General features: G+C 60.3%; 53 protein-coding genes (2 of these 53 cut by a window edge). 27 read left to right on the top strand and 26 right to left on the bottom strand.

Annotation, left to right across the window (positions count from 1 at the left end; translation table 11 throughout):
• Both ACI3K0_RS15560 and ACI3K0_RS15555 read left to right on the top strand, forming a co-directional pair.
• Positions 1-1,363: the 3' portion of an MFS transporter gene (locus ACI3K0_RS15560; RefSeq protein WP_206826765.1), read on the top strand. Its footprint begins 332 nt before the window's first position; 1,363 of the gene's 1,695 nt are visible here — the last part of the coding sequence; its start codon lies beyond the left edge, outside the window; it ends in the stop codon at positions 1,361-1,363.
• 36 nt (positions 1,364-1,399) lie between these two features.
• Positions 1,400-2,467, top strand: coding sequence for an HlyD family secretion protein (locus tag ACI3K0_RS15555; RefSeq protein WP_148145130.1), 1,068 nt, complete (start codon positions 1,400-1,402; stop codon positions 2,465-2,467).
• Positions 2,468-2,568: 101 nt separating this feature from the next.
• Here ACI3K0_RS15555 and ACI3K0_RS15550 read toward each other — a convergent pair whose 3' ends face one another.
• Positions 2,569-3,699 (bottom strand): GH25 family lysozyme, encoded by a 1,131-nt coding sequence (locus ACI3K0_RS15550; protein ID WP_183826085.1) that lies wholly within the window; start codon positions 3,697-3,699, stop codon positions 2,569-2,571.
• Between the two features lie 263 nt (positions 3,700-3,962).
• Here ACI3K0_RS15550 and ACI3K0_RS15545 point away from each other — a divergent pair, with 263 nt between their 5' ends.
• Complete coding sequence (locus ACI3K0_RS15545) at positions 3,963-5,399, top strand: diguanylate cyclase domain-containing protein (RefSeq protein ID WP_404945586.1); 1,437 nt, start codon at positions 3,963-3,965, stop codon at positions 5,397-5,399.
• 7 nt (positions 5,400-5,406) lie between these two features.
• Here ACI3K0_RS15545 and ACI3K0_RS15540 read toward each other — a convergent pair whose 3' ends face one another.
• Positions 5,407-7,719, bottom strand: coding sequence for a heavy metal translocating P-type ATPase (locus ACI3K0_RS15540; RefSeq protein WP_404945585.1), 2,313 nt, complete (start codon positions 7,717-7,719; stop codon positions 5,407-5,409).
• 265 nt (positions 7,720-7,984) lie between these two features.
• Between ACI3K0_RS15540 and ACI3K0_RS15535 the strand changes: the two genes are divergently transcribed.
• The 6 genes from ACI3K0_RS15535 (at position 7,985) to ACI3K0_RS15510 (ending at position 12,875) form a co-directional block, all read left to right on the top strand.
• The gene (locus ACI3K0_RS15535; RefSeq protein WP_404945646.1) at positions 7,985-8,992 is read left to right on the top strand and encodes a polyamine ABC transporter substrate-binding protein; all 1,008 of its coding nucleotides are present in this window, start codon (positions 7,985-7,987) and stop codon (positions 8,990-8,992) included.
• A 176-nt stretch (positions 8,993-9,168) separates the two neighbouring features.
• Positions 9,169-9,993, top strand: coding sequence for an ABC transporter permease (locus tag ACI3K0_RS15530; RefSeq protein ID WP_183826111.1), 825 nt, complete (start codon positions 9,169-9,171; stop codon positions 9,991-9,993).
• Between the two features lie 5 nt (positions 9,994-9,998).
• Entirely contained in the window at positions 9,999-10,787 is a 789-nt protein-coding gene (locus tag ACI3K0_RS15525; RefSeq protein ID WP_206826758.1) for an ABC transporter permease, read from the top strand.
• 19 nt (positions 10,788-10,806) lie between these two features.
• Complete coding sequence (locus ACI3K0_RS15520) at positions 10,807-11,865, top strand: ABC transporter ATP-binding protein (protein ID WP_206826757.1); 1,059 nt, start codon at positions 10,807-10,809, stop codon at positions 11,863-11,865.
• 480 nt (positions 11,866-12,345) lie between these two features.
• The gene (locus ACI3K0_RS15515) at positions 12,346-12,576 is read left to right on the top strand and encodes a type II toxin-antitoxin system CcdA family antitoxin (protein ID WP_148148668.1); all 231 of its coding nucleotides are present in this window, start codon (positions 12,346-12,348) and stop codon (positions 12,574-12,576) included.
• Complete coding sequence (locus ACI3K0_RS15510) at positions 12,576-12,875, top strand: CcdB family protein (RefSeq protein WP_404945584.1); 300 nt, start codon at positions 12,576-12,578, stop codon at positions 12,873-12,875. The genes ACI3K0_RS15515 and ACI3K0_RS15510 overlap by 1 nt, the downstream gene beginning before the upstream one ends.
• A 74-nt stretch (positions 12,876-12,949) precedes the next feature.
• Here the strand turns inward: ACI3K0_RS15510 and ACI3K0_RS15505 are convergent, their stop codons facing one another.
• Positions 12,950-14,902 carry a putative bifunctional diguanylate cyclase/phosphodiesterase gene (locus ACI3K0_RS15505; RefSeq protein ID WP_404945645.1) on the bottom strand — a complete coding sequence of 651 codons (1,953 nt, stop codon included), beginning with the start codon at positions 14,900-14,902 and terminating at the stop codon, positions 12,950-12,952.
• A gap of 1,005 nt (positions 14,903-15,907) precedes the next feature.
• Here ACI3K0_RS15505 and ACI3K0_RS15500 point away from each other — a divergent pair.
• The 3 genes from ACI3K0_RS15500 (at position 15,908) to ftsZ (ending at position 18,575) form a co-directional block, all read left to right on the top strand.
• Positions 15,908-16,843 (top strand): 2-dehydro-3-deoxygalactonokinase, encoded by a 936-nt coding sequence (locus tag ACI3K0_RS15500; protein WP_404945583.1) that lies wholly within the window; start codon positions 15,908-15,910, stop codon positions 16,841-16,843.
• Positions 16,844-16,854: 11 nt separating this feature from the next.
• Positions 16,855-17,478 carry a 2-dehydro-3-deoxy-6-phosphogalactonate aldolase gene (locus ACI3K0_RS15495; RefSeq protein ID WP_148147051.1) on the top strand — a complete coding sequence of 208 codons (624 nt, stop codon included), beginning with the start codon at positions 16,855-16,857 and terminating at the stop codon, positions 17,476-17,478.
• A 116-nt stretch (positions 17,479-17,594) separates the two neighbouring features.
• Positions 17,595-18,575 (top strand): cell division protein FtsZ, encoded by a 981-nt coding sequence (gene ftsZ / locus ACI3K0_RS15490; protein WP_373289484.1) that lies wholly within the window; start codon positions 17,595-17,597, stop codon positions 18,573-18,575.
• Between the two features lie 338 nt (positions 18,576-18,913).
• Here ftsZ and ACI3K0_RS15485 read toward each other — a convergent pair whose 3' ends face one another.
• Genes ACI3K0_RS15485 through ACI3K0_RS15475 form a run of 3 tightly spaced genes read right to left on the bottom strand, consistent with a single transcriptional unit; the run spans position 18,914 to position 22,606 of the window.
• Positions 18,914-20,548, bottom strand: a complete 1,635-nt coding sequence (locus ACI3K0_RS15485) for a GMC family oxidoreductase (RefSeq protein WP_206826750.1) — start codon at positions 20,546-20,548, stop codon at positions 18,914-18,916.
• A 14-nt stretch (positions 20,549-20,562) separates the two neighbouring features.
• Positions 20,563-21,090 (bottom strand): sugar dehydrogenase complex small subunit, encoded by a 528-nt coding sequence (locus tag ACI3K0_RS15480; RefSeq protein WP_206826748.1) that lies wholly within the window; start codon positions 21,088-21,090, stop codon positions 20,563-20,565.
• Positions 21,091-21,139: 49 nt separating this feature from the next.
• Positions 21,140-22,606 carry a c-type cytochrome gene (locus ACI3K0_RS15475; protein WP_404945582.1) on the bottom strand — a complete coding sequence of 489 codons (1,467 nt, stop codon included), beginning with the start codon at positions 22,604-22,606 and terminating at the stop codon, positions 21,140-21,142.
• A gap of 290 nt (positions 22,607-22,896) precedes the next feature.
• On the opposite strand from ACI3K0_RS15475, the gene ACI3K0_RS15470 reads away from it, so the two are divergent.
• The 4 genes from ACI3K0_RS15470 (at position 22,897) to ACI3K0_RS15455 (ending at position 26,022) form a co-directional block, all read left to right on the top strand.
• Entirely contained in the window at positions 22,897-23,826 is a 930-nt protein-coding gene (locus ACI3K0_RS15470) for a LysR family transcriptional regulator (RefSeq protein ID WP_404945581.1), read from the top strand.
• A gap of 124 nt (positions 23,827-23,950) precedes the next feature.
• Positions 23,951-25,186 (top strand): PAS domain S-box protein, encoded by a 1,236-nt coding sequence (locus tag ACI3K0_RS15465; RefSeq protein ID WP_404945580.1) that lies wholly within the window; start codon positions 23,951-23,953, stop codon positions 25,184-25,186.
• 167 nt (positions 25,187-25,353) lie between these two features.
• On the top strand, positions 25,354-25,596 hold the full coding sequence (locus ACI3K0_RS15460; RefSeq protein ID WP_404945579.1) for a cysteine rich repeat-containing protein: 243 nt from the start codon (positions 25,354-25,356) through the stop codon (positions 25,594-25,596).
• 111 nt (positions 25,597-25,707) lie between these two features.
• A complete protein-coding gene (locus ACI3K0_RS15455) occupies positions 25,708-26,022 on the top strand; it encodes a hypothetical protein (protein WP_404945578.1) in 315 nt (104 codons plus the stop codon).
• 16 nt (positions 26,023-26,038) lie between these two features.
• Here the strand turns inward: ACI3K0_RS15455 and ACI3K0_RS15450 are convergent, their stop codons facing one another.
• Positions 26,039-27,370, bottom strand: coding sequence for an ATP-binding protein (locus tag ACI3K0_RS15450; protein WP_404945577.1), 1,332 nt, complete (start codon positions 27,368-27,370; stop codon positions 26,039-26,041).
• A complete protein-coding gene (locus ACI3K0_RS15445; protein ID WP_404945576.1) occupies positions 27,371-28,090 on the bottom strand; it encodes a response regulator in 720 nt (239 codons plus the stop codon).
• A gap of 215 nt (positions 28,091-28,305) precedes the next feature.
• Between ACI3K0_RS15445 and ACI3K0_RS15440 the strand changes: the two genes are divergently transcribed.
• Positions 28,306-29,043, top strand: a complete 738-nt coding sequence (locus ACI3K0_RS15440; protein WP_404945575.1) for an SH3 domain-containing protein — start codon at positions 28,306-28,308, stop codon at positions 29,041-29,043.
• A gap of 150 nt (positions 29,044-29,193) precedes the next feature.
• On the opposite strand, the gene ACI3K0_RS15435 is transcribed toward ACI3K0_RS15440, so the two are convergent.
• The 11 genes from ACI3K0_RS15435 to ACI3K0_RS15385 all read right to left on the bottom strand — a co-directional run bounded on the left by ACI3K0_RS15435 (position 29,194) and on the right by ACI3K0_RS15385 (position 39,058).
• Positions 29,194-29,517, bottom strand: a complete 324-nt coding sequence (locus ACI3K0_RS15435) for a hypothetical protein (RefSeq protein ID WP_404945574.1) — start codon at positions 29,515-29,517, stop codon at positions 29,194-29,196.
• Between the two features lie 12 nt (positions 29,518-29,529).
• Positions 29,530-30,465, bottom strand: coding sequence for a 2-hydroxyacid dehydrogenase (locus tag ACI3K0_RS15430; protein WP_404945573.1), 936 nt, complete (start codon positions 30,463-30,465; stop codon positions 29,530-29,532).
• 25 nt (positions 30,466-30,490) lie between these two features.
• Positions 30,491-31,270, bottom strand: coding sequence for an amino acid ABC transporter ATP-binding protein (locus ACI3K0_RS15425; RefSeq protein WP_404945572.1), 780 nt, complete (start codon positions 31,268-31,270; stop codon positions 30,491-30,493).
• A 24-nt stretch (positions 31,271-31,294) separates the two neighbouring features.
• The gene (locus ACI3K0_RS15420; protein WP_206826736.1) at positions 31,295-32,092 is read right to left on the bottom strand and encodes a transporter substrate-binding domain-containing protein; all 798 of its coding nucleotides are present in this window, start codon (positions 32,090-32,092) and stop codon (positions 31,295-31,297) included.
• 50 nt (positions 32,093-32,142) lie between these two features.
• On the bottom strand, positions 32,143-32,802 hold the full coding sequence (locus ACI3K0_RS15415; RefSeq protein ID WP_148147037.1) for an amino acid ABC transporter permease: 660 nt from the start codon (positions 32,800-32,802) through the stop codon (positions 32,143-32,145).
• Positions 32,803-32,815: 13 nt separating this feature from the next.
• The gene (locus ACI3K0_RS15410; protein WP_404945571.1) at positions 32,816-33,484 is read right to left on the bottom strand and encodes an amino acid ABC transporter permease; all 669 of its coding nucleotides are present in this window, start codon (positions 33,482-33,484) and stop codon (positions 32,816-32,818) included.
• A gap of 73 nt (positions 33,485-33,557) precedes the next feature.
• Complete coding sequence (locus ACI3K0_RS15405; RefSeq protein WP_404945570.1) at positions 33,558-34,613, bottom strand: LacI family DNA-binding transcriptional regulator; 1,056 nt, start codon at positions 34,611-34,613, stop codon at positions 33,558-33,560.
• Positions 34,614-34,734: 121 nt separating this feature from the next.
• Positions 34,735-35,796, bottom strand: coding sequence for a molybdenum ABC transporter ATP-binding protein (gene modC, locus ACI3K0_RS15400; protein ID WP_404945569.1), 1,062 nt, complete (start codon positions 35,794-35,796; stop codon positions 34,735-34,737).
• Positions 35,793-36,509 (bottom strand): molybdate ABC transporter permease subunit, encoded by a 717-nt coding sequence (gene modB / locus ACI3K0_RS15395; RefSeq protein ID WP_183685662.1) that lies wholly within the window; start codon positions 36,507-36,509, stop codon positions 35,793-35,795. The genes modC and modB overlap by 4 nt, the downstream gene beginning before the upstream one ends.
• Before the next feature lie 51 nt (positions 36,510-36,560).
• A complete protein-coding gene (gene modA / locus ACI3K0_RS15390) occupies positions 36,561-37,355 on the bottom strand; it encodes a molybdate ABC transporter substrate-binding protein (RefSeq protein WP_183685660.1) in 795 nt (264 codons plus the stop codon).
• A 200-nt stretch (positions 37,356-37,555) separates the two neighbouring features.
• Positions 37,556-39,058 carry an ABC transporter substrate-binding protein gene (locus tag ACI3K0_RS15385; protein ID WP_404945568.1) on the bottom strand — a complete coding sequence of 501 codons (1,503 nt, stop codon included), beginning with the start codon at positions 39,056-39,058 and terminating at the stop codon, positions 37,556-37,558.
• Between the two features lie 336 nt (positions 39,059-39,394).
• Here ACI3K0_RS15385 and ACI3K0_RS15380 point away from each other — a divergent pair, with 336 nt between their 5' ends.
• The 10 genes from ACI3K0_RS15380 to ACI3K0_RS15335 all read left to right on the top strand — a co-directional run bounded on the left by ACI3K0_RS15380 (position 39,395) and on the right by ACI3K0_RS15335 (position 49,173).
• Positions 39,395-40,174, top strand: coding sequence for a GntR family transcriptional regulator (locus tag ACI3K0_RS15380; protein WP_404945567.1), 780 nt, complete (start codon positions 39,395-39,397; stop codon positions 40,172-40,174).
• A gap of 2 nt (positions 40,175-40,176) precedes the next feature.
• Positions 40,177-41,685, top strand: coding sequence for an ABC transporter substrate-binding protein (locus ACI3K0_RS15375; protein WP_404945566.1), 1,509 nt, complete (start codon positions 40,177-40,179; stop codon positions 41,683-41,685).
• Positions 41,686-41,746: 61 nt separating this feature from the next.
• On the top strand, positions 41,747-42,673 hold the full coding sequence (locus ACI3K0_RS15370; RefSeq protein WP_148147025.1) for an ABC transporter permease: 927 nt from the start codon (positions 41,747-41,749) through the stop codon (positions 42,671-42,673).
• The gene (locus ACI3K0_RS15365) at positions 42,670-43,539 is read left to right on the top strand and encodes an ABC transporter permease (RefSeq protein WP_404945565.1); all 870 of its coding nucleotides are present in this window, start codon (positions 42,670-42,672) and stop codon (positions 43,537-43,539) included. Before ACI3K0_RS15370 ends, ACI3K0_RS15365 begins: the two co-directional genes overlap by 4 nt.
• A gap of 7 nt (positions 43,540-43,546) precedes the next feature.
• Positions 43,547-44,332 carry an SDR family NAD(P)-dependent oxidoreductase gene (locus ACI3K0_RS15360; protein WP_206826720.1) on the top strand — a complete coding sequence of 262 codons (786 nt, stop codon included), beginning with the start codon at positions 43,547-43,549 and terminating at the stop codon, positions 44,330-44,332.
• A 15-nt stretch (positions 44,333-44,347) separates the two neighbouring features.
• Complete coding sequence (locus ACI3K0_RS15355) at positions 44,348-45,268, top strand: polysaccharide deacetylase (protein ID WP_206826718.1); 921 nt, start codon at positions 44,348-44,350, stop codon at positions 45,266-45,268.
• Positions 45,265-46,806, top strand: coding sequence for a gamma-glutamyltransferase family protein (locus tag ACI3K0_RS15350; protein WP_404945564.1), 1,542 nt, complete (start codon positions 45,265-45,267; stop codon positions 46,804-46,806). The genes ACI3K0_RS15355 and ACI3K0_RS15350 overlap by 4 nt, the downstream gene beginning before the upstream one ends.
• On the top strand, positions 46,803-47,777 hold the full coding sequence (locus ACI3K0_RS15345; RefSeq protein WP_404945563.1) for an ABC transporter ATP-binding protein: 975 nt from the start codon (positions 46,803-46,805) through the stop codon (positions 47,775-47,777). Before ACI3K0_RS15350 ends, ACI3K0_RS15345 begins: the two co-directional genes overlap by 4 nt.
• Entirely contained in the window at positions 47,774-48,778 is a 1,005-nt protein-coding gene (locus tag ACI3K0_RS15340; RefSeq protein WP_286194782.1) for an ABC transporter ATP-binding protein, read from the top strand. The genes ACI3K0_RS15345 and ACI3K0_RS15340 overlap by 4 nt, the downstream gene beginning before the upstream one ends.
• Positions 48,775-49,173, top strand: coding sequence for a RidA family protein (locus ACI3K0_RS15335; RefSeq protein WP_206826713.1), 399 nt, complete (start codon positions 48,775-48,777; stop codon positions 49,171-49,173). The genes ACI3K0_RS15340 and ACI3K0_RS15335 overlap by 4 nt, the downstream gene beginning before the upstream one ends.
• Before the next feature lie 82 nt (positions 49,174-49,255).
• On the opposite strand, the gene ACI3K0_RS15330 is transcribed toward ACI3K0_RS15335, so the two are convergent.
• From ACI3K0_RS15330 to ACI3K0_RS15300, 7 genes are all read right to left on the bottom strand, one after another.
• Positions 49,256-50,260 (bottom strand): LysR family transcriptional regulator, encoded by a 1,005-nt coding sequence (locus ACI3K0_RS15330; protein WP_206826711.1) that lies wholly within the window; start codon positions 50,258-50,260, stop codon positions 49,256-49,258.
• A gap of 220 nt (positions 50,261-50,480) precedes the next feature.
• Positions 50,481-51,317, bottom strand: coding sequence for an alpha/beta fold hydrolase (locus tag ACI3K0_RS15325; RefSeq protein WP_183685820.1), 837 nt, complete (start codon positions 51,315-51,317; stop codon positions 50,481-50,483).
• Positions 51,318-51,630: 313 nt separating this feature from the next.
• Positions 51,631-53,235, bottom strand: coding sequence for an MFS transporter (locus ACI3K0_RS15320; protein WP_183685637.1), 1,605 nt, complete (start codon positions 53,233-53,235; stop codon positions 51,631-51,633).
• Positions 53,232-53,675, bottom strand: a complete 444-nt coding sequence (locus ACI3K0_RS15315; RefSeq protein ID WP_206826710.1) for a DoxX family protein — start codon at positions 53,673-53,675, stop codon at positions 53,232-53,234. Before ACI3K0_RS15315 ends, ACI3K0_RS15320 begins: the two co-directional genes overlap by 4 nt.
• 329 nt (positions 53,676-54,004) lie before the next feature.
• On the bottom strand, positions 54,005-55,987 hold the full coding sequence (locus tag ACI3K0_RS15310) for an amidohydrolase (protein WP_206826709.1): 1,983 nt from the start codon (positions 55,985-55,987) through the stop codon (positions 54,005-54,007).
• Entirely contained in the window at positions 55,987-56,277 is a 291-nt protein-coding gene (locus ACI3K0_RS15305; protein WP_206826708.1) for a XapX domain-containing protein, read from the bottom strand. The genes ACI3K0_RS15310 and ACI3K0_RS15305 overlap by 1 nt, the downstream gene beginning before the upstream one ends.
• 66 nt (positions 56,278-56,343) lie before the next feature.
• A protein-coding gene (locus ACI3K0_RS15300; protein ID WP_148147001.1) for a hydrolase crosses the window boundary here: on the bottom strand, positions 56,344-56,527 show its 3' end. Its footprint extends 509 nt past the window's final position; only the last 184 of its 693 coding nucleotides appear in the window; its start codon lies beyond the right edge, outside the window — the gene reads right to left on this strand; the stop codon is at positions 56,344-56,346.

Genomic DNA, 56,527 nt, shown 5'->3' with positions numbered 1-56,527 from the left:
ATACGGCATCCGCCAGTTCTGCGAGCTGGCGATCATCCCTTACGTGATCATCAGCCTTGCGCATCTGTGGGTCAATGATCTCGGCTTGAGCATCGCACTTCGTTTCTTCGCCGGTGCGGCGGCAGCGCCGATCTCGTCGATGGCCTTCCTCTACATGCTGGAAATCTTTCCACCGGAGAAGAAGCTCAATATCGGTCTTTGCCTCGCCCTGATCGGCCTGTCGCTGTCGACGCCGATCGCCGGCCTCATTTCGCCGTCGCTTCTCGATATTCACGACCTGCGCGGCCTCTACCTCGTCGAGCTCGCCCTGGCGCTGATCGTCTTTGGCCTCATCTACATTCTGCCGCTGACATCCCCGCCCCGCGCCAAGGTCATCTCATCGATGGACTATGTGAGCTACGGCCTGCTCGCCACGTCGATGGGTTGTCTTGCGGTCTTCTTCACCATGGGCCGCCTCTACTGGTGGCTGGAAGCCAACTGGCTCGCCTGGGTGCTGATCACCGGCATCGTCAGCGGCACGCTCTGCATCATGCTGGAGCTCAATCGCAAGAACAACCTGATCGACGTGCGCTGGATAGGCTCGTGGGAGATCGTCCACTTCGCAGGCGTGCTGCTTGTCTTCCGCATGCTGCTGACCGAACAGTCGACGGGCGCGATCAATTTCTTCCGCCAGCTCGGCCTGTTCAACGAGCAGATGGCTCACCTCTATTGGGCGGTGCTGATTGCGAGCGTTACCTCGGGCCTGCTCTGCGCAGTCTTCATGAAGCCCGGTCGTGAGGCCGCCATCCATCTGCTCGCATTGATCCTGATTGCCGCCGGTACCTTCATGGACAGCCAGTCGACGGTTCTGACGCGGCCGGACCAGATGCTGCTCAGCCAGTCGCTGATCGCATTCGGCTCGGGCCTCTTCCTTCCTCCGGCCATGGCCGTCGGTTTTGCCGCCGCGCTGAAGAAGGGCCTGACCTACATCATCAGCTTCATCGCCGTGTTTCTCTTTACCCAGAAGGTCGGCGCCTTCATCGGCAGCGCCCTGTTCGGCAGCTTCGTTACCTGGCGGGAGCAATATCACTCTGCCATCCTGACCTCGCGCCTCCTGCCCACCGATCCGCTCGTCGTGCAGCGCATCAACCAGTACGTCTCCGCCTATAGCCGCACCGGCTCGGATGCCATGCAGCACACGATCCAGGGCACCAGCACCTTCGCCAAGCAGGTCCAGCAGCAAGCCTATGTGCTTGCCTATAACGACGCCTTCTTCGCGACATTCGTTCTCGCGGCAGTGGCCATCGGCCTGCTGCTGCTCCACATCCTCTGGAATAACCGCCACCGGTTCCTGCACAGCACAGACGCCCCGCAAACTGCCTGACGCTCGCAACCTGGCCCAAAACATAAGTCAAAGACCATGAAATCCGTATTTCGCTCTCTCGCCACCTATCTCGCGGCTGCCGTAGGCATCGCCGGTGTCCTCATCGTGCTCTATGTCTGGAACCTGCCGCCGTTCAAGGGCTCGATCGAGACCACCAACGATGCCTACGTGCGTGGCCAGGTTACCCTGCTCAGCCCGCAGCTCGCCGGCTATATTGTAGAAGTGCCTGTTCAGGACTATCAGAGGGTCAAAAAAGGCGACCTGATTGCCCGGATCGACGACCGCATCTACACGCAGAAGCTGGAACAGGCGAAGGCCACCTTGGCATCGGCCGAGGCTTCGCTTGCCAATTCCGAGCAGAGCCGCAAGTCGGCTGACGCCAAGATCGTTTCGGCCAAGGCAGCCGTCGAAAGCGCCAACGCCGCCTTCGATGCGGCCAAGACCGCCTATAACCGCACCCAGTCGCTCCTAAAGAGCAATGTCTCGACCCAGAGCGATTTCGAAAAAGCCCAGGCGACCTATGATCAGGCCCAGGCATCGGTTCACCAGGCAGACGCGGCAGTTCTCGTCGCCGAGCAGGACCTCAACACGATCGTCGTCAACCGCCGGACGCTGGAAGCGACCGTCGAGGGCGCCAGGGCTTCCGTCGCGCTTGCCGATATAGACCTGCAGAACACCCGCATCACCGCCCCGCAGGACGGCGAGCTCGGTGAAGTGACAGGCCGCCTCGGCCAGTACGTCTCGATCGGCACACAGATCGCATCGCTCGTGCCCAATCATGTCTGGGTCGTCGCCAATTACAAGGAAAACCAACTCGAAGGAATGAAGCCCGGCCAGCTGGTCACCTTCACGGTTGATGCTCTCGGGCACCAGAGTCTCAAGGGCCGTATCGAGCGTTTCGCGCCGGCGACCGGCTCCGAATTCTCCGTCATCAAATCCGATAACGCGACCGGCAATTTCACCAAGGTCGCCCAGCGTATTCCCGTCCGGATCGCAATAGAGCCGAACCAACCACTTACCGATAGCCTCGTCCCCGGCATGTCGGTCGTTGCCAGCGTTGACCTCGCGCAGCAAAGTGGACCAGCTCTGGCACAGGGCAACTGACCTTTTCGTCAGTCCGCCCCGCCCTTTCCGGACAAAAAGAAGCCCCGCGCCCTGTTCAGCATCCCGGCGCGGGGCTTTCTCCATCTTATCTGTCTATTTTTTTAGCGCTGCGCGACGGCGCTCCCGGCACCGGTGGATCGCTCCACCCAGTCATGCCAGCCTTCAACGCCGCCATTGAAGACATTGAGGTCGATCTTGCCCTCAACACCTTGCGACAGGCCCGATCCCGAATACTGCCAGAACAGCCACTTGCGATCCGGGTAGATCTTTGACGGGTGAGCGGCCACCGACCTCAGCCAGAAAGGATAGTCACGGAACTGGCCGCGCAGGTGATCCTTGTAGAAATCCGGTGCGGTATAGATGACCGGGCGCTGGCCGTAATGGCGTTCCAGCTTGTCCATGAAGACCTGCATCTTCTCGAGCACCCGCTCGGTCGAAAGCCGCATCTTGCAGTCGGACTGGTGATTGTATTCCACGTCGATCACAGGCGGCAGCGCATCAGGATCGCGCGGGACGTTGCGGATGAACCAGTCGGCCTGCTCGCCGGCGGTACGGCACCAGTAGAAGAAATGATAGGCGCCGCGACGGATGCCCGCCTGCTGAGCCCTGTTCCAGTTCGTCCTGAACATCGGATCGATATGGTCACCGCCATCCGTCGCCTTGATATAGGCGAAGTTGGCGCCTTGGGTGCGCAGTCTCGCCCAGTCGATATTGGCCTGCCAGCGGGATACGTCGACGCCATGCACGGCAAAGTGTCGGGGCGCGACCCGGCCGAAATTCATCGGCTTGGCATCGCTGAAGCGGTGGCCGTAAACCTTCAGACGCTGGAAACCTGCAGAAGGCGGCATTGGCTGGCTATATGGTGGCTGGCTGCGTGAAGAATTGAGTGCCGGCCTGAGCGAGGCGACAGGGCGCTCGGCGGGCACCGGCATGCCCACGGTGGTCGCCAAGCCGTCGAATGCCTGTGTTTCGTGTGCACCGCCATTCCAAGCCAGCTCATGCGGATCTCTCAAGCCTGCCGGCGGCGTGATCGCCGCAACCGGTGTCGGATCGATTGAAGGAACAGACGCTGCCGGCATTGACGGCGGAACGATTGCCTGTGACGGCGCGACCCGCGCGGTCTTGACTGACGCGGGCGGTACGGTCAGCGCTGTCTCTGTGCTGGACGAGGTACAGCTGGACAAGCCGATACAGGTGGCGATGATGGCCGAAGTGGCAGCAGAAAAACGCATGATGACCCGTACGCAAAACACCGATCCCGCCCTGACTGCCTGTTTTCAGGCGCAACACGGGATTTGACTAACGGGACGTTACCGAAGAAACCTAAATGCAATCTTTACGAGTCGTTCACTTCGCCGGCATTCGCCAGCATAAGCTAATAAAATAATCGATGATTATCGCGTGGGCAGGCCCAATAGTAACACCATTGTTAAGAACTTGCGTCCGATACTCGCCTTATTGACATAAGCCAATTCCCAACGGCGTTTCCACTCTCATGCGCTTCATTCACTTCAGGCTGGTTGGCCCGGCCATCATTGCGGTGGCGGTGCTCATCGCTGGCATGGCGACAATCCCTTATGTGGGCATTGCCCAGATCGACGCCGATCTTCGCCAGCGACAGGAGACGCTGGTCAAGCACAATATCGACCTGTGGATCAGCGACATCGAGTTCTCGCTGACCGCATGGACCATATGGGATGAATCCATCTCCAAGATCGATAACAGCTTCGATCTCGAATGGACCGACCGCAATATCGGCGCCTCTCTCATCGGAACATCCCGTACCCGCTTTGTCGCAGTACTCGACCACGACGATCAGCTGATCTATTCCCGTGCGGACGACAGTGTGAAGGATCGCGGCTTTTTCACCCGCGGCATTCCTGCCGTCGTCAAGGATGCGGCTGCCTTGGTTGCAAATGTCCGATCCAGAGAAATTGGACGCGTCATCGAGGGCATCCCGAAACCGGTCAGCATCAGCCGGATCGAAGTTCTGGGAGACGATGCGGTGCTGATGACGGCTGCGCTGTTTCAGCCGGATTTCGGAACCGCCAGGCCGAAGGGCGAACGCGCGCCGATCCTGATCACCGCCATGCCAATCACCGGCACCATTCAGGAATTCTTCGGCACCCGCTTCCTGCTCGACGATTCACGGATGGGGACGCTTGCGCGTGTCGCGCCGGATCGCGCTCATGTCGAGATCGCGGTTGGCCCGGGTGGCGAACCGCAGGTCCTGTCCTGGCGCCCGCCAAGGCCGGCCGCCGACCTTATGTACCGCTCGCTTCCGTTGCTCATCACCGTCGGCATACTTTTGCTGGCCACGGGCATATTCGCGGTCCGTATATCCAGAAACGCCGCCCGCATGCTGCTGTTGCGCGAAAGACGCATGCGCCACGCCGCGACACACGATTTCCTGACAGGCCTCACCAATCGGGCGCTGTTGCAGCCGGAATTCAGGTCGCTGAGCGAAAAGGGACCCCTCGCAGTTATTTGCCTCGACCTCGATGGCTTCAAATCGGTCAACGACACTTACGGACACGCGGCCGGCGACGACTTGTTGAAGATCGTCGCATCTCGGCTACGCGCCGGCATCCGCCAAGCCGACAGGCTCTTCCGACTGGGGGGTGACGAATTTGCGATCCTCATGCCGGAGGTTTCTGCAATTCAGGCCGAGAACATCTGCCGGGATCTTTCGCACTCGCTGGCGCAACCGATCGGACTATCTAAGGGTGATGTGTCGATAGGGGCTTCATTCGGCATCAAACTGGTCGAAAAGGGTGAGACATCCTGCGATACGGCGCTAGGTGCAGCCGACGCCGCACTTTATTATGCCAAGGCGTCCCATCGCGGCAGCGCGATCCTTTCGAGCGATATCCCGCTTGCCCGGCCAGAAGCCGAGCCAATAGCCCCCGTCGTGATCCGTCGTAGCGCGTAAATACCAGCTATCGCCGCAGCAACCTCAGCGCATTGATCGTCACCAGCACGGTCGCCCCCGTATCGGCTAGGATTGCCGGCCACAATCCGGTGACGCCGATAATGGTGGTCACCAGAAACACGGCCTTCAACCCGAGCGCGATGGTGATGTTCTGCCAGATATTGCGCATCGTGCGCTTCGATAGCTCGATCATGCCCGCAATGTCCGAAACCCGGCCATGCAGCACGGCCGCATCGGCCGTCTCCAGCGCCACATCGGTGCCACCGCCCATAGCGATGCCGATATCGGCCGCCGCCAGCGCCGGCGCGTCATTGATCCCGTCGCCAACCTTACCGACGACAAATCCCTCGCGCTGCAGTTCGCCGACGATGCGGCTTTTGTCTTCCGGCATCAACTCGGCGCGCACCTCGATCCCGAGATCCTTGCCGATCGCTCCTGCCGTGCGGGCATTGTCGCCGGTCAGCATCACCGTCTTCACACCTGCATCGGAGAGCAGCTTCAACCCGGCCTTGGCATCGGCACGCGGTTCATCGCGCATGGCGATCGCGCCCGCCAGAACGCCACCGACGACCAGCACGGAAACCGTCTTGCCCTCATCATTGAGAGCGGTAATTCGGCGTGAATGCGCCATCGGCAGCGACACGCGCTCCACCGCCGCCTTCGGCGACCCGAGAAACACCTCTTCGCCCTCGACGATTGCCGTCACGCCCTTGCCGCCCAGTGCCTTCGCCGCGCTTGCCGCTGGAATGTCCAGTTCGTATTCGGCAGCCCTTGCCAGGATCGCCATTGCCAGCGGATGGCTGGACCCGGTTTCCAGCGCTGCAGAGATCCGCAGCACGTCATCCGCATTGCGGCCGAAGGCGATCACGTCCGTCACCTGCGGCTTGCCCGATGTCAGCGTCCCGGTCTTGTCGAAGGCGACGGCCGTCAGCTTGCCGAGCGTTTCCAGAACCGCACCGCCCTTCAGCAGCAGGCCCCGGCGCGCACCGGATGAAAGCGAGGCGGCGATTGCAGCGGGCGTCGAGATGACCAGAGCGCAGGGGCAACCGATCAGAAGAATGGCTAGGCCCTTATAAACCCACTCACTCCAGTCTGCGCCGACAACGAGCGGCGGCAGAATGGCAATGAGTGCGGCCACGACCACGACGCCCGGCGTGTAATAACGCGAAAAACGATCGATGAAGCGTTCGGTCGGGGCCTTCTTTTCCTGCGCTTCTTCCACCAGGCGCACGACGCGGGCGATGGTGTTGTCCTCGGCTGCAGCCGTCACGCGGATGCGCAAAGCCGCATCGCCATTGATCGTCCCGGCAAACACCTGCTCGCCTTCACTCTTGGAAACGGGCGTGCTTTCGCCCGTCACCGGTGCTTCGTCGATCGCACTTGTCCCGGCAACGATGATGCCGTCGGCGGAAATCCGGTCGCCCGGCCGCACCAGAATGACCGAGCCGACAGCAAGGTTTTCCGCCGGCACCTCGCGTGTCTTGCCGCCCTCCTCCAGCAAAGCCGTCTTCGGCACCAATGCCGTCAGGCTCTGGATGCTGGAACGCGCCTTGCCGGCGGCAACCCCTTCCAGGAGTTCTCCGACCAGAAACAGGAAGACAACGGCGGCCGCTTCTTCCGACGCATCGATGATAACGGCACCGACAGCGGCAATCGTCATCAGCATCTCGATCGAGAACGGCGTGCCGGCGAAAGCCGCCATGATCGCCCGTCGCGCGATCGGCACCAGACCGAACAGCATCGCTGCAGTGAAAATATAGCTGTCATAAGCCGGGATGAGATGTCCAACGCCGTAAGCGATGACAAGCGCCAGCCCGACGACGATCGTCAGCCGCCCCTTCTTCGATTTCCACCACGGCCCATCCATCGGCGCGTGATCGTGACCATGCAGGCCTTCGATTTCGGCGTGATCATGGTCGTGATCCTCGTGATCGTGTCCACCGCCATGATGCCCCCCGTGATCATGGCTGCAACCGGGACCATGCTCGTGGTGATCGTGCGACGGGGCATCTTCTCGCCCTGAGGGGGAGATGTCCGGCAGTACAGAGGAGGGTACGCCACCCTCTGCCCTGCCCTTCTTCCCCAAAGCCCTGAGCGAATAGCCAAGCCCGGAAACCTTCTTCTCCATGGCGGCAAGATCGGCACTGCCATCGTGGCTCACCGTCATCGTGCCGGCAGCGACTGAGACGGAAACATCCTCGACGCCCGCAATGCGCCGCGCCGCGGTGTCGATCTTCGCCGCGCAGCTGGCGCAATCCATGCCGCCAACCTTGTAGCGCGCCTGATGCGAGGTTCCGTCTTTCGTCCGGCTATCCGACATGTCACTCTCCGCCATAACTTCGAGTAGTTCTTCTAGGACCTCTAGTGACTAGAGCTGCAAGGGGCTTTTTTCGAAAAACTTTCTCCTGTCGGCAAAAACCACAGTAAATGCGCCTTGAAAAAAGTGGACTGCCCGCCAAACAGGCTTGCGAGCCGATCGCTCAAAAAATAGAATTGCCCCCAAAGTCCGGGGGTATTCCCGGTCAACCGGTTTTCCGAAAGGTCTTCGTCCCGTGAACGTCTCCCGTCTTCTTCGCGCGTCGGCTATCGCCGTCATCGCCTCCTTCGCCGGCGCGTCCGCCGCCAGCGCCCAGTCGAAGACCCTCACCATTTCCTGGTGGGGCTATAACGGCGAGAAGATGAACGCCAACATCATTGAGCCTTTCAAGAAGATCTGTGGTTGCGACATCGTCTTCGAGACCGGCAACAATGCCGACCGCCTGAACAAGCTGCGCCTGCGCGACGGCAAGGGTGTCGACGTCATCTACCTCTCCGACAGTTTCTCGCAGCTCGGCATCGAACAGGGTCAGTTCCTCGAAATCGACCCGGCCAAGATCCCGAACCTTGCGGATATCTACGAACTCGGCCGCCAGCCGCAGGGCAAGTACGGCCCGGCCTACACGATCGGCCGCGTCGGCATCGTTTACGACAGTGCCAAGGTCAATCCGCCGATCACCTCGTGGAACGATCTGTGGCGCGCCGATCTGGAAAAGTCGATCTCGCTGCCGGGCATCACCACCACGGCCGGCCCGATGGTCGTGCTGCAGGCTGGCAAGCATGGCGGCACGGATGCGTTCGAGGATAGCGAAGCTGCATTCTCGGCGATCGAGGAACTGAAGCCGAACGTCGTGAAGAACTACAATACCGGTTCCGAACTGGTGAACCTCATCTCCACCGGCGAAGTGCGCGTCGCAATCGCCCAGGATTTCACGCTCGCCTCCATGCAGGCAGCGGTCCCGACCATGACCTGGGCAAAGCTTACCGATGGTGACATCGCCACCGTCAACACGGTCAATATCCCGAAGGGTTCGGAAAACGTCGAGCTTGCCTACCAGTTCATCAACTTCGTGCTGTCGAAGGAAGTGCAGCAGAAGGAAGCCGAACAGGGCGTCGATGCGCCGATCAACACCAAGGTCGAGCTGACGCCGGAACAGGCAAAAATGTGGACCTACGGCGCCGAACAGGTCAACAGCCTGTCGCGCATCGACTATGCCAAGATGAACGAAGCCAAGACCGACTGGATCGACCAGTGGAACGAGCTGTTCGCGCAGTAAGCTCGGCGTAAAATTGCCCCTCACCCTAACCCTCTCCCCGCTTGCGGGGAGAGGGAACGTGCCCTACTCGACGTTTAAATGTGGCAGAACGGATGCGACACCCGTCCTTCTCCCCGCCTGCGGGGAGAAGGTGCCGGCAGGCGGATGAGGGGCCGAGCGAAATCGAGACGAAACTTATGAACAAGTTCGCCAAATGGGGACTGACACTGCCGGCGACGATTGCGGTCGTGCTGCTGCTCGTCATTCCCGTGGTCCTCACCATCGCCACCACATTCGGCGAGCCGAAGGGCGTATTTTCCACCTATACTGCCTTTTTCAACAGTGGGTTCCGCACCAACATCCTTTACCGGACGCTCAGGATCGCGCTGATCACCACGGCGATATCGCTCGTCATCGGCTTCCTGACGGCTTACGTCATCGCCCAGATGCCCGGCCGGCTGAAATCGATCGCCATCATCGCCGCGGTCTTCCCGCTGCTGACCGGCGTCGTGGTACGCTCATTTGCCTGGTTGATCATTCTCGGCAAGAACGGCATCCTCAACAGCTCGCTTCTGTCGCTCGGCATCATCTCCGAACCGCTGTCGATGCTCTATACCGAAGGTTCGGTCATCGTCGCGATGGTCTATCTCTTCGTGCCACTGATGATCCTGACGCTGACCGGCGTACTCGAGGGCATCCCGCGCGATGTGGTGGAAGCCTCCGCCTCGCTCGGCGCAAAGCCGATCGCCACCTTCTTCCAGGTCATCCTGCCGCTCGCGGTCCCCGGCCTCATCGTCGGCGCGGTCCTCGTTTTTACCGGCAGCTTCACCTCCTACGCCACTCCGCAGCTTCTGGGCGGCGAGCAGATGATGATGATGGGAACGCTTCTCTACCAGCGCGCCATGGTCACCTTCGACTGGGTCGGCGCGTCCACGATCGCGGCAATCATGGTGGTCATCACCATTGCCATCGTTTCGATCATGAGCCGCATCGCGCGGCGTCTCAACCCGATGGCGGTGTAACGACCATGACAGCCCGTATCCACCCGCTGCTTGGCGCCTTCGCCATCCTGGTCTTCCTGTTCCTGCTCGCACCGCTGGTCATCATTATCGGCGCTTCGCTCAGCGACACGACCTACCTCACCTTCCCGCCGCAGGGCCTGACGCTCCGCTGGTTCTGGAACATCTTTGAAATCTCCGCCTTCCGAAACACGGCAATCACCAGCTTCCAGGTCGCCATCCTCGGCACCGGCCTATCTCTCCTGATCGGCATTCCGGCAGCCTATGCGCTGAACCGCTACCGTATCGGCCTGCCGAAATGGCTCGGCACCCTGTTCGTTTTACCGATCCTGGTGCCGGAAATCGTCTTCGGTTTCTCGCTTTTGAAGTCGATCACCATCGGCATGGGCCTGCCCGTCTATCCGAGCCTGATCATCGGCCATGCGCTGCTCGTGCTGCCCTATTCGGTGCGCGTCGTCGGCGCCTCGCTCGCCTCCTTCGACTTTTCGGTCGAAGAGGCGGCCATCAGCCTCGGCTGCCCGCCGCTCAAAACCTTCTTCACCGTCGTATTGCCGAATATCCGCGCCGGCGTTATTGCCGCCTTCATTCTCGCCTTCATCACCTCGATCAACGACGTGTCGATCTCGGTGTTTCTGACCGGTCCCGGTATTTCCACCCTGCCGATCCAGATTCTCGCCCATATGGAACAGTTCTTCGATCCGACCATCGCCTCGGTTTCAGTGCTCCTGATGCTCGTCACCGTCGGCGTCATGGCCATCGTCGAGATGACCCTCGGCCTCACCTTCCTGACAAAATAGACAAGAACGCCCCGATCCCATGACCGTATCGCTGACCATCGAAAACCTCTCCGCCCATTACGGCCAGACCCAGGTCCTGAAAGACCTGTCGATCTCGGTCGCGGCCGGCGAACTCGTCTCGCTTCTCGGCTCGTCCGGCTGCGGCAAGACCACGACGCTGCGCATCGTCGCCGGTTTCCTGCAGCCGACCTCCGGCCATGTGAAGCTCGGCAATCGTGACCTCACAACGCTTCCCGCGCATGCCCGCGATATCGGCCTCGTATTCCAGAACTACGCGCTCTTCCCGCATCTCACCGTGCAGGAAAACGTCGCCTTCGGCCTCAAGCAGCGCGGCATCTCCGCCGCAGACCGGGCAAAGCGGGCCACCGCCATGCTGGAGCGCGTCGGCCTAGCCAATCTTGCCGACCGCCTGCCCGGCGCACTCTCCGGCGGCCAGAAGCAGCGTGTCGCGCTCGCCCGCGCGCTCGTCATCGAACCGCCGCTATTGATGTTCGATGAGCCGCTCTCCAATCTCGACGCCAAGCTGCGTGTCGACATGCGCGTAGAAATCCGCCAGCTGCAGAAGGCGAATGGTACGACCTCGCTCTACGTCACCCACGACCAGGAAGAGGCATTCTCGATCTCCGACCGCGTGGCGATCATGAATGCCGGCCGCATCATGCAGCTCGATACGCCCGAAGTGCTCTACCAGAAGCCGGCCAACGCCTTCGTCGCCCGCTTCGTCGGTTTCGAAAACCTCATCCCGATGAAGACCGTCGCACGCGATGGTGCGATCGTGACAGTGGAAGCCGCAGGCGGCGCGAAACTGCACCTGTCGCAGGATGTCTTCGGCCCGATCAAGGATGATTTCGTGCTTGCTACCCGCCCCGATGGTCTGGTCGTGCGCGGCCAGGGCGAAGGCATCCCCGCCACGCTCGGCACCCGCACCTATCTCGGCCGCGCGTACCAGTACAAATGTGAGACGGCCGCCGGCGAGATCACCGCGAACGGAGCCCTTTCGGAGCTGTTCGAACCCGGCGCCAAGGCTGTTCTCGTCCCGGTGCCGGAGCAGTGCTGCATTCTCGCTCCCGAGAAATAAGCCGTCCTTCGCGCCCTGATTGAACCTGCGCCGCGCAAGCTTCGATCAATATTGTCGTCCCTAGCCTTCACGCAGATGGAGGCATCTGGATACCATTGAGGCTTCGCCTTGTGGTTCCTGCATAAAAAGGGAGAAAACATGGTCTACGAGTGGGATGCTCGAAAGGCGCGCCGGGCACGGCTCGTCAGGACTGCGATTGTTTGCCTTGCGGTCACGATTGCATTTCTGCCGCTGTCCTACATTACTCTAGGGTGAATGTGGCGCTTATTGCAACTGCGTCACCTGTTTGGGTGACGATTTGCTTATGTTACTATGCTGTCATAAAGGCGGAGTTACCTGAGCTCCGATCTGACTTTCCAGCCTTTGGCCCCTCGCCCAACCAGCGAGGGGCTTTTTCGTCTGGCGACATCAGGCTGAAATGACCACGCGTTGCATCAAGAAAATATGCGCATATAATCTGCGTATATTCCGGAGCTTCTCATGCCGACACCCGCACGCAAAGCCGCCAACCTCTCGCTCGACAGCACGCTTCTCGCCCAGGCGCGCGAGCTGGATATCAATCTCTCGCGCGCTGCCGAAGACGGCATCGCCAAGGCCGTTAAGGCGGAGCGCGAACGCCGCTGGCTGGAAGAAAATGCCGAAGCTATCCGGGTCTACAACGAATATGTCGAAAAGAACGGCCTGCCACTCGAAGAATATCGCACGTTCTGATGACCCGGTTCCATATCCACAAGCTCAAGGGCCGTGATGGCTTTATCATGGATCTGCAGGCTGATCTTCTTGACTCCATAGAGACCCGTGTTGTCGCGCCCCTTGTTCCTGTAGTCGAGATCGGACCCGTATTCGTTAAATTGAGTCCTCGCGTCGAGATAGAAGGGCAAGCTTATTACATCCTCATCCCTTCGATGGCCTCATTGCCGAAACGGCTCATTGGCGAGTCCGTCCTTGATCTCTCCCACCATTCGGCCGAAATCACCGCAGCCACCGACTTTCTGTTCCAGGGCTTTTGAGAGGCCGCGCCGCGAACAAACTCTCTCTTGCGTCAAGGAAGTCGACCGGAGCAGCCGGGTTTATAAAGGTGCCGTTAGACCGCAATCCTGAGGTTGGCGCCACGGGGTTCGGCTGCGAACTTTGCGGCCTCGTGCTCCAGCAGTGGTGGAGCGAACAGATAGCCCTGAACACTTGTCCCGCCTAATGCTGTAAGAGCCGCGAGCTCTTCTTCCGTCTCGACACCCTCGATCACGCAATCCAACCCCATGTCTGCACTTAGTGCCAGCAGAGATTTCACGATCTTATAGCTGGACGGCCGCAAATGCAGGTCCTTGACGAAGCTGCGATCAATCTTGAACTTTGTCAGCGGCAAGGCGTGAAGGCGCGTGAGGCTTGAGTATCCGGTTCCGAAATCATCAAGCGAGATCCCACATCCCAGTCTTCGAAGGGTCTCGACGGATTGCGTGACCTGTTCAAAATCGTGGGCGAAAGCCGTTTCGGTAATCTCGAGATCAAGGCGCTTGGGATCAAAGCCACTTCTCTGAATGATGCCCACCAGCATTAAGACGCTGTCGTTGGAGTTCAAGTCGTGGGCAGACAGGTTGAACGACAGGCGCAGAGATGGTCCCCACAGCGAGGCCGCGGCCAACGCCTTCCAGAGGAGCGGCTTCGTAAGTGAGCCGACGATTCCCGCTCGTTCTGCGATAGGGATAAAGCAGGCCGGAGAGATTTTACCAAGCTGTGGGCTATCCCAGCGTGCCAGAGCTTCAAAACCTATCGTCTGCGGGCCACGGACATCGATAATCGGTTGGAAGACCACTGACAGCTCGTTTTCGAGATCGGCCTGCTTCAGTGCGCTTTCTATCTTCGCCTCGAAATTGATTTGATATTCATGATCAGAGTCGAACAACACCGCGCCACCGCGCTGCTTCTTCTTGGCGTGGTAGAGCGCATAATCGGCGCGCTCGAAAAGCTGCTCGCAGTTAAGCGCAAGCTCGGGGAACACCGCGATCCCCATTGACGCCGAGATATGCACCGTACCTTCCGGTAAACGGTAGGGCTCCCTCAACTTGGCCGCGATGGCGTTGGCATTTATTACCATCTGTGTATTTTCCGGCGGTAGAGGAGCGATGATCGCGAATTCGTCACCACCTAGTCTGAAAGCCGTGCTGGCCGTCAGCGTGGTAGATAGGCGTGCGGCAACCTCTGCGAGGAGACGATCACCAACCGAATGGCCGTAAAGGTCGTTGACGGGCTTGAAACCGTCGAGATCCATGACGCCGAGAGCCAACCGCACTCCGTCAGCTTGCGCCCTCGCCAGTTCGGTTTCCAGTTCTGCAAAAAACGCACGCCGATTGCCAAGTCCGGTCAAGCTATCCAGGTTGGCGAGCCTGAAGTTCTCGCAGCTCAGAGCCTCGCTTTGCTGCTTAGAAACCACCATACTTTCGAAATTTCGGTAGTTCGTCAGCAGGATGGACATCATGCCGGTGCAAACCAGCAAGACGTTGATCGCAATGGCAACAAATGTTGGCTGTGCCGTCGAGGCGAAGAAAGCGATAAATGCGCCATTGACGATGAGTGTCACGATAAAGGCCGCCGAGCGCACATACATCAGGCAGAAGATGCAAGAGATGACGGTAATGGCCATGTAGAAGGCGACATGCGAACGGGTGTAGGCGTCGCCATATGGGATCAGCGCGAAAGACCAGAGTGTGAAAGCCATGGCAATGGCGCCCGCAAGCCGATTGGTGCGCAGGAGTGCAGCATGTGCAAGGTCTGGAGATGGATCTGAATTCCTGGTTCGTAGCCAGAAGATCGCTCTTAGCAGGCAGCAGCCCGTAAGCAGCATCGGCACGCCAAGTGTCAACCACGCGGGCGCGATCCGCATGTGCGTCATAGCAAGCGCCCAGGTACTGGAGAGCAGGATGAAATACATCATCGGCATTTGTCGCGTGAAGGCCCGATATTGAGCTTTGAGAAGCTCAGGGTTCTCGTTTTGAACCGACATGAAGTTCCGGATACCGCGCCACGCAATGTGTATATTCATAAGTTCGCCCATCAACTGATGAGCGGCTCCTAACATACGCATCATTACAATCGCGCAAATTAGCACGGTTAATCAAACCTGCAGGACGCTGGTGCCACCTTGCGGGCCCGTGACGGGATCGAGGTCCAGGTGCACTGATCCAATGACCGCAATAGGCTGGATACCGGTCATCGTGGGCAATTGCTGCCAAAGACCTCGGCAAAACGAGATGAAGGCTAAGCGTTTTGAAGGACGGTCTCCTCGAGATCCGGCACACGGCCGGGGATGATTTCGAACCTCCCTGCAATCGTTTCAATCGCTTGGACAAAATTTCATCCCCGCCCTCTCGCCCATGCCTACAATCCCTCCGTTCCGTCACGGATACACCGGCAGTCGTGCCGGCGAGGCGGGACCGGCGCTGGAGGTGGAGAGAGGACGTAACTCTCCATCACCGGGGTCTGCGGAAAGTGGTCTCCCTCCGGCGACACGGGGGAAGCGGCAAGGTTTTCGGACCGGCCTGCCGCTTCTGATGCCCGAACGGCGCGTCGGATGTGCCTGTGCGGCACACATGGTGGCCTGAAGGATGGTCTCGCCGGGCTTCGACCAAGTCCGTCCGTGAGAACGGAAGGCCCGGCGGCGGTGAAATGGAAGGTTGGCGATAAGTCCTCGGGTTAAACCCGAGGATCCGTCCGTTTTCCATCGAGCCAGACGAACATCATCCGGCAAGGCAACGGCAGAGGGATCGGAGTCGTGGATAAAAACTGCCGAACGGGGCGCTGAGAGGTGTCACCTATAAACTAACTTACGAGGCAGCTTTCAGCGCCCCGTCCGACTTCTGGCCAAGGCCAACGATAAAAATCTCATGATCGCCAAGGGCTTATTCCGTTTTGGAAAGTATACCGAAAACCAGGCGTCCATCCTGTCCAGATCATACCGATAAGTATGACTTTATTGACGATTGTTCTCGACAGCCGCACCGCCCCCGCGCTATCGAAGGGCGCAATAAATCTCGGGAGGAAATCCGGTATGCCTAAGCCTGTGTCGATCATCCTTGACTGGGGCACGAGTTCGCTGCGTGCAGCACTCGTGTCGGAAACGGGCGAGACGCTCGACACCCGAGACACGACGAGCGGTGGCATTCAGTTTGTCAAGGACGGCGCGTTTGAGGCTGCACTGATGGAAGCCGTCGGCAGCTGGTTTGCCTCTCACGGCCCGCTTCCCGTCATCGCCTCGGGCATGATCACCAGCCGCAACGGCTGGATCGAAGTTCCTTACGTCGATGCGCCTGCCGGCTTGGCGGAGCTTGCCGCTGGTACGAAGCAACTGACGCTTCAGAACGGCGCAACCGTCACCTTTCTGCCTGGCATGCGAGATCCGGCGGCAAAGCCGTTTCCGGACGTCATGCGCGGCGAGGAAACGCAGATCGTCGGTTTCGGTCTGAACAAGGATTGCACCGTTGTCCTGCCCGGCACCCACAGCAAATGGGCACGCGTCGAGGGAGGCCGCATCGCCGGTTTCCAGACCTATGCGACGGGCGAGGTCTTTTCGCTTCTCACCAAACATTCCTTCATCGCCAAGGCGCTGGAACCTGCCCCCGGAGCCGAACCAGTCTGGTCTGCCTTCGATCTCGGCGCAGAGTTTGCAGCAAGTGATGCCCGTGCCGCCGATGCCTTTCTGTCCGCCGTCTTTTCCGCCCGTACTGGCGTTCTCGCCGGCGTCCTGAAGGCCGAAGATATCGGCGATTACGTCTCCGGCCTCGTCATCGGTTCCGAATTCCGCCAGGCCCGCGCCGCCGGCTGGCTCATCCCCGGCGAAGCGATCGGCATTGTCGGCAACAATGTGCTGAACAGCCGTTACGGTCGTGTCGCGCCACTCTTTAATCTCACCGTGATCCCAAGCACGGCGGATGCCGCCAAACGCGGCGTGCAGCTGATCGCCGGCCAATTGCAATTGACGAAATAAGGACGTTTCCCATGAACCTCCACGACGCGCTGAAAGAATGCAACCTGATCGCCATCCTCCGCGGCATCAAGCCGGAAGAGGTCGAGGCGGTGGGCGAAACGCTGATCGAGGCCGGCTGGCGCATTCTCGAAGTGCCTCTCAATTCGCCCGATCCGCTGAAAAGCATCGAAAAGCTGCAGAAGCTTTTCGGTGACAAGGCGCTGATCGGTGCAGGCACCGTGCTGACGCCTGCCCAGGTCGCCGATGTCGCCGCAACCGGCTCCAAGGTCATCATCTCGCCGAACGCCAACCTGTCGGTCATCGAGGCGAGCGTCGCCAAGGGCATGGTCAGCCTGCCCGGTGTCGCCACCCCGACCGAAGCCTTTGCCGCGATCGGCGCTGGCGCCACCGGCGTCAAGGCATTTCCAGCCGAAGCCATTCCGCCTTATGTCATCAAGGCCTGGAAGGCCGTGCTGCCGAAGGAAATACCGGTTCTGGCCGTCGGCGGCGTCACGCCCGACAACATGAAGGCTTTCGTTGATGCCGGTGCCGCCGGTTTCGGCATCGGCGGTTCGCTCTACAAGCCCGGCGACAGCGCTGAGGCGGTCGGTGCGAAGGCAAAGCAGTTCATCGAGGCCATGCGCGCCATCAGATAGTCGTTTCACCTCTCGCTTCCTTCTAGCTTCCGACGCAATCGACAGATAATTTGACGGCCGATTCGTCGTCCTTGAGAGACGACAGGAAGATTTGAAGGAGCCTGAGCTTGACGGATATGAAAAGCGGCCTGGTCGAACTGAAACCGCAGATCACCGTCATCGGTGTCGGTGGTGGAGGTGGCAACGCCATCAACAACATGATCGAAGAGGAACTCCGCGGTGTGGAGTTCGTCGCGGCAAACACCGATGCACAGGTTCTGGCCACGTCCAAGGCGTCGCGCCGCATCCAGCTCGGCGCCCAGATCACCGAAGGTCTCGGCGCAGGTTCGCTGCCCGATATAGGGCGTGCTGCCGCTGAAGAATCCATCGACGAGATCATGGATCATCTTGCCGGTTCGCATATGTGCTTCGTCACCGCCGGCATGGGCGGCGGCACTGGCACGGGTGCGGCACCTGCGATCGCCCGCGCCGCGCGCGCCGCCGGCATCCTCACCGTCGCTGTCGTCACAAAACCCTTCACCTTCGAAGGCCAGCGGCGCATGAAGACGGCCGAAGCGGGTATCCTGGAACTGCGCGATGCGGCCGATACCGTCATCGTCATTCCGAACCAGAACCTCTTCCGCATCGCCGACGCCAAGACCAGCTTTGCCGACGCCTTCATGATCGCCGACCGTGTGCTTTTTTCCGGTGTCGGCTGCATCACCGACCTGATCGTCAAGGAAGGCCTGATCAACCTCGACTTCGCCGACGTGAAGTCGGTCATGCGCGGCATGGGTCGCGCCATGATGGGTACCGGAGAGGCCTCCGGCGACAATCGTGCACTCGCAGCGGCAGAGCTGGCCATCGCCAATCCGCTTCTCGACGACATCTCGATGCGGGGTGCCAAGGGTGTGCTGATCTCGATTTCCGGCGGTTCGGACATGACCCTGTTCGAAGTCGATGAAGCGGCAAGCCGCATCCGCGACGAGGTGGAGGCCGATGCCGATATCGTCGTCGGCGCGATCTTCGATCGCAACCTCGACGGAAAATTCCGCGTCTCGGTGGTTGCCACCGGTCTCGACGGCGATCGCGGACCGGCTCCGCACCCGGCCGGCTGAAAACATCCTTCGTGACATCCCCGACGTCACGCCCGTGCTATAATCTCGCACCGAGCAGATCCGCGCATCTGTTCGGTGTCTTCGTTTTGCGGCTCTCAGCCCGTTAGTTTCAGCTCATCACAAGCGAATATACAATATTCGCATTTTCTAATTCTTCCTGTGGATGAGACTCAAGGCCACTTCAACCGAACATGACTGTGAATTACAAAATCTTCATTTGACGCCGCGGCAGCAAATATCCACCGTTTGTTCCAGCCGCCATGATGGCGGTTAGAAGCCTGCACGATGTCATCATGTCATCGTGCAGGCTTCGTCCTCTGACCGCCTTCCAGCGCAGGTCAGATTTCCTTGATCAACTGCTCTGCAATACGAACGCTGAGTGCCGCCCCGGTCAGCGTCGGGTTCATGCAGGATGCGGAAGGCATGACGCTGGTGCCGGCGATGAACATGTTCGGATGGTCATGCGTGCGGCAATCGCGATCGACGACGGAATCGGTCGGGTCGTCGCCCATGCGGGTCGTGCCCATGACGTGCTGGCGGTTCTGCCATTTGACGTCGGTCGACAGGACTTCGGCATCCAAGAGTTCGGCGATCTTGTTCAGATCCTGCAGGCCACGGTCGCGGCCGGCGTTCCAGTAATCGGTGACCGAGTAATAGAGGACCGGAACCGGGATGCCGAGCGCATCGAACTTGGTCTTCGACGGCGTGACGCGGTTTTCGGCGAGCGGCAGCGGTTCGAAATCGATCGCCCAGTTGAGCGAGCGGGCCGAATATTTGCGGATCTGCTCGTCCAGCTTGGAGCCGAGAATGCCCTTCTTGATGAAACCCTCGGTCATCTGCGCGGTCGGAACGGTATTGCGCACCTTGATCTTGTAGCTCGGATAATCCTTGCGGAATTCGCCGTCACGCTGGTTGAGATACACCAGAAGCTCGGTCGGGCCTTCACCCGGCCACATGTCTTCCTTGGTCAGCATGTTCATGCTGATGCCGGTATGGTCCATCAGGTTACGGCCGACCTGATCGGAAGAGTTGGCGATGCCGTTCGGATATTTTTCCGACGTGGAGATCAGCAGCAGCTTGGCGCTCTCGATACCGTATGCGGCAAGCACGAAATACTTTGCCGTCAGACGATGTTCGGAATTGTCCGGCTTCTTGTACCAGATCGCCGTGATCTTGCCGTCGTCGCCGGCCTCTATTCTGTAGACCGGCGAATTGTCGAGCAGCTTGGCGCCGTGGCGCTCCGCCTCGTCGATATGCATCGAGCCATCGTATTTGGCGCCGATCGGACAGACCGGGTTGCAATTGTTGTTGCCGGCGCAGACCGGGCGGTTACCGTAAGGGCGCGAGGCGCGGCCATGCGGTTCGAGCACCGGATTGAAGCCGCCGACCGAGAGCTTTTCCGCCAGCGTATCGAACATGTAGCTGGTGTTGAGCTGCTTCATCGGGAAGGGCATCGAGCGCGGCGGCATCGGTCCGCCACCCTGACCGCTCTCGTCCTGGCCGTCCGTGCCGGTGACGCCGAGTTCCAGTTCGGCCTTGTTGTAATACTGCTCCAGATCGTCGTAACCGATCGGCCAGTCACGGCCGCGACCGTAGAGCGACTGGAGCTTGAAATCGTTCGGGATCATCCGCCACAGAGCCGAGCCGAAATGCCAGGTCGTGCCGCCGACGACGCGCAGATAGGAGGTGTTGTACTTCACCGGCCCTTCATATTGCAGGTAATCGCCATAGGTGGATGGCGCCCAGGGCATGCTCGGGAAGGGTGAACCCGCACCCTGCAGCTTGGCATTGGCAAGCGACAGCTTTACCGGCGCATTGCGGTAGGTCTCGACGATCTCGCGGCGATTGACGCGCGGACCGGCCTCCAGAACGATCACCTTCTTGCCGGCCTTGGCGAGATTGGCGGCAACGATGCCGCCCATGACGCCCGAGCCGATAACGATCAGGTCCGCATCATAGGATGTGTTAGCCATTGTCTTTGTTCCTGTCAGATCTTGCTACCGGGCTTCGGTCCCCAGGCATTGGGGCCGGGACCATAGGACGGGACGGTAAGGAGGCCCTTGGTCGGGCGGTACATCAGCGAGTCGGCATAGGTGATCAGCTCGGCATCTTCCGGCTCGCCGACAACGCCGAGATACCAGGCGGAAACCACCTTGGTGGCGGTCTTCATCAGCGCCGGATCGGTACCGGTCAGCGCCAGAAAGCCGTCCATGTTCGGCACGCCGGATTGCTCGATGAGACCGGAAAGCGCTGCAAGGCTGGCATCGAGATCGGCATCGCGTTTCTTCAATGCCGCAAGAAAGCGGGCGCCGAGAACCGGGTCGAGCGTGTAGCCGGTCAGGAACTCCGACAGCTGGGTGAAAGAGGCGGCACTGTCGTCAGCCGCAAAGGCCGAAATCGGGCCGGCAAGGCTTGCGGCAACGGCCAGACCACCGAGGGCGGCAGTGCCGCGCAGCAGGCTGCGGCGGGAAAGATTGGGACCGGACATGGCCGGGGAGGAAGGATCAAAAGGCATCAGGATCTCCGGGGGAGCGTTCAATGCGAAAAGGGAAAGCGATCAGGGCTCAGCCGAGCGCCGGGCGCGAACGACGACGGCGCGACAGTAGCCAGACGATCACGGCAAGCACGATGACGGCAGCGACGATCGCAGCGGGAGCCGCAAGCGGCGCGAGCTTGACGATCAGAGGCTTCTCGCCACCGTCACGGATGCGTGCCACATCGGCAGGCGTCACCTTGACGGACGGATTGCCGTAGTTTGCCAGAACATAGTTGCTGACATCGGCGATATCCTTATTCGACAGACGATCCGTGTAGGACGCATCGGCACCGAAGGCCGGCATGAAGGCGACATGATCGCCAACCTTGCGATGCAGACCATAAAGGATGGTCGATACGAGGTTGTCGGGACGGTCCTCACCGGTCGCGGTGTTGTTAAACAGCGACGGATAATGATCGTTGCCCTGCCCTTCCACCTGGTGGCAGGCAGCACAGCTGCCGCTGAAGATGTGATAGCCGTTTTCTTCCGGCGACTGGCCGGGCAGGCCGCGCAGCGAAGCTTCGACCTCGCCCGAAGGTTTGCCGAGATCGGCACGCGAGGTCTTTTCTGCCGATCCGATCGCCGGCACGTCCTTGAGGTAGGTGACGATCGCCTTCAGGTCGTCGTCGGAGAGATGCTGCAGGCTGTTTTCGACCGCTTCCGCCATCGGGCCGGCGGCCTGCGCCTTGCCGGGGACATTGCCGGTCTTAAGATACTGGATCAGCTGATCGTCGGACCAGCCGCCGATACCGGCATGCTTGTCGGAGGTGATGTTGGGCGCATACCAGGAACCAACCGAACCGCCGGCGAACGCCTGGCTGGCATCTTCAGCCATGAAGGCGTTGCGCGGCGTGTGACAGGTGGCACAGTGCTCCAGCGCATCCGCCAGATAGGCGCCGCGGTTCCATTCGGCGGACTTGGCCGGATTCGGCTGGAAGCGGGTCTTGTCGAGGAAGAGCAGGTTCCAGACCGCCATGGATGTGCGGATCGAGAAGGGGAAAGGCAGCTCGGTCTTTTGCGGCTTGTGGTCGTCTGGCTTCACCTCGTGCATGAAATAGGCATAGAGCGCCTTCATGTCGTCATCGGTGATCTTGGCATAGGCAGTGTAGGGCATTGCCGGATAAAGGTGGCTGCCATCCTTGGCGACCCCTTCACGTACGGCGCGCGAAAAATCCTCTTCGCTGTAAGTGCCGATACCATCTTCCTTCGACGGCGTGATGTTGGTCGAGAAGATCTTACCGAGCGGCGTGTCGATGCCGTAGCCACCGGCAAAGGGCGTGCCGCCATGCGGCGCGGTGTGACAGGCGGCACAGTCGGCAGCCGTCGCAAGATAGCGGCCGCGCGCCACGAGATCGGAAGTCTCATCTGCGAAGCTCGCGCCGGCCGTTGCGACCAGCGCGGAAAGACAGAGAATTGCGGGGCGGAGCGATGCGGAAATCGGCGCAAACAAAGTGCCGCCGAAAGACGTACCGGGCGAGACAGGAGGCTTAGGCATATATCCCCGTGCTTTCATCAAGCATGAACAATCGACATCGGTTCCAGACGTGCCTCCCACACGCAGGGCCGATCTTCATCGCCGCAAACCGGGGTGGCACATCGGGAGAATGCCACTCGTATTGAAGCGATTCTTGAACAAAAAAGCTTGATTAACGGGTTCAGGATTAAACCTGAGGCGTGTCGATGTGTCGCGGTGCGACTTGATCTGTGTCATAGCGCTGCAAAAGATAGCTTGTGTAGTCGGTTTGTCGTACAAACAGCCTTCACCAATTGTGAAAGCTTAAAACCATGAAATTCGACCTCACGGATCTCAGGATATTTCTCTCGGCAGTAGAGGGCGGAAGCCTGACGGCAGCGGCCTTGCAGAACAATATCGTGGTGGCTGCGGTCAGTGCGCGGCTGCGCAAGATGGAAGTCAGCTTCGGGCTTCCGCTGGTGGAGCGGACCGGGCGCGGTATCAGGCCGACGCTTGCAGGCGACATACTGGTCGGCCATGCGCGCAAGGTGCTTGATGATACGCGAAAGCTGGAGATCGAACTCGATGCCTTTTCGGAAGGCCGCGGCGGCACAATCCGCCTGCTATCGAACACCAACATGCTTTCCGAGCATATGCCGCAGTTGCTCGGATCATTCCTGCGGCAGAACCCGGATATATTTGTCACCGTCACCGACAAGCCGAGCATGGAAGTGGTCAACCTGCTGAGAAACGGCGAGGCGGATATCGGCATTGTCGCATCTTCGGCGGACATGACCGGTCTCGAGCGCTGGCGCTTCGTGCCGGACAGGCTGGTGCTGATCGTCCCGGGCGACTGGGCTCTGGAAGGGCCGGTTGCCTATGCGCGAATTCTGGATCATCCGCTGATCGCGCTGAACACGACGGTCGCCCTGTCGCAATTCCTGCGGCGGCTAGCCACCGAGCTTGGCAGACGGGCGAATATCCGCATCCGGGTCGAAAACTTCGAGTCGCTTTGCCGAATTGTAGAATGCGGCGCGGGCCTTGGAATCGTACCGGAAAGTGCTGCCCGGCGGTATGGCCGTGACATGGGTTTTCGGACGCTTGAGATTGCCGACGGCTGGGCGGAACGCGAACTTTATGTCTGTGTGAGAAATCAGCAGCAGCTTCCCCTCTACGCGCAGAAACTGCTGCTGCATTTTCAGACCTATGCCGAGGAAGCGAAAAACGCGGCTTTTCGCGAGGCCGCAATCGTTAAAATTTGAAACATTGTCGCAGATTTGAACATCGTCAATTTCGGTCAAAATCCGGAATGACAGTAGTTCATTTCGATGCAAGAAACCCAATCAGGGAATAGGGAGGGTATTTCTTACGGCGAAAGTTTAATTCATGGATGTTTCAGATTTTCACGATCATTCGCAATTATATCGCGAAATAGAAATCCCGTTCGATTTTGCGGAGATCTTCTTCTCCAGAACGGACACGCGTGGGAAGATCCAGTCCGGCAACGAGGTGTTCCAGCGCATAAGCGGCTATTCCTGGAGCGAGCTTGCGGGGAAGCCCCATAACATCATTCGCCATGAAGGCGTGCCGCGTGCCGTATTCTGGTTGCTGTGGGATCGTCTGAAACAAGGTCTCCAAACCGGCGCCTATGTAAAGAACAAGAGCAAGGACGGCCGGTTCTACTGGGTTTATGCCATCATAACCCCATGCGAAGGCGGTTATCTTTCCGTTCGCATCAAGCCGAGCAGCCCCATCTTCGGTATCGTTCAGGCGGAATATGCTGCCCTTGCCCGGATGGAGATAGAGGAAAAGCTGTCACCGTCGGAAAGTGCAGCGCGACTGATGACGCGCCTTTCGGCTCTCGGTTTCGAAACCTACGATGCCTTCATGGCAACAAGCCTTTCTGCCGAATTCTCGCTGCGCGACATGAACCTGCAGAAACAGTCGCGGCAGACACTTGCGCTTTATGGACGGTTGATGCCCTCTGCCGCGCGGCTGCTGACCGCGGCCCAGCAGATCTCCGACGGGTATCTGACCTACCGCTTCGTGCCGCTCAACCTGCTGGTTCATGCAGGCCAGATCGGTGAAGCGGGTGCGGCGATTGCAACCATCTCGACGAATTACAACACGCTTTCGGAGGAAATAGAGCGAGGGCTGGACGGCTTTCTGCAAGCCGCCCGAACCGTGTCACACACAATTAGCGTCGGGGCTTTTCTGCTTGCCACATCCTATGTGCAGCGGGAGATCGCCTGCAGTTTCAGAGATGAAGTCCCCATCGAGGGGGTAGACCATGCGACCGAGAAGAATTTTCTCGACCAGCAGCAGTCGACCTATCAGGCCGAAGCATTAAAGAGCCTGACCGGCATCGAGGACGAGTTGAAGATTTTCTTCCAGATGGTTTCCGAGATGAAGCGGCTGGCCTCCGGCCTCGCGGCAATCCGCATCATGGGCAAGGTGGAATCGGGGCGGCTGAGCGTCGCCGTCGTGAAAGATCTGATCATGGATCTGGAAGCGTTTCAGGATATCGTTCAGCGCGGCCTTGCCGACATATTGCAGGCCAATGACGCGCTAAGAATGGATACGTCGCGCCTGCTGGAGGCCTATGCCGCCGAAGACGCCTGACATCGAGGCAACTGAAAGATACCGAAACAAACCCGAAATCCGGCTGCGATGAAGCCGGGCGATAAGGCTCCCATCGTTTCAGCGATCGGAGCCTTTACCCTCTCCGGAAACGAGAAGGTCGTGGACACGGCCATATCCCGTAAAACCTCGCAACGAGAGGACTGACAATGTTGAAATACGCCACTGCATTCCTGCTGCTGACGGCTGCCGCTGCATCCGCGCAACAGATGTCGATGAACGACCGGCTCGCACTGCGCGACAACTGCAAACAGGATATCCAGAAACTGTGCCCCGGCATCAAGCCGGGCGACGGCCAGCTGATGGCCTGCATTCAGGAGAAGAAGGCCCAGCTCTCAAAGGAATGCGCCGCAACGCTTGACGACCTGAGGGCCAAAGCGGCCAAGAACTAACCGCCCATTTCCATTGCCAGCGGACCGGGCCATACGCCGCCCGGTCTGCTGGCCCGATCCATGCTTCGGACATCCGAGCCGGTGGGCACGGGTCCGTGTCAGGAGATCTCCATGAATATCATCACCAGCATCACCGCCTCCGCACTGGTCGGCCTTTCGGCCTTCAGCTTCCCCTCTGCGCCTTCGGAAACCACGCAGGCCCCGTCTTCCCGGATAGAATTCGCCGAGGCCGATATCGCCTGCGTCGCCAAAGCCTCAGCCTTTGCCGAGGTTGCGGATCTTGCCTATCTCTACCGTGAGAACGGCGAGGTCTTTGTCGGCGCGATCGAGGAACTGCGTGACCAATTGCTGGACTGCCTAGCGACCTTCGATGACGGTGAAGGCCAGAGCGCCTATCCGGCCGGCAACCGGCTGAAACTGATCTGATTTGGCAGCGTTAGCCTCAGCGCTCCAAGCCTTCCGCGGGCAGACAGACGGTGGCGACAAGACCGGAGCCAGTAGTTTTGTTTTCAAGCGTGATCGCCCCGCCATGAGCATCGAGGATCTGCCTGACGATGGCCAATCCAAGGCCGGTGCCGCCATGGCTGCGGTTTCGCGATGGTTCGGCCCGAAAGAATGGCTCGAAGACGAAGGGCATGTCCTTCTCTTCTATGCCCGGTCCGTCATCCTCAACGATCAGGCAGGCCATGCCGTCACGCCTCTCCGTTCTGATCCGGGCGTGGGTGCCATAACGCAAGGCGTTGGAGAGCAGATTGTCGATCACCCTTAGCAATGCCTTACGCGGAAGCCGGACTTTAAGGGGATTAGCCGACAGTGCGAGATGAACGACATCTCCAGCGGAAGCGACTTCCGCGGCAGACGCGCTGATCGCCGCATTCAGTTCCACCGTTTCCGCTTCGGATCCGGCCGAGCTTTCGCTGGCGAACAGAAGCACGTCGTTCAGCAATTGCTCCATGGTCTCGACATCGTGAATGGCCTTTTCGCGGTGAGTGCCCGCAGGCATCATCTCCAGCCGCAGACGAAAACGCGTGAGATAAGTCTTCAGATCGTGCGAGATTGCGCCAAGAAACAGGGTGCGATTATTGACGAGGCCGAGGATGCGCCCCTGCATGGCATTGATCGCTCGGATCAGGGTGCGAAGCTCCCTTGCCCCCCTCTCCTTCACCTGAACCGGCTCGATGCGGTTTCCGAGTTCATCGACAGTTCGCGCCAACTGGGCAAGCGGCCGCGTTTCACGCGCCACGGCAAGCACGGCGATGATAGCCACGACGATGCCGAAGAAGCCGGCGAGGAAACCGACCGGCAGGTTCCAGACCCGCAATGTCGTTTCGTCGGAAACGGAAAACTGCGCCATCTCACCGGAGTTCAACCCGACGACGAATATCATCAGCGAGGAATTTCGCCGATGCTCGCCGGATTTTACCGCACCGACCCGGACAATCCGCCCCGGTTCGAGATCGTCGATCATCTTCTGGGTAAGCACGCCCATGCGCCCGAGGCTGAAATCATCCTCGAAGCCTTCGGGCATGGCGGAAATCACCGAGACCTGGAACCCGGATACGCTCGACACAGCAAGCACATCCTCACGGTTACGGGTCTCGGTTTCATCGAGCAGACGAACGACGGCGGCGATGCGCTTGGCGATGGCGAAAGGCGGCGGCGGGGATCGCTCGCCATGCAGATAGGAGATCACCACGACCAGTTGGCTGACGAACAGCGCAGCCGTGACGATCAGCGCGATACGGGCGACGATGCCGATCTTTCTCAACAACATTCAGCCGTCCGTCACAGTCGGGTTGAACAGGTAACCGACATTGCGCACGGTCGTGATGACCCGCACATCCGGGGGCAGGCAGGCGGCAAGTTTGGTTCGAAGACGCGAGATCGTCACGTCGATCGTCCGATCATAGGTCTCGGCGGACGATCCGCGGGTGAAATCGAGCAACTGGTCGCGTGAGAGAACCCGCTTCGGTCGTTCGAGGAAACAGGCGAGAAGATCGAACTCGGTGGTGGTGAGCGGCACGCTCGCCCCGTCTTCCGTCGTGATGCTGCGCGCTTGCGGATCGACGACGAGGCCGGCGAAGCGTTTGACCGAATTGCCCGGTTCCGTCGCCGCTCCCCGCCCCGTCGTGCGGCGCATCACGGCCCGCATGCGGGCAAGCAGTTCGCGCGGATTGAAGGGTTTTCCGAGATAATCATCGGCGCCGAATTCCAGCCCGACGATGCGGTCGATCTCGGCGGTCTTTGCGGTCAGCATGATGATCGGCACCTGGGACCGTGCACGGATGCGCTGGCAGAACGACAAGCCGTCCTCGCGCGGCATCATCAGGTCGAGAATGATCAGATCCGGCCAGCGGCGCTCGACCAGCCGGTCGGCAGATGGCGGGCTATCGGCGGTCTGCACCAGATAGCCTTCGCCGGTCAAAAACTCATCGAGCAGGTCGCGAATTTCCGGATCGTCCTCGACAACCAGAATTTTCAACTGTTCATCCATTTTGCGCTGCTCCATCACCCGACCGGGCATGAGCCTATCAGACAGGACTGCGATTTCGAGACGATTTCGGATTTGTTGCAATTTGTTGCAGCGTCGCCGGAATGCTGGGCCGATCGGCATGTCCGCCTGCAAACTTTTGTAGCAAAGCTGAAACAGGGCTTCAAAACGGACGCGGGACAATGGCGGCTTCTTCAATACAAGGAGCCGAGCTTTCCATGTCCGCAATTTACCTCTCACACGACATCCGGGCGGCAGAAGCCCTCCAAGCGATGCCCGCGATGCGCAAAGCCGCGTCGCTTGCAATACTGGCGCTGCTGGTGCTCTTCTCCTTCGGAGGCATCAACAAGGCGTCTGCTGCAACCAACGGCATGGCGGTGACCAGCGTCAACCTGCGCGCCGGGCCGAGCACACGCTATCCGGTGGTGATGGTCATGCCGCAGAGTGCCTCGCTTGCCGTCTATGGCTGCACCGGAGACCGGTCGTGGTGCGATGTCAGCTGGTCGAGCGCCCGCGGCTGGGTGGCGGCGAGCTATATCCAGGTCTTTTATAATGGTCGCCCGACAGTGCTGACCGCGTCTATCGCGCCGGTCGTCGGCATCGCCACGGTCGCGTTTACCGTCGCCTATTGGGACGCGCATTATCATTCGCAGCCCTGGTACGCGCATTGGGATCGCTATTACATCGGCGGCGGATCGCGTTCGGTCGCTGCCGGTTGTGGAGACCGCGGATGCGGCGCTGCAGCGGTGACCCGCGGTCCCTATGGCGGTGCGAGGGCTGCGGCAGGCGGATGCGATGATGGAAATTGCGGCGCGGCTGCAGTCACCAGAGGCCCGAATGGCGGCGGACGGGCGGCCATCGGCGGCTGCGGTCCGGAAAAATGCGCCGGCGCATCGGTCACCCGCGGACCACTCGGCAATACGCGAATTCGTCACGGCTCGATCGACCGGCCGTAACGCGATAGAGCGGCTCCGCCTTTCCGTGATAGGCGAAACCGCTCTATCGATTTTTTTCTGATCGCAATTCCGGACGCAAAACCGGTTCCCACTTTTGCTGGAATTGCTCATAGCCCGGCTGCCGAACACCAGCCGGGCTATGTGATCTTCTTATCCGTGCGCGAGATCGAAGACGTGGTGATGGATATGTCCTTCGAACATTTCCAGCAGGCCCTTGGTCATCTCGCGGCTTTCATAGCGAACCGGAGAATCCAGCGCAGCGGCAAGCGCCTCGCGGCTGTCATAGGCGGTCCACAAAACCATCGGAAAGGGCGGAGCGCCCTCGTCGCGTTCGACGGCGTACAGGACCTTGACCTCTCGGATGCCGGGGAAAGCCAGCCACATCGGCATCAGCTTTTCCGCGACATAGACCTTGAAGGCGCCTTCCTTGCCAGCATGGATCGAGCCTTCGAAAAATGCCTGACGGATGATCATCGCTGGCTATCCTCAGTTGACGGTGGTCGGCGGCTTTTCGCCGGCGAAGTAGGCAGCAAGGTTTTTCAGGACCATTTCGCCCATGCCCATGCGGGTTTCATGCGTCGCGCTGCCGACATGCGGCAGAAGCACGGTGTTCGGCGCGGTGAAGAATTCCTCGCGGATATTCGGCTCGTTGACGAAGACGTCGAGGCCGGCACCGGCGATCTTGCCGGCGGTCAGGGCTGCAAGCAGCGCATCTTCATCGACCACCGTGCCACGGGCGATATTGATGAGATAGCCGTTCGGGCCAAGCGCTTCGAGCATCTCGGCATTGACGATGTTGAAGGTCTCGGCATTGGCGGAGATGACGACGCAGAGAACGTCGCTGTCGCTCGCGAGATCGAGCGGCGTGGCGCAGGCTTTCCAGCTCGTGTCCTTGACCGGCGAGCGGTTCCAGTAGCGAACGTCCATGCCGAAGGCTTCCGCCTTGCGGCCGACGGCCTTGCCGATCTGGCCGAGGCCGAGAATGCCAAGCTTCTTGCCCTTGGGGCTGGTGGCGAGCGGGAAACCGCCCTTCTTCCAGTTGCCGCTGCGCACATAGGCATCACCGGCGACGACCTGGCGGAGAGTAGCGAGGATGAGCGCGATGCCGACATCGGCGACATCATCGGTCAGCACGCCGAGCGTGGTCGCGACATCGACATTGCGCTCACGGGCGAATTTCAGGTCGATCTTATCAGTGCCGACGCCGTTGACGGCGACAACGCCGAGGTTCGGCAGCTTTTCGATCCACTCCTTGGAAATGCCGCCGCCGCCGCCTGTCGCAGCCGCACGGATGCGCGGCAGCGCTTCCTCGATCGACTGTTTCTGGCTTGGGTCATAGGCGCGATGCACGGTGTAGAGCGCATCGAGCTGTTCCTCGATCGGCTTCATCATCTGTTCGAGAAGCAGGAGGTCCGGTTTCATCTGCAGTATCCTTATCGATTTTGGATCAGGCGATCTGGCCGAGGAAGTTCTTCAGACGCTCGTTCTTCGGGTTTTCGAAGAATGTATCAGGCGGCCCCATTTCCAGAATTTCACCGCGATCCATAAAGATCACCCGGTCGGCCACCTGACGCGCGAATCCCATCTCGTGGGTTACGCAGAGCATGGTCATGCCTTCCTTGGCAAGGTCGATCATCGTATCGAGCACTTCCTTGACCATTTCCGGATCGAGTGCGGAGGTCGGCTCGTCGAACAGCATGATCTTGGGGTTCATGCAGAGCGCGCGGGCAATCGCCACACGCTGCTGCTGGCCACCGGAAAGCTGCGCCGGGTATTTTTCGGCCTGTTCGGGAATGCGGACACGCTCAAGGAATCGACGGGCCGTCTTCTCGGCTTCGGCCTTGGAAATGCCGCGTACCTTCATCGGCGCGAGCGTGCAGTTTTCGAGCACGGTCATATGCGGGAAGAGGTTGAAGCTCTGGAAGACCATGCCGGTTTCCTGGCGGACCAGATCGATATTCTTGCCACCGGCGGTCAGGTCGTGACCATCGACGACGATACGGCCCTGCTGGATGACTTCCAGCTGGTTGATGCAGCGGATCAGCGTCGACTTGCCCGAGCCGGACGGCCCGCAGATGACGATGCGCTCACCGCGATTGACCTCGAGGTTGATGTCCTTGAGGGCGTGGTAGGCGCCATACCACTTGTTGACGCTTTCCATATGCACGGCCAGATCGGAAGTCCCGCGCACGGCCGCCGCTGTTGCGTTCGCTTTTGCCTCGGTCATGCGAGGAACTCCTTCAGTCTTAAATTACTTCTTGGCGACGAAATCCGGCAGCGGCGAACCGAGCCACTTTTCGTGGATCTTGTTCAACTCGCCATCCGCCTTGGCCTTTTCGACGAAAGCGTTGACAGCGGTCAACAATTCAGCCGAACCCTTGCGAACGGCGATACCCTGAACCTGCTGGCTGAGCTGCAGTTTCTGGTCGAAACGACCCGGAGCTGCCTGCTCGATCTGGGTGGCGACGACGTTGGAGACGCCGATCAGTTCGACCTGACCGGACAGCAGTGCCTGAACGGCGCTGGCATCGTCATCGAAACGCTGGATCTTGGCGTCCTTCGGAGCGACCTTGGTGACGGCCGTATCCTGCGTGGATGCACGGGCGACGCCGATCGTCTTTCCAGACAGGTCTTCCGGCTTGGAAACCTTGGTGTCGGATGCGCCGAAGACGCCGATCGAGATACCGGCATAGGGCTGCGAGAAGTCGACATTCTTGGCGCGTTCTTCGGTGATGCCGAGCGAAGCGACAAGCAGATCGACCTGATTGCTCTGCAGGTAGGGAATGCGGTTCGGGCCGGTGACCGGAACGATCTGGACCTTGACGCCCCATTCGGCGCCGAGCAGCTTGGCCACGTCGGCGTCATAGCCGTCCGGCTGGTTCGACGTGTTCATGATGCCGAATGGCGGAAAGTCGACCATCATGCCGATCTTGACCGTGCCGGCCGACTTTATGGTTTCGACCGTCTGTGCCGATGCGAACGAAGCGGTTGCCCCGATGACCAGAGCGGCGCCGATGCCGGCCATTGCCATGCGTCTCGAAATGCTCATGTTCCTACCCTTTCTTGTCCACCGGCATCCTCCCGCCGGCTAAGGACCGGTCAACGCGTTGTCGACCGGGAAAACTTCACTTCCATGCGACGTGCAAGCAGCGACAGCGGCCAGCACAGGATGAAATAGACCGCAGCCACGGTGCCGAACACCATGAACGGGCTGAATGTCGCATTGTTGATGATCTGCCCCTGACGCGTGAGCTCGGTGAAACCGATGATCGCGGCAAGCGAGGTGCCCTTGATCAACTGCACGAGGAAACCGACCGTCGGCGCAATCGCAATCCGGCTTGCCTGCGGCAGGATGATGTAGCGCATGCGGTTGAAGTAACGCAGGCCAAGGGCGGTAGCCGCCTCACGCTGGCCGGGCGGGATCGCCTCGATGCAGCCACGCCAGATTTCGCCCAGAAACGCGCTGGCATGCAGGGTCAGCGCGACAGCCGCCGCGATCCACGGATTGATGGCAAAACCCATGATGTTCATACCGAAGAACACCAGGAAGAGCTGCATCAAGAGCGGCGTGCCCTGGAAGACGCGGATGAAGCCGGTAGCAAGCAGCCGCGGCCATTTCGCATCGGAGACGCGGGCAAGCGCGATCAGCAGACCACCGACGCCACCGCCGGCAAAGGCGATTGCGGAAAGCGCAATCGTCCACTGCGCTGCCATGACGATGATCCAGAACTCGTTAATGCCAAAAGGTCTGATAAGCATGATCCGGCCCTCCTCAGCGGCTCAACGGATATCGGAAGGCGGCCTTCTCGATCATCGAGAAGATCGCGGAAAACCCGATCGACATGACGAGATACATGGCCGTGATGACGATATAGACCTCGAAGCTGGCGAAGGTCGCCGACTGCAGGTCATTGCCGGCAGCGGCCAGATCATCGGCGGAGATCGCGGAGACCACGCTGGAGGTCAGCATCAGATAGATGAATTGGCTGGTCAGCGCCGGGTAAACCGTCCGGAGCGCCGGTTTCATGATGATGTAACGGAAGATCTTCAGCTTGGAGAGGCCGAGTGCGGTACCCGCCTCGATCTGCCCCTTCTGGATCGACTCGATGCCGGCGCGGATGATTTCCGTGCCGTATGCACCGAAATTCACCACCAGCGCAACGAGCGCCGCACTGTTGGGCGACAGCCGGATGCCGAGCGACGGCAGGCCGAAGAAGATGAAGAAGATCTGCACCAGGAAGGGCGTGTTGCGGATGATCTCGATATAGGCATCGATGACCCAGCGCAGCGGCGCAACCCGCGACGTCTTGCCTGCAGCACAGAGGATCGACAGGATCAGGCCGATCACCATCGCCGCGCAGGACAGCTGCACCGTTACCCAGGCGCCGAGCAGGAGCTTGTCAAAACCCGCCAATACGGGCTCGAAATTGAAAGTGTACAAGGGCTCCTCCGCGCTCGTATGCCGCACCTCCATGCGACGATTTAGATCGATCTAAATCAGTTGTCCGACAACGTCAACCCGATTCTTGCTGTCTTCCCAAGCTGCTTCCACGCCAAATGGCGCTTGATTGGCGAATATGCAGCTGCGGTGCCTTCACGAGTTTGCGAGGCGCCAGATCCGGCTGGGCCAATCGATCCAGAAGCAGCTTTGCAGCTCCTTCCCCGATCGCTTCGGGAAAGGTTGCAACGGATGTCAGGCGCGGGCGCATTGCCTCGGCATCCGCGACATCGTCAAAACCCACCAGCGAGAAATCGCGACCAATGCTGATGCCGAGATCGTAGAGCCCGGCAGCGAGGCCGAGAGCGACGACATCGTTAAAGCAGACGACTGCGCTCGATCGACGCGAACCTTCGGTAAACAATCCGGCGGCCTCCGCGATTGCGGCAATCTGGTGCGGCACGCGGATGACATTTTCGGGGTCGAGCCCACGCGCCTGCATTGCGTCACGAAAGCCGTCGACACGCTCCTGGTAGGCCGAATGAACCGGACCATGCAGGGCGAAAGCGATATCCCGATGCCCGAGTTCCGCCAGATGATCCACCGCCTGGCGCATGCCAAAAGCATAATCGACACCGGCATAATCGCAATCGTCGGTAACGCGGCGCAGGACCTGGACGAGTGGCAGGTCCCACTCGACCATCTTCTCGACCAGCGACATCTCCGTTTCAGCGGCCGGGCAGAGGATGATGCCATCGACGCCGTGTTCGCGCATGCGCGTCAGCAATGTTTCCTGACGGGCGACGAGGTCTCCGCTATTGACCAGGATCACCACCATGCTGGCTGAATCGATGACCCGATCAATGCCCGCCAGCAATTCGGTGAAGAACGGATTGACGAGGTTTGGAATGACGACGCCGATCGTCAGGCTGCGATCGGCCCTGAGCCTTGCCGCGCCCATATTGTAGACATAACCAAGCTCCTGCATCACCGCCTCGACCTTGGCGCGGGTCTCGGTACTGACCAGCGGGCTCTTGCGGATGACGAGCGACGCTGTTGCGCGCGAGACGCTGGCATGACGGGCAACATCCAGCAGTGTGACGCGATTTTTCTTTCGGCCTTCGGATAACATGGCTGTGCATCGTCCTCCCGAGCCGAAGCAGTATTGCGCCTATAGATTGATCGCTATCAATCCTCGGTCAATCCTTCGGCGAGCACGAAAATCGATTACCCTCAGTTTCCGACAGTGTATCCTATCGCTCCAGAGCGACCGTCTTGATGACCGCAAAGATGGATTTGTCGACGGCAAGCTGCAGCCGCTCCACCGAGAGCGTGGTGATGCGGGCAAGCACGATATCGTCGCCTGAGCGGATGTGGATACGCGCCATTCCCTCGCCATCCGGCTCGATCGAAGACACATGTCCTTCGATGATATTGAGCGCGCTCAGGCCTTCCGGGCGGATCGTCGCGACCATCACATCCCGTTCGGGAATATGAATGCGCACGTTCTGGCCGGCGACAAGCCTTGCGGTCGGCACAGTCATGCTGGCCGCCGAAAGATTGACCGTTGAAAGGCCGTGCGCAGTATCCACCATCTGAACTGTGCCGGACAGTACCGCACCGGCTTCCCGTCGGTCGGTGGATGGCAGTGAGAGAATTTCGGATGGTGTACCGTTTGCTTCGACCCGGCCATCCTTCATCATCACCACCTTATGGGCGAGCTGCGCCACCTCGGCAACCGAATGACTGACATAGACGATCGGCGTTGCCGTCTCGTCGCGCAGGCGCTGCAGATAAGGGAGGATTTCGGCCTTGCGCGCTTCGTCGAGTGCGGCAAGCGGTTCGTCCATCAACAGCAGGCGCGGGGCCGAAAGCAGGGCACGACCGATTGCCACGCGCTGCTTTTCGCCACCGGACAGGCCGCCGGGCCGCCGCTCCAGCAGCGCATCAATGCCAAGCATGTCGATGATCCGGTCGAACTCGGCCGATTGCGCATTCTTCGGCGCGAACCAGCGGCCATAGGTGAGGTTCTGGCGGACCGAGAGATGCGGGAAAAGTCGACCTTCCTGAAAGACGTAGCCGAAGCGCCGCCTGTGCTTGGGCACGAAAATGCGTTTTTCCGTATCGACCAGCACTTCGCCATCGATCACCAGCCGACCATGATCGGGTTTCGAAAGACCTGCAATGATCCGGACCATGGACGTCTTGCCGGACCCCGAACGGCCGAACAGCGCGGTGACCCCGCCTTCGGATGAAAAGCCGGCATCGAGCGAGAAGGCCCCAAGCTTTTGTCTTGCTTCGACGAGAAGGGTCATTGCGGGCTCACCCTCTTTCCAACGACATGAGCAAGCAGTTCCGACGCGAGCAATGCGGCAAAGGAAATGACGATCGCGACGATGGTGAGGCGCATGGCGCCGAGATCGCCGCCCGGCACCTGAGTGAAGGTGTAGATGGCGGCCGACAGCGTCTGCGTCTCGCCCGGAATGTTGGAGACGAAGGTGATCGTTGCGCCGAACTCGCCCATCGCCTTTGCAAATGCGAGGATCATGCCGGCAATGATACCGGGCAGGATCAGCGGCAACGTGACGGTCAAGAACACCCAGGCAGGGCTTGCACCAAGCGTTCCGGCGGCCTCCTCAAGCTTGCGATCGACGCTCTCGATCGACAGGCGGATGGAGCGCACCATCAGCGGAAACCCCATAACGCCGCAGGCAAGCGCAGCCCCCGTCCAGCGGAAGGAAAGAACGATGCCGAGATATTCGTTGAGGAAAGAGCCGATAACGCCGCGGCGGCCGAAAAGCACGAGCAGGATGAAACCGGTAACGACAGGCGGCAGGATCAGCGGCAGATGGACGATGCCGTTGAGGATCGACTTGCCCCAGAATTTTCCCCGCGCCAGTAGATAGGCGGTAACGATGCCGAAGGGCAGACTGACGATCATGGCGATGCCGGAGACCCAGAGACTGAGCCTGATCGCCACCCATTCCTCATCGCTCAATACCAGCCAGTCCAACGATCCACTCCGCATGAAAACGGCCTCCGCTGAAGCGGAAGCCGCCATTTCCTGTTGTTCAAGACGTTACTTCAGAACCGTAAAACCTTCCTTCTCGAAGAAGGGGGCGGCCTTGGAGGACTTCAGATAGTCGAGATAGGCACTAGCATCCGGCGCCTTGGATTCGGACAGGATAGCGATCGGGTAGATGATCGGAGCATGGCTTTCTTCCGGGAAGGTGCCGACGACGGCAACGCCCGGATCGGCAGCGGCATCGGTTGCGTAGACGATGCCGTAGGGCGCCTCGCCGCGGGAGACGAGTGCGAGTGCGGCGCGCACGCTTTCGGCACCGGCAACGCTTTTTTCGACCGATGCCCAGGTGCCGAGCTTTTCAAGCGCGGCCTTGCCGTATTTGCCCGCCGGAACGCTGTCCGGTGCGCCCATGGCAAGCTTGCCGCCGGCGAGAAGACCCGCGAGATCAAAGCCCTGTTTGATATCGACCGGCTTGGCATTTTCCTTCGGTGCGACCAGCACGATGCGGTTGCCGAGCCAGTTGGACTTGGTGTCTTCCTTCACCAGCTTCTTGTCGGAAACATATTTCATCCAGTCGAGGTCGGCCGAGATGAAGATGTCTGCCGGCGCGCCGCTTTCGATCTGTTTTGCAAGCGCCGAACTTGCCGCATAGGAGGCAGTCACTTCCTTAGCGGTTTCAGCGCTCCAGGCCTTGTTGGCTGCGTCGAGCGCGTTTTTCATGCTGGCGGCGGCAAATACGGTGACTTTTTCCTGCGCGGAGGCAGGTGTCATGGCCGATGCCATGACAGTGAAGGTCATTGCGGCCGCAACTACGGCTTTATTGATCCAGCGACGGTCAACGATTTTCATTGTCAGGCTCCCTCAATCATCGAAATATTCCGGCAAATATATCGAGACGCACCACCTTGGCCAGCGTTATATTTATCCGGATATAATGATTTTTCGCGGAGCACTTTTGTCGATCGTCACGCAAGCAGCAATCCAGGCTCGGCGGGGGAGCGTAAATATCGCTGGAGGAGGTCGAGACATCCTCCTCCACGAGGCGACGCTCAATCGTTCCATTCGATCCGGTTGAGGAAAATGCTTTCGTTCGGCGTCGGCGTAAAGGAGACCTGTTCGGCGGCGCCGTAGACAACGGAGGCCTGATAGAGCGGGATGATGAGGTTTTCCGCATTCACCTTCTCATGCACCTTTTTGTAGGCGGCCAGTCGCTCTTCCTGCGACAGCGACTTGCGGGCTAGATCGAGCGCTGCATCGATCTCGGCATCCTTGATGCTCGACCAGCCGCTCGACGAATGCAGCAGCGGATAGAGAATTCCGTCGGCATCCTGGCATCCGCAGCTCCAACGACTGAAGGCGATTGCGGGGATGACGCCAGGCCCACCCTGCATCTGCTTCAGCCAGTTGGGCATGTCGGTCATCTCGATCTCGATCTTCATGCCGGCATCGTTGAGCATCTGCTGGATCGCCTGCACGACGCGCTGGTCATAGACCGGCGAAGTCAAGAGCTTGATGGGTGTGTCTGCGCCGGGCGTGGAAGAGATGATCTCCTTTGCCTTGGCCGCATCGAAAGGCAGCGCCTCGATGCCTTCGACCCAGCCCATATGGGCGGGTGAGGCGATTTCCGGGACCGGCTTTTCTCCGGTCGCCAGGATGCCCTCGGCAATGCCGACCTTGTCGATCGCCATGGCGATCGCCTCGCGAACTGCAGGCTTGTCGAGCGGCGCCTTGGTGACATTCATGCCTAGATAGGCGACACGCTCGGTATTGCCAACCAGGGCCTTGCCCTTGCCCGACGACTGGATCTGCGCAACGAGGTCGCCGTTCAGATAGGTCGCAAGATCACTCGCACCAGCCTGCAGATTGGCAACGCGGGTCGCGGCATCCGGCACGGCGCGGAAGACGGCTTTCGGGAAGGCGCCCTTGTCACCCCAATAGCTCTCATTGCGCGCGAGCGTCACCTCGACGCCGCGCTGCCATTTTTCGAACTTGTACGGGCCGGAGCCTACAGGGCTGGGATTGAAGGCGTCCTTGCCTACTTTCTCGACTACGGCCTTCGGCACGATCGACAGTTTGACCAACTGGGCGAAGAGAGGCGGATACGGACCGTTGGTGGTCAGCGTCATCGTCGTCGGATCGTCAGCGACCGCATCGGTGATCTGGTTGAACTGTCCGAGTTGGGGGCTGGCGAAGGCGGGATCGGTGATGCGCTTCACCGAGAAGGCGACATCTTCGGCTGTCAGCTTAGTCCCATCATGGAAGGTGACGTCATCGCGGATCTTGAAGCGGATCTGTGTGTCGGAAAGATAATCCCAGCTGGTGGCAATCTGCGGGACGATCTTGCCCTCGTCATCACGCGTGACGAGGTTGTCGAAGACGTTGCGATAGACGTTGTAGCTGTCCGGATTCCACTGGACATGCGGGTCAAGCGACGACGGCTCGCCCGGCAGATCAATGACAAAAAGATCCTTAGAGGCGTAAGCCTGTAACGGTAATGCAATGCTGGTTGCGGCGAAAATGATGCCAGCGAGAATATGCCTGTGTGATCGCATGAGTTGTTCCCCTTATCAGCGAAAATCAGTTCTCGAAACGCCTTAGCTTGAACTGCTGACCGGCGCAGGTCATGCAACTTTATTCTAATTCTGAGATGTCAATTAAAATAAATGACATTTCATAAACCCATGTTGACATCTTAAATTTCGCTATGCAATCCTGAATGTCGAGGTGAACAGCTTGATGCCAGAAAGCCGGAATAGCTAGAAGGTTAGAGGGTATGGCCGAACACGGTCGGCTCCAGGAATCAGCTTTGACAAGTTTCGTGAATCTGACGATGAAGGGATCAGAGGACGGCCATTTCGGCTGCCAGAATAACGAATTGAGATACCAGAATGCTTGATAGTGATGCCTATTCGTCGCCGGTGCCCGGTCTGGGCAAAGGTCTCTCTGCCGAACAGACGCTGCGCAGCGCAATCGTGCATTGCGTATTGAAGCCCAGCGAAGTGCTTTCGGAGGCCCGGCTTTGCGATGAGTTCGCCATCGGCCGCGGTGCGGTGCGCATGGCCCTTCAGCGCCTTCAGGCGAGCGGCCTTGTGACGTCGGCACCCAGAAGCGGCTGGCAGGTCGCCCCGGTTTCTGCCGGCGAGATTCGCGAAATCGTTGCCGGGCGGCGGCATCTGGAAGCCATTCTGGCGGAGGTGAAACTGACCGAGGCGGACCAGGCACATGTAGCGAAGCTGTGCGACATGTATGCGGCCCTTCACGGACGCAGCGACCCGTCTCTCGATCTGCAGGGAACGCTGCGGCGCGCTGAACGCGACCTGCTTTCACTGCTGGCAACACGGCTCAACATGCCGACGGTGAGCGGCTGGCTTTTCGACCTGTGGGATCGTTCGGCGCGGCTCGTCACATTTTTCGAGGCACGCAGCACGGCAAAGCTTAAGGGAGCCGACCGTGCGGCACTTGGAGCCTGCCTGCTTGCCGGCGACAGCGAAGGGGTCAAAGCGCATTTCGCCGCCGCGACCGACCTGCTGGAAGCCTATCTTGCAGCACGCTTTCTTGAATCTTCGGCCATCCTTAACGAACCGGTCACCCGCCGCAAGCGGGCCGCAAGGACCAAGGCCGAGACCAATGAATTTCAACCGAACCAGGAACGAACAAGGACGAACTGACAATGCCAGGTTTGAGACGTATTACTTCGGCACTTCTGCTTGCCGCCGCTCTGGGCGGAGCAACTTTCCTTAGCGGCCCCGCGAGCGCCAAGGACATGTTCGTCGTCGATCTGGTGAACGAGCCATCCTCGCTCGATCCGCAGAAGCAGTGGAACCCCGACAGCTATTACGTCTACCGCAACGTCTTCGACAACCTGATCACTCGCGACGATGCGGGAAAGATCGCACCGCAGATCGCAACAAGCTGGGAATACAAGTCTCCCTCCGAAGTCGTCTTCAAGCTGCGCAGCGACGTGAAGTTTCATGACGGCGAGAAACTGACCGCCGAGGATGTCGCCTTCTCGGTCACGCGGATCATCGATCCGGCCTTCAAGAGCCCGCAGCTCAGCCAGTTCAACAAGATCAAGTCGGCTGCGGTGACAGGCGAGAACGAGGTCACGATCACGACCGACGGGCCTTATCCGGTTCTGCTCGCTCAGTTGGTAAAGCTGTCGATCGTACCGAAACATGTGGTCGAGAAAATCGGCGACGACGCCTTCAATGCGGCACCCGTCGGCTCCGGCCCCTACAAGTTCGACCGCTGGGACCGCGGCTCGCTGGTCGCACTTTCGCGCAATGCCGACTACTGGGGCGACAAGGGACCGTTTGAAAAGGCCGAATTCCGCGCAGTTCCCGATGCAGCAACGCGCCTTGCCGATCTTCAGGCCGGCAATGCAGACCTGATCGTGACACTCGATGCCGACCAGGCGAAACAGCTGGAAGGCAGTGGTTCGGCCAAGGTGCTGAGTGCGCTGACGGAGCGTATCGCCTATCTGAAGCTCAACCCGACGATCGCGCCACTCGACAAACCGAAAGTCCGCCAGGCTGTCGCCATGGCGATCGACAAGCAGGGCATTGTCGAAGGCCTGCTCGGCGGTTTCGACAAGCCGGCAAGCCAGATGGCGAACAATACCTATTTCGGTTTCGTGCCTAACCTGAAGAACGTGGAATTCGACCCGGAAGCCGCAAAGAAGATCGTCGAGGAGACGGGCGCCGGCAAGACCAAGCTTTCGTTTGCGACCTCGCCGGTATTCGACCAGCGTATCGTGCAGGCGCTCGCACAGATGCTTTCCGATGTCGGCTTTAATGTCGAGATCCAGCTGACCGACATGGCGGCGTATCTGAAGCGTGCCCAGAGCGAACCGGCGCAGCAGGCGAATTTCGCCTTCGGCCGCTGGTCCTGCGCCTGCCAGGATGTCGACGGCGTGCTCTTCCCGCTTCTGCATTCCTCAAGCTCGTGGTCGTCACTGCGCGATCCGAAGATCGATGCGCTGCTTGTCGCCGCCCGCAATACGCTCGATGACAAGGAACGCCAGCATGCCTACGACGGCGTCGCCAAGTTTGTCGCCGACGACGTGCCGATGGTACCGCTCTACGAAGCTGCCGTTCTTTACGGCGGAGCCAAAAACCTTGAATGGCAGCCGACCGCCAACGAAAGCATGTTCCTGAACCGTATGTCCTGGAACGACTGATGGAAGCCGGCAGCGATCTGCAATCGTCGGATTGCTGCCCTCCCAACCAGCGGAAAAGCAAGTGCCGATCTTCTTTGCCAAGCGCCTTTTTCAAGCGCTGATCGCCATCTTCGGCGTGATGACCCTGATTTTCTTCCTGCAGCGGCTGGCTGGCGACCCGGTTCTGCTGCTGGTGCCGATGGATGCCTCGCAGGCGGATGTCGACCGGATGAGGATCGCGCTTGGCTTCGACCGGCCGGTCGCCATCCAGTATCTCGAATATATCGGCAACCTCATGTTCTTCGATCTCGGGCGCAGCTACGTGCAGAACATCCCGGTCGCCGAACTGATCTGGACCCGCGTTCCCTATACTCTGATGCTGGCTGCCGGCGCACTGGTGGTGGCCTTCGGGATCGGTATTCCGGTCGGCATCACGCTGGCGATCCGTCGCGGCAGGCCGATCGCGCGGCTGCTTTCCGCCCTTGTGCTTGCCGGGCAATCCATGCCGACCTTCTGGAGCGCCATCCTGATGATCATGGTCTTCGGCGTCTGGCTCGGCTGGGCACCGCCATCGGGTGCGCGTGAACTGTCGAGCATCGTCATGCCTTCGATCGCGCTCGGCCTTTTGTCGATGGCGACCTTTGCCCGTGTCGCGCGCACCGCCGTGCTCGACGAACTGGAAAAGGATTATGTGCGAACCGGCCACGCCAAGGGCCTGCCGATGCGCCGCATCATCTTCCGCCACCTGTTGCGCAATGCATCGATCCCGGTCGTGACGGTCTCGGCGCTGGAGATCGCCAATCTTCTGGCCGGTGCGGTCATTGTCGAGACGGTGTTTGCCTGGCCGGGGCTTGGACAATTGACCATACAGGCGATCACCGCCCGCGACTTCATGGTCGTGCAGGGTGTGGTTATGCTCGGCGCGATCACGGCCATCGGCCTCAATCTTGTTGCCGACCTGCTTTACAGCCTGATCGATCCGCGCATCCGCATGGGAGCCGGCTCATGAGTGCGCAACCGCAATCTGTCGCGCCCACCAAACCGGCAAGGTCCTCCAATATACCCTGGGCTACCCTGCCCTTCCTCATAGTCATCACAGCCATGGTGCTGCTCGCGCTCGCCGCACCGCTGGTGGCGCCGGTCGATCCGAACACGCAGAACCTTCTTGCCCGGCTGAAGGCACCCGGCACGGTCTCGCGCGGCGTCACCTATATTCTCGGATCGGACGAACTCGGGCGCGATGTCCTGAGCCGGCTGATCTACGGCGCACGGATTTCGCTGTTCGTCGCCTTTTCCTCGGTCCTCTTGTCCGGCACGCTCGGCAGCATATTAGGCATGATCGCCGCCTTTTATCGCGGCTGGGTCGAGATCGTCATCATGCGGCTGGTCGATATCGTGCTGTCGGTGCCGGCGATCCTGTTTGCCATCATCACCGTTGCGGTGATGGGGCCGGGCCTCGTCAACGTGGTCATCGTGCTGGCGCTGACCCGCTGGCCGCGTTATGCGCGCGTCGCCTATGGCCAGACGCTTTCGGTCGCCAACATGCCCTATGTGCGGCTGTCGCATTTCATGGGCGCGAGCTGGCTGCGGCTGCTCGGCCGGCATGTGCTGCCGAATATTGCAGGCTCGCTTGCGGTCGTCGCGACGCTCGAATTCGGCCTGATGGTGCTTTTCGAAGCGGGGCTTTCCTTCCTCGGCCTCGGCGTTCAGCCGCCGACGGCAAGCTGGGGGGCGATGCTTTCGACCGGCCGCAACTATGTGGCAACGGCCTGGTGGATCGCCACCTTTCCGGGGTTTGCCCTCTTCCTTCTCGTTTTATCGATCAACCTGATCGGCGACCACGTGCGTGACCGCCTCGATCCGAAAGCAAGGTAATCCCGACATGGATTTCAAGAATGAATTTGCCGGCAAGAAGGTCATCGTCACAGGTGCATGCGGCATTATCGGCGGCTGGATAACCAAGGCATTCGCGGAGGCCGGCGCGCAGCTCTGCCTCACCGACCACCGCGCCGAGGCACTGGCTGCGACCGTTGGCATCTACGGAGATCAGGCTTTCGGTATCACGACGAACCTGATGAGTTCGCCCGACATGGACCGTTTCGCCGCCGAGATCGCCAAACGATGGGGTGCGCCGGATATTCTCGTCAACAATGCCGGCATCTATCCCTCGGGCTTTCTGCTCGACATGGATATCGACGATTTCGACGCAATCATGGGCGTGAACCTCAGGGCGCCGTTCTATCTGTCCAAACTGTTTGCCCGGCAGATGGTCGGCAAGGGCGTGAAGGGATCGATCGTCAACATTTCCTCAGGTGCCGCCCGCAAGATGCGGCGCACCGCCGTAACCTATTCGACCTCCAAGACCGCACTCGATCGGCTGACAAAGGGATTTGCCATCGAGCTTGCTGAATACGGTATTCGCGTGAACATCGTCGAGCCGGGTTTTGCCGCCGGCAGCAGCGTTAGCGCCCTGAGCAAGGAACACATCAAGACGGTGACCGACGCCATTCCGCTCGGCCGTGCATCAACCAGCGACGACGTGTCGAATGCCGTGTTGTTCCTGTCGTCCTCCGCCGCATCCTACATCACCGGTGCGACGCTTGCCGTCGATGGCGGCAATTCGATCGGATCGCTCGCCGTCTATCAAGACAAGAAGAAAGCCCTCTAGGCCGAGGAGGAAGCCATGCCAGAACAGAAGCAGGATCCGGCCGCACCACTTTCCGCCTTCCCTGCCTACCAATGGCCGGAGGGAAAGCAATCCGCTGTGCTTTTGTCCGTCGATGTCGATGCCAACTCGCCGTTCTTGTGGTCGCAGGGTGACAGTGCGCCGCAGCGGCTCGGCACCCACGAGATCCGCAATTTCGGCCCACGCACCGGGCTATGGCGGCTGGTCGAACTTTTCGCCCGGTTCGGCTTCAAGGCCAGTTTCTACGTGCCTGGCCATGTCGCGGAACAGCATCCGGACATGCTGCCCGCCCTGCTGGATGCCGGGCACGAGATCGGCCTGCATGGCTATTTCCACGAGATCGTCTCGGAAATCTCCGATAAAGAGTTTACCGGTGCGATCGAAGCGAGCCTCGAACTGTTCGTCAAGCAGACAGGTAAGCGCCCGACAGGCTTTCGCTCACCCGCCTGGGAAATGACACCGCATATGCTGTCCGAGGTCAGGCGGCTGGGGCTCAGCTATGACAGCTCGCTCTCCGGTTTCGACCATCCTTACGAGATCGAGGGCGTGACGGAGATCCCGGTTCAATGGGCCGTCGACGACGCTATCTTCTTCAAGTTCGAAGGGGGCGGGCGGGATCGTTTTCCGATGCAATCCGGCCGCATGGTGCTGGAGGACTGGAAATCGGAGTGGCGCACCCTGCACCGTTTCGGCGGCCTTTTTACCCTCACCGTGCATGACTGGATTTCCGGTCGCGCTCAGCGCATCGCACTGCTCGAAGATCTGCTGCAGGAGATTGCGGCCGAGCCGGCGGCCTGGGTGGCCACCGCAGACGAGATCGCCCGTTTTCATCAGGGCTCTGCCAATCAAAACCGTTTCGCAGTCGAGGCAAGAATACCGCAGCCGATCGGCGCGCGGCGATTTGGAAAAAACGCATGACCGAGAGCTGGACCATCCGCAAGGGCGAGACCCGCAGCCGCAACGGGCTGGTCGCCTGTCAGAACCGACTTGCCGCAGAGGCCGGCGCCGCAGTGCTTTCGCGCGGAGGCAATGCCGTCGATGCGGCAGTCGTGACCACACTGGTGCTGAGTATCGTTGAACCCTGGCTTTCCGGCATCGGCGGCGGCGGTTTCATGCTAAGGGCGGATGGCACTACAGGCGTTGTAGACACGCTCGATTTCAACGTGATCTCGGCGCAGAACCTTGATCCGGAAGATTATCCGCTGACTGCCGGCCGCGACGGCGACTGGTTCAACTGGCCATCGATCGTCGGCGACCGAAATATTATCGGGTATTCCTCGATCTCCACGCCCGGCGCCATTGCGGGACTGGCGGAAGCGCTGGAGAAATTCGGGACACTGACATGGGAAGAGGCGCTGCAGCCGGCAATCGAACATGCGCGGCGGGGAACGAAACTCGACTGGTTTACCGTTCTGGCTCTGGCAATCGATGCTGCAGGCTTGTCGCGTTTCCCCGCATCGTCAGAAATATTCCTTGTCGATGGCCGTCCGCCTCGTGCGCCCGAGCGCGGCGTCGAGGCCTTTCTGCCGATGCCGGTAAAGGCTGTAACGCTGGAGCGGCTGGCAAAGGCCGGGGCGCGCGACTTTTATGAGGGCGAGACGGCCCGCAAGATCGTTGCCGATCTGCAGGATGGCGGATCGCGCATTGGTGCCGAGGATCTGGCAAGCTACCGTCCTCGCTGGCTCGAGCCGCTGAAACACGGTTATCGCGGCCTCGACATCTATGCCATGGGCGGCCTGTCCGGCGGGCCGACGATGATCGACGCAATCAGCGAACTCGACAAGACATTGCCGACGGAAGACCCCTTGTCCGGCAAGAGCGCGCTCGCCTTCGCGCGGGCGCTGCGCCGGGCATCGGAATATCGCCTGCATAGCCTTGGCCATGCCGGTGGTGGGAGCTGCACCACCCATGTCAGCGTCGTCGATTCCACAGGTACGATGGTGTCGCTCACCAATACGCTGCTTTCCCGTTTCGGCTCGAAAGTGGTGCTGCCGCAGACCGGGTTCCTGATGAATAACGGCATGATGTGGTTCGATCCGCGAAAAGGACAGCCGAATTCGATCGCACCGGGTGTGCGACCGCTCGCCAACATGTGCCCGATCATCGCCACCCTCGACGGCAGGCCCTATATGGCACTTGGTGCCGCGGGCGGACGCCAGATCATGCCTGCCGTGGTGCAGCTTCTATCCTATGTGGCATGTTTCGGACTGTCGCTGGAAGACGCTTTCATGAGCCCGCGCATCGACGCGAGCGGGGTGACGATCATGGTCGACCGCCGGGCGCGGGCCGATGTCGCGAACCGGCTGTCGGGCGAATTTCCCGTCGAGATCGTCGAGGACACGCTCTATCCCGTCAATTTCGCCATCCCCTCCGCCGTGATGCGCAATGGCGATGAATTCGTCGCTATGGCGCATCCGAACCACCCATGGGCCGCAACGGCCGAGGAGATGCGATGAGCGGACCAGTCCTCAACGTCAGCGATCTTTCGGTCTCGATCCGCGGCAATACGGTGGTCGATGGTGTCTCGCTTGCGATCGGTGCAGGAGAGATCCTGTCGCTGGTCGGAGAATCCGGCTGCGGCAAATCGATGACGGCCTTTGCCGTGATGGGGCTGCTTCCCAAGGTGGCGAAGATCGACAGGGGCAGAGTGGAGCTCGGCGGCTCCGATCTTGTCAGTATCAGCGAGGAACGGCAACGGCTGCGGCGCGGCGCGGAGCTGGCGATGATCTTCCAGGAACCGGTCGCCTCGCTCAATCCGCTGATGCCGATCGGCAGGCAGATCGAGGAAAGCCTGATCATCCATCGCGGCGTCTCGTCCCGTGAGGCCAAGGCCGCCGCCATCGACATGCTGGCGGAGGTCGGCATTCCCGAGCCGCAGCTGCGGTACCGGCAATATCCGTTCGAGCTTTCCGGCGGCATGTGCCAGCGCGCGATGATCGCCATGGCGCTGATCTGTCGACCGAAACTCCTGATCGCCGACGAGCCGACGACCGCGCTCGACGTGACGATCCAGGCGCAGATCCTCGAACTGATGAAACGGCTGAGGGACGAGACCGACACGGCCATTCTGCTGATCACCCACGACATGGGTGTGGTCGCGGATATGGCAGACCGTGTTGCGGTGATGTATTCCGGCCGGATCGTCGAGGAGGCACCGGTCGAGACGATCTTTGCCAGCCAGCGCCACCCCTATACGCGCCTTCTTCTTTCCACCATTCCCCGGCTCGACGGGCAGGCAAAGACCGAACTGCCGGTCATCGAGGGCACGGTGCCCGATATCGGCTCATGGCCGGCCGGATGCCGTTTCAATCCACGCTGTCCGGTGGCCGGCGACAGGTGTCTGAGCGAAATGCCGGCACTTGCGCCAAGGCCCGACACCGGCCGCGCCGCCTGCTGGCACAGCGATCGCGTGGAGGCGCTTGTCTGATGGCACCTCTTCTCTCGGTTCGTGGACTGAAGGTCCATTTCCCAATCAGCAAAGGCTTCTGGGGCCGCGATATCCGTCATGTGAAGGCCGTGGACGGTATCGATTTCGATATCGCGCCCGGCGAAAGCATGGCGCTGGTCGGCGAAAGCGGATGTGGAAAATCGACGCTCGGTGCGGCCGTCCTTGGAATGCAGATCCCGACCGCCGGCACGATCTCCTTTGCCGGCGAGGAGGTCAGGCATGGAGAACGCCAGACCCGTATCCGGCTTTCCCGCGATATCCAGACCGTGTTTCAGGATCCGGTTTCGGCGCTCAACCCGAAAATGTCAGTCGGCGACAGCATTGCCGAACCGCTGGCTATCCATGGCGTGGGCGATGCGAAGTCGCGGGCCGAGCGGGTAGCCGAACTGCTTTCGCTTGTCGGCCTGCATCCGCAGCATGCAGAGCGGCGGCCAAACGCATTTTCCGGCGGCCAGCGCCAGCGCATCGTCATCGCACGGGCATTGGCGCTGCAGCCGAAACTGCTCATTCTCGACGAGCCGGTTTCGGCGCTGGACGTGTCGATCCGGTCGCAGATCCTCAACCTGCTTCTCGACCTGCAGAGGCGCTTCTGCCTCTCCTACCTGTTCATCAGCCACGATCTTTCGGTCGTGCGTCACTTCGCCGATCGCGTGGCGGTCATGTATCTGGGAAAACTGGTTGAGACCGGGCCTACGGAAGCGGTTTTCGCGCGGCCGGTTCACCCGTATACCGAGGCGCTTCTTTCTGCCGTACCGCTGCCCGATCCGATCGCGCAACGCGCCCGCAGAAGGATAATTCTGACGGGCGACCTGCCGAGCCCGGCCAATCCGCCGGTCGGATGCTCTTTCGTCACCCGCTGTCCGCTGGCCGAAGAGATCTGCCGACGCGAGCCGCCGCCGCTCGTCAAGGTTGGTATGCAGGAGCAGGCGGCATGCCATGTGCGCGCGTCCCGGCTCAACGATGAAGAGTATTTTGCATGACAGAAGAACTGAAGATCACACCAGTCAATGCCGAGAACGCACCGCAATCCCTGCATCGGCGCTATTCGCAGGCGGTCGATCTATCCGGCCACAGCAGGCTGCTGTTCATCAGCGGGCAGATACCGGCAGACAAGGACGGCAAGGTGCCCGCAGGCTTCGAGGAGCAGGCAAGGCATTGCTGGGCCAATGTCATTGCCCAGCTCGAAGCTGCCGACATGGGCCTGTCTAACCTGGTAAAGGTTACGACCTTCCTCAAGCGTTATGAAGACCGCGATATCAATGCAAAGGTACGCTTCGAGGTGATGGGCGAGCATCTTGTCGCTCTCTCGACGATAATCACGGATGTCTACGACCCGGACTGGCTGCTTGAGATGGAGGCGATCGCCGCCGCTTAAGGTTAGGCTACAATCCTACGCAGAGGCTTGTGCAATTTAAAGCCAGTTCGGCGGGACTGGCCGCGGCCGATCAGGCCGAGCCTCATGGAGCCGAGGCCAGTAAACCATCCGATCTGCCGCCCCCCGGTCCTGATGTTCTGGCCGGCACCTTATCGAGCCTGCGGACCGATTTGAAACTTTCGTCGGTGCGAAGATCCGGCATGCTGTGCATGGTTTCGATAAAACGCTGCGCGACCGGCTGAAGTGAACGGTCCGCCTTGCGGATAATGCCCACCCGGCGATTGAACCAGGGAGCATCCACGAGCTTGTAGGCAAGACCTGTCATATTCCCTGCCTCGACGGCGGATGTCGGCAGAATGGCGACGCCGACCCCTGCCCGCACCATGCTCAGCGCCGTCGACATGTAGTTGGCTTCCATGACGACGCTCACCTCGCAGCCTTCACGCTCCATCGAACGCTCGAAAAGCACCCGGACGGTGCTGTTTTTTCGCGTCAGCACCAGCGGATAGGAGGCAAAGTCACTGATCTGCAGAACCGGCGCAGCATTGGCCAGCGGGTGGTCGACAGGAAAGAACGCACAGAGGCTATCGGACACATAATCCTCGACCTTGATCGTCCGGTCGGAACTGATGCGCGTGCCAATGCCGAAATCGACTTCTTCGGCTTTTACCAGCTTCATAATATCTTCACCGACGACATCCCAGACATTGATCTCGATGCCGGGGTTCTGATCGCGGAAAACCATGATCGCACGCGGCAGGAAACTTGCCGCAACCGATGGCAGGGCGGCGATCTTGACTATACCTCTGCGCGCATAGGTGAGGTCGGTTGCCGCGAGCAGGATCTCGTCCATGTTCATGGCGAGGCGTTCCATCAGCGGCAGGATGTTGCGCCCGGCCGGTGTCAGCTCGACGCGCCGCTTGTTGCGGTCGAATAGCTTGATGCCCAGCTGTTCCTCGAGTTGATTTATCTGCACCGTCAATGTCGGCTGGGAGACGTTCAGTTCCTGGGCCGCGCGGGTGAATTTCAAATGATGGACAAGGGCGAGAAAGGCGCGCACCTGGCGGGAGCTGGGAGGAAGTGCCATGGGAACCGGGCTCTTTCGCATAGACGTTTCATTTCGATCGCCTGAGGGCTGGCATTGCGAAATGCCGTCCGCCGAGGCGGGGGATCGAAATAATGGCTAAAGCATCGAGAGCAGGGGGAGATTGATCATTGTCATGAAACAGGAACAAATCTCACTGCGTCCTTATCCGGCGCAGACAGAAAGGGTCGCGGCAATGCAATGCCGCGGCCCTTGTTCAATTTCAGCCCTTGATAAACGCCAGCAGATCGGCGTTCAGGACGTCGGCGTTGACGGTGAGCATACCGTGCGAGAAGCCGGGATAGGTCTTGATCTGGCCGTTCTTCAAAAGCTTGATCGACTTCAGTGCCGCATCAGCGATCGGAACGATCTGGTCGTCTTCGCCATGCAGGACGAGCGTCGGTACGGTGATCGCCTTCAGGTCTTCCGTCTGGTCCGTCTCGGAGAAGGCCTTGATGCCGTCGTAATGTGCCTTTGCGCCGCCCATCATGCCCTGACGCCACCAATTCTGGATCACACCTTCCTGAACCTTGGCGCCGTCACGGTTGAAGCCATAGAACGGGCCGGCCGGAACATCGCGGAAGAACTGCGCGCGGTTGGCGGCAAGTGCAGAACGGAAACCGTCAAAAACTTCCATCGGCAGGCCTTCCGGATTGCTGTCGGTCTTCAGCATCAGCGGCGGGACGGCAGAGACGAGAACCGCCTTGGCGACACGGCCGGCCTTCTGGCCGTGCTTGGCCACATAACGGGCAACTTCGCCGCCGCCGGTAGAATGGCCGATATGGACCGCATTCTTCAGGTCCAGATGCTCGGCGACGGCAAATGCGTCGGCTGCATAATGGTCCATGTCGTGACCTTCGGAGACCTGGGCAGAACGGCCATGGCCACGGCGGTCATGGGCGACGACGCGATAGCCCTTGGAGAGGAAGAACAGCATCTGCGCATCCCAGTCGTCCGACGACAGCGGCCAGCCATGATGGAAAACGATCGGCTGGGCGTCCTTCGGGCCCCAGTCCTTGTAGAAGATTTCGACGCCGTCCTTGGTGGTTACATAAGCCATGGTCTTGTTTCCTTCTGTGGGGTGCTTGGTGGATGCAGCATTGGCTGCAAGGGTGAACGAGGTTGGAATTGCGAGAGTTGCAGCAACGGCAGCTCCAGAGAGCAGAGCGCCGCGGCGAGTGAGGGGGAGGATCGTGTTGGTCATCTTGAACTCCGGGGGTGTCCGTGTGGTTTTGAAAGCCAAGGTATGCGTGTCTGATGCACCGAATATTGTCGAAAAATATTGCAGCCAACAATTGCATCAATAATTTCGAATTAATTGCGATTTTTGAAATTATCACGAGAGGCGGCGGACACCGCCTCTCCATCGCTGCTCAAGCCGTACCGGGCCGGTTGATTGTCAGGAAGTGACGCACGACGGGTTTTTCCGGGCCGCTGTGATAAGCGAGCACTTTCCCCTGCAGATCGGCATCGGCATTCGAGACCCGCTTGTGCTGGCGCAGATGCTCGGCCCAGGATTCGACCATGAACCATTCCACCAGTTTTTCCGGATCACCGCTGTCTTCGGTCACACCCCATCCATAGGCACCGTCTCGGCGGCGTTCCTGGGAAAGTTCGTCGAGAGCATGCAGGAAGGCGGTACGGTGGTGCTTTTCGACATGGTATTCGATGAGGATCAGCACAGGGCCGCGGTCATGGGCGACGGGTTCCGCAACAAGCGGCTCGGGCCAGTGGTTGGATGGGATCATGTCAGCATCGCCAGTCGGCAGTTTCAGGCGGTGCATGATCACGCCGGCGACGAGCAATCCGGCAGCGCCGATCAGCAGCGTTCCCTGAATGCCGGCAGCTTCAGCGACCGCACCCCAGCCAAGACTGCCTGCCGTCATCGCGCCGTTAAAGACGGTAAGGTAGACGGCAAGTCCGCGGCCACGCACCCAGTTGGGCAGGATGGATTGGGCAGCACCATTGAGTGTGGTGAGAGCCGTGATCCAGGCGGCACCGAGGAAGAGAAGAACGACGATGGCGAGCCATTTCGGAGGGGCGAGTGCAAGCGCTCCCATGACCAGAGCGGTGATGATAGCCGCACCGAGCAGAAGACCGTCGGCATCGAGACGCTGACGAAGCTTTGGCATGATCAGCGCACCGCCGATGGCCCCGGCACCCACCGCACCAAGCAGGATACCGTAGAAGCCTGCATCACCACCAAGCAATTGGCGGGCAACGAGCGGCAGGAGCGCCCAGACGGCACTGGCGAAGGCGAAGAAGATTGCAGCACGGGCGAGCACGACATGCAGCGGACGGCTGGCACGGGTGTATCGAAGGCCGGCACGGAATGCACCGAAGAAACCTTCTGCAAGTGCATCATTGGCGTTCTTTGCCCGCGGCCACCAGACGAGAGCGGCGATGACAACGATATAGCTCGCAACGTCCGCACCATAGGTGACACCTGCCCCGAAGGCGGCAAGCAGGAGACCACCGGCAGCCGGGCCGATCGACCGGGCGATATTGATGCCGAGTGAATTCAATGCCACGGCGCTTTTGACATCCTGTCGCGGCACGAGCTCGGGCACGATCGCCTGCCATGTCGGCCCCATCAGCGCGGCGCCGATGCCGCCGACGAAGGTGAGGGCGATCAACGAGCTGATCGACAGAAGGCCGGTATGGGCAAGCGCCATCAGCGTCAGGCTGACCGATGCCAGGAGGATCTGCACCGCGATGAGGAATTTGCGGCGATCGAGAATGTCGGTGAGCACACCCGCCGGGATGGCGAGCAGGAAGATCGGCAGGGTGCCCGCCGCCTGAACCATGGCGACCGCGGCCGGTGAAGCCGAAAGATCCGTCATCAGCCAGGAGCTTGCGACATCACGCATGAAGCTGCCGGTATTGCCGAGAACCGTTGCCGCCCAGAGGACTGCGAAGACCGGTTGGGCGAGCGGGGCAAAGCTGCCTCCGCCAGATTTGGAGGGTGCGGCGCTCATTTGCCTTGTCCTTTGGTAAGATCGATTGCGGCAACGATGACGAAAGCGCCGGCGAGGCCGAGATGTTCGAAGAAGGCATTGGTCGCCATCATGCGATCCATGCCGGGTGCCATTTCCCAGAAGCGAAGGGCAATAAAGGTTGCGAGAAGCGTGAAGCCCGACAGCGCAAGCGCGCCTGCCCAGCGCAGGAAGCCGGACACGACCATGGCGGAGGCCGTCAGTTCGAAGGCGATGACGGCAACGGCGAAGAAGCCGGCCGGATGCAGACCGAAATGCTCCATTTCGGCCAGAGCGCCGTTAAAATCGAAGATCTTGGTCAGCGGGCCCTGGATATAGGCGGCGCAGAGCGCCAGAAGCGCGATGCTGCGCGTCGCAGGGGCGGTGACTACACGGGCGAGCAATGTGCCCGGGCGCGTTGCGGCTGGAGAATGATCGGTCATGTCTGCTCCTCTTAAGGTTTGGCCGGTCGAACCGAGCGGCGCTGTTGTCTGTTGATGGAGCGATATTGGCCGGAAAGATTGCCGCCAACAATTGCAGTAAAAATTCAGATTTAATTGCGAAAATCGCAATTAAATCTATCGAATAGGCTGTCACCTAGGACAGAAAGGCCCCTCCCCACCCTCCCCACAAGGGGGAGGGCTTAACCCAGCTGATCCGCCGAAGCTCAATCGAGTCAGGCGCTTGCGGTTGGTTTTCTCCCCCCTTGTGGGGGAGATGGCCGGCAGGCCAGAGGGGGGTGCTTCTTATCCGACAGCCCTATGCCCCGGCCTCACACCGCCCAGCAGGAGCATCCGAGCGCACCGAAGAAGCCCTTCATGTCGGCGATCGGCAGTTTCGAGGTCCAGGCACCGGCGTGGTCATGACCATGGACACCGCAATCGCTGGCGCAGCCGCATGTAGAGATCGCCGTGCGACGCAGCGAGCGGGCGCCGGCACCATCAGGCTCGCCCCAGGCGGCATAACCGCCGAACTTTCGCACCGGAGACCAATCCGGCATGGCCGGCGGGATGTTGCTTTCGTCGAGCGTCTTGAAGTCGCCGGAGCCGTACACGATCTTGCCGCCCACCATGGTCAGATCCGACGTCAGGAACGAGATCTCGTCCTCGGCGCAGGCGAAGAAGTCCTTGCTCGGCACGACGAGATCGGCGAACTGACCCTTCTCGATACGGCCCTTCTTGCCCTCCTCGTTCGAGAACCAAGTGACCTTTTCCGTCCACATGCGAAGCGCGGTCTCGCGGTCGAGGCAATTGGCGCGCGGATAGAGCTGCATGCCGCCGACGGTCTTGCCCGTCACCATCCAGGAGAGCGATACCCATGGATTGTAGGAGGCGACCCGGGTGGCGTCGGTGCCGGCGGAGACGTTGACACCCTTGTCGAGCATGCGCTTGATCGGCGGCGTGGCCTCGGCAACACCGTGGCCATAGCGCTCGACGAAGTATTCGCCCTGATAGGCCATGCGGTGCTGCGTGGCGATGCCGCCGCCAAGCGCCGCGATGCGGTCGATCGAACGCTCGGAAATGGTCTCGGCATGGTCGAAGAACCAGTTGAGGCCTTCCAGCGGAATGTCCTTGTTGACCTTCTCGAACACATCCAGCGAACGAGAGATGGTTTCGTCATAGGTGGCGTGCATGCGCCACGGCCAGCGGTTTTCGGCCAGAACCCGCACCACCTCCTCGAGCTCGCCCTCCATCTCCGGCGCCATTTCCGGGCGCGGCTGGCGGAAATCCTCGAAATCTGCGGCGGAGAACACCAGCATTTCGCCGGCGCCGTTGTGGCGGAAGTAGTCGTTGCCCTGCTTGTATTTGACCGACGACGTCCAGTTGAGGAAGTCTTCCTTTTCCTGCTTCGGCTTCTGCGTGAACAGGTTATAGGCCAGGCGGACGGTCATCTGGTTCTCGTCGGAGAGCTTCTGGATGACCTCGTAATCGTCGGGATAGTTCTGGAAGCCGCCGCCGGCATCGATGACGCCGGTGACGCCGAGGCGGTTCAGCTCACGCATGAAATGGCGGGTGGAGTTGACCTGGTAGTCGAGCGGCAGCTTCGGCCCCTTGGCCAGCGTCGAATAAAGAATGCCGGCGTTCGGCTTGGCTAGCAGCATGCCCGTCGGGTTGCCATTGGCGTCACGGGTGATCTCGCCGCCGGGCGGGTTCGGCGTATCACGGGTGTAGCCGACGGCGCGAAGGGCGGCGCCATTGAGCAGAGCGCGGTCATAGAGATGCAGGAGGAAAACCGGGGTATCAGGCGCGATCGCGTTGATCTCCTCGATCGTCGGCAGGCGCTTTTCGGCGAACTGGTTTTCGGTAAAGCCGCCGACAACGCGCACCCACTGCGGCGCAGGCGTAATCGCCACCTGACGCTTGAGCATGTCCATCGCATCCGCCAGCGAGCGGACGCCATCCCAGCGCAACTCCATATTGTAGTTGAGGCCGCCGCGCACGACGTGGGTGTGGTTGTCGATCAGGCCGGGCAGGACGCGCTTGCCCTTGAGATCGACTATCTTCGTGTCGGGACCGGCAAGCGCCATGATCTCGGCATCGGTGCCGACCTCCTGGAATAGGCCATCCTTGATGGCGATGGCCGTAGCATTTGGATTGGTGCGGTCGAGCGTGGTGACCCGGCCGTTATGAAGAATGGTGTCGGGATTCATCGTATCGGTTCCGGTTTTGACGGGATCGGCAGCGCGGGCCGACGAGAAAAGCGAGGGAAAGGCGAGGCTGGACGCCGCGCCGAGAAGGGTCCGGCGCGTCGGCATCAGCCTTGCTCCTTGGTCGATGAGATCTGGCTACCGGCGATATCGGCAGTGCGCTCATTGCCCTTGGGCAGATGACCGAACATGTGCGGCTTGATCTGCTGGATCCACGAGATCGCCGCGGGCTCCTTGGCCAGAAGCGTTTTCGCCAGGGGAATGATCTGTTCGCCGACGAGAATGCCGAGCAGGCCGACCAAAGCGATGACCGGCGGGGCGGGCGAGCGAACGTTGAGCAGGCTGTAGACGATGCCGACCAGCAGACCGGCGCCGAGAGACAGAAGATAGACTTTCATGGGGAAACCTCCTCGGTGACAGAAAACCGCTCCGATCAGGGGCTATCGGAGCGGTCTCATCGGGCCTTACTTGTTGGCGGGGTTCGGGCCGATGCGCTTGCCGTGGGTGACGCGCTCGGCAGCGTCGTGAACCATGGTATAGGCGTAATCGATGCCCATGCCGTAAGCGCCGGAATGTTCCTTGGCGAGCGAGGTGACGGCATCATAGGTTTCGCGGTGCGCCCAGTCGCGCTGCCATTCGAGCAGGACC

Origin of the sequence: Rhizobium sp. ZW T2_16 (genome assembly GCF_044987325.1) — a bacterium.
Classification (GTDB): Bacteria; Pseudomonadota; Alphaproteobacteria; order Rhizobiales; family Rhizobiaceae; genus Neorhizobium; species Neorhizobium cellulosilyticum.
This window is presented reverse-complemented; position numbering and strand designations above follow the sequence as displayed.

Bases quoted from the DNA above. Each gene is read 5' to 3' on its own strand.
- ACI3K0_RS15555 (WP_148145130.1), top strand. From the start codon at position 1,400: ATGAAATCCGTATTTCGCTCTCTCGCCACCTATCTCGCGGCTGCCGTA.
- ACI3K0_RS15550 (WP_183826085.1), bottom strand. From the start codon at position 3,699: ATGCGTTTTTCTGCTGCCACTTCGGCCATCATCGCCACCTGTATCGGC.
- ACI3K0_RS15545 (WP_404945586.1), top strand. From the start codon at position 3,963: ATGCGCTTCATTCACTTCAGGCTGGTTGGCCCGGCCATCATTGCGGTG.
- ACI3K0_RS15540 (WP_404945585.1), bottom strand. From the start codon at position 7,719: ATGTCGGATAGCCGGACGAAAGACGGAACCTCGCATCAGGCGCGCTAC.
- ACI3K0_RS15530 (WP_183826111.1), top strand. From the start codon at position 9,169: ATGAACAAGTTCGCCAAATGGGGACTGACACTGCCGGCGACGATTGCG.
- ACI3K0_RS15525 (WP_206826758.1), top strand. From the start codon at position 9,999: ATGACAGCCCGTATCCACCCGCTGCTTGGCGCCTTCGCCATCCTGGTC.
- ACI3K0_RS15520 (WP_206826757.1), top strand. From the start codon at position 10,807: ATGACCGTATCGCTGACCATCGAAAACCTCTCCGCCCATTACGGCCAG.
- ACI3K0_RS15515 (WP_148148668.1), top strand. From the start codon at position 12,346: ATGCCGACACCCGCACGCAAAGCCGCCAACCTCTCGCTCGACAGCACG.
- ACI3K0_RS15510 (WP_404945584.1), top strand. From the start codon at position 12,576: ATGACCCGGTTCCATATCCACAAGCTCAAGGGCCGTGATGGCTTTATC.
- ACI3K0_RS15505 (WP_404945645.1), bottom strand. From the start codon at position 14,902: ATGAATATACACATTGCGTGGCGCGGTATCCGGAACTTCATGTCGGTT.
- ACI3K0_RS15500 (WP_404945583.1), top strand. From the start codon at position 15,908: ATGCCTAAGCCTGTGTCGATCATCCTTGACTGGGGCACGAGTTCGCTG.
- ACI3K0_RS15495 (WP_148147051.1), top strand. From the start codon at position 16,855: ATGAACCTCCACGACGCGCTGAAAGAATGCAACCTGATCGCCATCCTC.
- ftsZ (WP_373289484.1), top strand. From the start codon at position 17,595: ATGAAAAGCGGCCTGGTCGAACTGAAACCGCAGATCACCGTCATCGGT.
- ACI3K0_RS15485 (WP_206826750.1), bottom strand. From the start codon at position 20,548: ATGGCTAACACATCCTATGATGCGGACCTGATCGTTATCGGCTCGGGC.
- ACI3K0_RS15480 (WP_206826748.1), bottom strand. From the start codon at position 21,090: ATGCCTTTTGATCCTTCCTCCCCGGCCATGTCCGGTCCCAATCTTTCC.
- ACI3K0_RS15475 (WP_404945582.1), bottom strand. From the start codon at position 22,606: ATGCCTAAGCCTCCTGTCTCGCCCGGTACGTCTTTCGGCGGCACTTTG.
- ACI3K0_RS15470 (WP_404945581.1), top strand. From the start codon at position 22,897: ATGAAATTCGACCTCACGGATCTCAGGATATTTCTCTCGGCAGTAGAG.
- ACI3K0_RS15465 (WP_404945580.1), top strand. From the start codon at position 23,951: ATGGATGTTTCAGATTTTCACGATCATTCGCAATTATATCGCGAAATA.
- ACI3K0_RS15460 (WP_404945579.1), top strand. From the start codon at position 25,354: ATGTTGAAATACGCCACTGCATTCCTGCTGCTGACGGCTGCCGCTGCA.
- ACI3K0_RS15455 (WP_404945578.1), top strand. From the start codon at position 25,708: ATGAATATCATCACCAGCATCACCGCCTCCGCACTGGTCGGCCTTTCG.
- ACI3K0_RS15450 (WP_404945577.1), bottom strand. From the start codon at position 27,370: ATGTTGTTGAGAAAGATCGGCATCGTCGCCCGTATCGCGCTGATCGTC.
- ACI3K0_RS15445 (WP_404945576.1), bottom strand. From the start codon at position 28,090: ATGGATGAACAGTTGAAAATTCTGGTTGTCGAGGACGATCCGGAAATT.
- ACI3K0_RS15440 (WP_404945575.1), top strand. From the start codon at position 28,306: ATGTCCGCAATTTACCTCTCACACGACATCCGGGCGGCAGAAGCCCTC.
- ACI3K0_RS15435 (WP_404945574.1), bottom strand. From the start codon at position 29,517: ATGATCATCCGTCAGGCATTTTTCGAAGGCTCGATCCATGCTGGCAAG.
- ACI3K0_RS15430 (WP_404945573.1), bottom strand. From the start codon at position 30,465: ATGAAACCGGACCTCCTGCTTCTCGAACAGATGATGAAGCCGATCGAG.
- ACI3K0_RS15425 (WP_404945572.1), bottom strand. From the start codon at position 31,270: ATGACCGAGGCAAAAGCGAACGCAACAGCGGCGGCCGTGCGCGGGACT.
- ACI3K0_RS15420 (WP_206826736.1), bottom strand. From the start codon at position 32,092: ATGAGCATTTCGAGACGCATGGCAATGGCCGGCATCGGCGCCGCTCTG.
- ACI3K0_RS15415 (WP_148147037.1), bottom strand. From the start codon at position 32,802: ATGCTTATCAGACCTTTTGGCATTAACGAGTTCTGGATCATCGTCATG.
- ACI3K0_RS15405 (WP_404945570.1), bottom strand. From the start codon at position 34,613: ATGTTATCCGAAGGCCGAAAGAAAAATCGCGTCACACTGCTGGATGTT.
- modC (WP_404945569.1), bottom strand. From the start codon at position 35,796: ATGACCCTTCTCGTCGAAGCAAGACAAAAGCTTGGGGCCTTCTCGCTC.
- modB (WP_183685662.1), bottom strand. From the start codon at position 36,509: ATGCGGAGTGGATCGTTGGACTGGCTGGTATTGAGCGATGAGGAATGG.
- modA (WP_183685660.1), bottom strand. From the start codon at position 37,355: ATGAAAATCGTTGACCGTCGCTGGATCAATAAAGCCGTAGTTGCGGCC.
- ACI3K0_RS15385 (WP_404945568.1), bottom strand. From the start codon at position 39,058: ATGCGATCACACAGGCATATTCTCGCTGGCATCATTTTCGCCGCAACC.
- ACI3K0_RS15380 (WP_404945567.1), top strand. From the start codon at position 39,395: ATGCTTGATAGTGATGCCTATTCGTCGCCGGTGCCCGGTCTGGGCAAA.
- ACI3K0_RS15375 (WP_404945566.1), top strand. From the start codon at position 40,177: ATGCCAGGTTTGAGACGTATTACTTCGGCACTTCTGCTTGCCGCCGCT.
- ACI3K0_RS15365 (WP_404945565.1), top strand. From the start codon at position 42,670: ATGAGTGCGCAACCGCAATCTGTCGCGCCCACCAAACCGGCAAGGTCC.
- ACI3K0_RS15360 (WP_206826720.1), top strand. From the start codon at position 43,547: ATGGATTTCAAGAATGAATTTGCCGGCAAGAAGGTCATCGTCACAGGT.
- ACI3K0_RS15355 (WP_206826718.1), top strand. From the start codon at position 44,348: ATGCCAGAACAGAAGCAGGATCCGGCCGCACCACTTTCCGCCTTCCCT.
- ACI3K0_RS15350 (WP_404945564.1), top strand. From the start codon at position 45,265: ATGACCGAGAGCTGGACCATCCGCAAGGGCGAGACCCGCAGCCGCAAC.
- ACI3K0_RS15345 (WP_404945563.1), top strand. From the start codon at position 46,803: ATGAGCGGACCAGTCCTCAACGTCAGCGATCTTTCGGTCTCGATCCGC.
- ACI3K0_RS15335 (WP_206826713.1), top strand. From the start codon at position 48,775: ATGACAGAAGAACTGAAGATCACACCAGTCAATGCCGAGAACGCACCG.
- ACI3K0_RS15330 (WP_206826711.1), bottom strand. From the start codon at position 50,260: ATGGCACTTCCTCCCAGCTCCCGCCAGGTGCGCGCCTTTCTCGCCCTT.
- ACI3K0_RS15325 (WP_183685820.1), bottom strand. From the start codon at position 51,317: ATGGCTTATGTAACCACCAAGGACGGCGTCGAAATCTTCTACAAGGAC.
- ACI3K0_RS15320 (WP_183685637.1), bottom strand. From the start codon at position 53,235: ATGAGCGCCGCACCCTCCAAATCTGGCGGAGGCAGCTTTGCCCCGCTC.
- ACI3K0_RS15315 (WP_206826710.1), bottom strand. From the start codon at position 53,675: ATGACCGATCATTCTCCAGCCGCAACGCGCCCGGGCACATTGCTCGCC.
- ACI3K0_RS15310 (WP_206826709.1), bottom strand. From the start codon at position 55,987: ATGCCGACGCGCCGGACCCTTCTCGGCGCGGCGTCCAGCCTCGCCTTT.
- ACI3K0_RS15305 (WP_206826708.1), bottom strand. From the start codon at position 56,277: ATGAAAGTCTATCTTCTGTCTCTCGGCGCCGGTCTGCTGGTCGGCATC.